This is a genomic window from Ruegeria sp. AD5 (assembly GCF_056542345.1).
Genome location: NZ_JBQFZR010000007.1, coordinates 1 through 55928, shown reverse-complemented (window position 1 = coordinate 55928; position 55928 = coordinate 1). Strand labels below are relative to the sequence as shown.

At 56.3% G+C, this 55928-nt stretch carries 57 protein-coding genes and 2 tRNA genes (1 of these 59 running past the window's edge); 22 read left to right on the top strand and 37 right to left on the bottom strand.

Annotation, left to right across the window (positions count from 1 at the left end):
• On the bottom strand, window positions 1-105 hold the start of the coding sequence (locus tag ACR0JG_RS19840; RefSeq protein WP_170396038.1) for a hypothetical protein. Its footprint begins 312 nt before the window's first position; the window shows 105 of its 417 coding nt (coding positions 1-105); it begins with the start codon at window positions 103-105; its stop codon lies off the left edge, out of view.
• Between the two features lie 188 nt (window positions 106-293).
• Between ACR0JG_RS19840 and ACR0JG_RS19835 the strand changes: the two genes are divergently transcribed.
• Complete coding sequence (locus ACR0JG_RS19835) at window positions 294-806, top strand: toxin-activating lysine-acyltransferase (RefSeq protein WP_480572258.1); 513 nt, start codon at window positions 294-296, stop codon at window positions 804-806.
• A complete protein-coding gene (locus ACR0JG_RS19830) occupies window positions 803-1726 on the top strand; it encodes a Hint domain-containing protein (RefSeq protein WP_480572255.1) in 924 nt (307 codons plus the stop codon). The genes ACR0JG_RS19835 and ACR0JG_RS19830 overlap by 4 nt, the downstream gene beginning before the upstream one ends.
• A 3-nt stretch (window positions 1727-1729) precedes the next feature.
• Here the strand turns inward: ACR0JG_RS19830 and modC are convergent, their stop codons facing one another.
• The 3 genes from modC to modA are packed head-to-tail and all read right to left on the bottom strand — an operon-like array spanning window position 1730 to window position 4279.
• A complete protein-coding gene (gene modC / locus ACR0JG_RS19825) occupies window positions 1730-2821 on the bottom strand; it encodes a molybdenum ABC transporter ATP-binding protein (RefSeq protein WP_170396032.1) in 1092 nt (363 codons plus the stop codon).
• Window positions 2818-3510 (bottom strand): molybdate ABC transporter permease subunit, encoded by a 693-nt coding sequence (gene modB / locus ACR0JG_RS19820; RefSeq protein ID WP_170423885.1) that lies wholly within the window; start codon window positions 3508-3510, stop codon window positions 2818-2820. Before modB ends, modC begins: the two co-directional genes overlap by 4 nt.
• Window positions 3511-3514: 4 nt before the next feature.
• Window positions 3515-4279: a molybdate ABC transporter substrate-binding protein gene (modA, locus tag ACR0JG_RS19815; RefSeq protein WP_480572252.1), complete on the bottom strand. Its 765-nt coding sequence runs from the start codon at window positions 4277-4279 to the stop codon at window positions 3515-3517.
• 408 nt (window positions 4280-4687) lie between these two features.
• Between modA and ACR0JG_RS19810 the strand changes: the two genes are divergently transcribed.
• Window positions 4688-4763 (top strand) — tRNA-Val (locus ACR0JG_RS19810).
• 266 nt (window positions 4764-5029) lie between these two features.
• Here ACR0JG_RS19810 and ACR0JG_RS19805 read toward each other — a convergent pair.
• The 6 genes from ACR0JG_RS19805 to ACR0JG_RS19780 form a co-directional block, all read right to left on the bottom strand.
• Window positions 5030-6883 (bottom strand): hypothetical protein, encoded by a 1854-nt coding sequence (locus ACR0JG_RS19805; protein WP_480572249.1) that lies wholly within the window; start codon window positions 6881-6883, stop codon window positions 5030-5032.
• A 9-nt stretch (window positions 6884-6892) separates the two neighbouring features.
• Entirely contained in the window at window positions 6893-7114 is a 222-nt protein-coding gene (locus tag ACR0JG_RS19800) for a hypothetical protein (protein ID WP_170534732.1), read from the bottom strand.
• Window positions 7115-8338: 1224 nt separating this feature from the next.
• Window positions 8339-9400, bottom strand: coding sequence for a CHC2 zinc finger domain-containing protein (locus ACR0JG_RS19795; protein WP_480572245.1), 1062 nt, complete (start codon window positions 9398-9400; stop codon window positions 8339-8341).
• Window positions 9401-9470: 70 nt separating this feature from the next.
• Window positions 9471-10241, bottom strand: coding sequence for a DUF4145 domain-containing protein (locus ACR0JG_RS19790; protein ID WP_480572242.1), 771 nt, complete (start codon window positions 10239-10241; stop codon window positions 9471-9473).
• A 366-nt stretch (window positions 10242-10607) separates the two neighbouring features.
• Complete coding sequence (locus ACR0JG_RS19785) at window positions 10608-11165, bottom strand: hypothetical protein (RefSeq protein WP_480572239.1); 558 nt, start codon at window positions 11163-11165, stop codon at window positions 10608-10610.
• A gap of 50 nt (window positions 11166-11215) precedes the next feature.
• Complete coding sequence (locus tag ACR0JG_RS19780; RefSeq protein ID WP_480572236.1) at window positions 11216-11392, bottom strand: hypothetical protein; 177 nt, start codon at window positions 11390-11392, stop codon at window positions 11216-11218.
• A 124-nt stretch (window positions 11393-11516) separates the two neighbouring features.
• Here ACR0JG_RS19780 and ACR0JG_RS19775 point away from each other — a divergent pair, with 124 nt between their 5' ends.
• Window positions 11517-12521: an AraC family transcriptional regulator gene (locus ACR0JG_RS19775; protein ID WP_170802419.1), complete on the top strand. Its 1005-nt coding sequence runs from the start codon at window positions 11517-11519 to the stop codon at window positions 12519-12521.
• A gap of 111 nt (window positions 12522-12632) precedes the next feature.
• Here the strand turns inward: ACR0JG_RS19775 and ACR0JG_RS19770 are convergent, their stop codons facing one another.
• Window positions 12633-12968, bottom strand: a complete 336-nt coding sequence (locus ACR0JG_RS19770) for a hypothetical protein (RefSeq protein WP_170514092.1) — start codon at window positions 12966-12968, stop codon at window positions 12633-12635.
• 440 nt (window positions 12969-13408) lie between these two features.
• Here ACR0JG_RS19770 and ACR0JG_RS19765 point away from each other — a divergent pair, with 440 nt between their 5' ends.
• Window positions 13409-13651: a TFIIB-type zinc ribbon-containing protein gene (locus tag ACR0JG_RS19765; RefSeq protein WP_170408258.1), complete on the top strand. Its 243-nt coding sequence runs from the start codon at window positions 13409-13411 to the stop codon at window positions 13649-13651.
• 86 nt (window positions 13652-13737) lie between these two features.
• Here the strand turns inward: ACR0JG_RS19765 and ACR0JG_RS19760 are convergent, their stop codons facing one another.
• The 3 genes from ACR0JG_RS19760 to ACR0JG_RS19750 form a co-directional block, all read right to left on the bottom strand.
• Window positions 13738-14517, bottom strand: coding sequence for a hypothetical protein (locus ACR0JG_RS19760; RefSeq protein ID WP_170597328.1), 780 nt, complete (start codon window positions 14515-14517; stop codon window positions 13738-13740).
• Window positions 14518-16707, bottom strand: a complete 2190-nt coding sequence (uvrB, locus tag ACR0JG_RS19755) for an excinuclease ABC subunit UvrB (protein WP_480572233.1) — start codon at window positions 16705-16707, stop codon at window positions 14518-14520.
• 77 nt (window positions 16708-16784) lie between these two features.
• Entirely contained in the window at window positions 16785-17255 is a 471-nt protein-coding gene (locus ACR0JG_RS19750; protein ID WP_223117584.1) for an SRPBCC family protein, read from the bottom strand.
• A 154-nt stretch (window positions 17256-17409) separates the two neighbouring features.
• Between ACR0JG_RS19750 and ACR0JG_RS19745 the strand changes: the two genes are divergently transcribed.
• Both ACR0JG_RS19745 and ACR0JG_RS19740 read left to right on the top strand, forming a co-directional pair.
• Window positions 17410-17721, top strand: a complete 312-nt coding sequence (locus ACR0JG_RS19745) for an ETC complex I subunit (RefSeq protein WP_170395965.1) — start codon at window positions 17410-17412, stop codon at window positions 17719-17721.
• Window positions 17722-17734: 13 nt separating this feature from the next.
• Window positions 17735-18217: a GNAT family N-acetyltransferase gene (locus tag ACR0JG_RS19740; protein ID WP_170408263.1), complete on the top strand. Its 483-nt coding sequence runs from the start codon at window positions 17735-17737 to the stop codon at window positions 18215-18217.
• A 102-nt stretch (window positions 18218-18319) separates the two neighbouring features.
• Here the strand turns inward: ACR0JG_RS19740 and ACR0JG_RS19735 are convergent.
• Window positions 18320-18397 (bottom strand) — tRNA-Arg (locus ACR0JG_RS19735).
• A gap of 214 nt (window positions 18398-18611) precedes the next feature.
• On the opposite strand from ACR0JG_RS19735, the gene ACR0JG_RS19730 reads away from it, so the two are divergent.
• Complete coding sequence (locus ACR0JG_RS19730) at window positions 18612-19319, top strand: ORF6N domain-containing protein (RefSeq protein WP_480572230.1); 708 nt, start codon at window positions 18612-18614, stop codon at window positions 19317-19319.
• Window positions 19320-19324: 5 nt separating this feature from the next.
• Here the strand turns inward: ACR0JG_RS19730 and ACR0JG_RS19725 are convergent, their stop codons facing one another.
• The 4 genes from ACR0JG_RS19725 to ACR0JG_RS19710 all read right to left on the bottom strand — a co-directional run bounded on the left by ACR0JG_RS19725 (window position 19325) and on the right by ACR0JG_RS19710 (window position 21391).
• Window positions 19325-19678, bottom strand: coding sequence for an MmcQ/YjbR family DNA-binding protein (locus ACR0JG_RS19725; protein WP_170423840.1), 354 nt, complete (start codon window positions 19676-19678; stop codon window positions 19325-19327).
• A gap of 397 nt (window positions 19679-20075) precedes the next feature.
• Window positions 20076-20519: an excalibur calcium-binding domain-containing protein gene (locus tag ACR0JG_RS19720; protein ID WP_255612008.1), complete on the bottom strand. Its 444-nt coding sequence runs from the start codon at window positions 20517-20519 to the stop codon at window positions 20076-20078.
• 72 nt (window positions 20520-20591) lie between these two features.
• The gene (locus ACR0JG_RS19715) at window positions 20592-20999 is read right to left on the bottom strand and encodes a universal stress protein (protein WP_170395959.1); all 408 of its coding nucleotides are present in this window, start codon (window positions 20997-20999) and stop codon (window positions 20592-20594) included.
• Window positions 21000-21064: 65 nt separating this feature from the next.
• The gene (locus tag ACR0JG_RS19710; protein ID WP_170395957.1) at window positions 21065-21391 is read right to left on the bottom strand and encodes an antibiotic biosynthesis monooxygenase family protein; all 327 of its coding nucleotides are present in this window, start codon (window positions 21389-21391) and stop codon (window positions 21065-21067) included.
• 74 nt (window positions 21392-21465) lie between these two features.
• Here ACR0JG_RS19710 and ACR0JG_RS19705 point away from each other — a divergent pair, with 74 nt between their 5' ends.
• Window positions 21466-22209 carry a hypothetical protein gene (locus ACR0JG_RS19705; RefSeq protein ID WP_480537246.1) on the top strand — a complete coding sequence of 248 codons (744 nt, stop codon included), beginning with the start codon at window positions 21466-21468 and terminating at the stop codon, window positions 22207-22209.
• A gap of 38 nt (window positions 22210-22247) precedes the next feature.
• Here ACR0JG_RS19705 and ACR0JG_RS19700 read toward each other — a convergent pair whose 3' ends face one another.
• The 4 genes from ACR0JG_RS19700 to ACR0JG_RS19685 all read right to left on the bottom strand — a co-directional run bounded on the left by ACR0JG_RS19700 (window position 22248) and on the right by ACR0JG_RS19685 (window position 27809).
• A complete protein-coding gene (locus ACR0JG_RS19700) occupies window positions 22248-24533 on the bottom strand; it encodes a glycosyl hydrolase family 28-related protein (protein WP_480572227.1) in 2286 nt (761 codons plus the stop codon).
• Between the two features lie 136 nt (window positions 24534-24669).
• The gene (locus tag ACR0JG_RS19695) at window positions 24670-25071 is read right to left on the bottom strand and encodes a DUF4864 domain-containing protein (protein WP_480572224.1); all 402 of its coding nucleotides are present in this window, start codon (window positions 25069-25071) and stop codon (window positions 24670-24672) included.
• A gap of 48 nt (window positions 25072-25119) precedes the next feature.
• The gene (locus tag ACR0JG_RS19690; protein WP_480572221.1) at window positions 25120-26694 is read right to left on the bottom strand and encodes a lysine--tRNA ligase; all 1575 of its coding nucleotides are present in this window, start codon (window positions 26692-26694) and stop codon (window positions 25120-25122) included.
• Window positions 26695-26930: 236 nt separating this feature from the next.
• The gene (locus tag ACR0JG_RS19685) at window positions 26931-27809 is read right to left on the bottom strand and encodes a LysR substrate-binding domain-containing protein (protein ID WP_480572218.1); all 879 of its coding nucleotides are present in this window, start codon (window positions 27807-27809) and stop codon (window positions 26931-26933) included.
• A 118-nt stretch (window positions 27810-27927) separates the two neighbouring features.
• Here ACR0JG_RS19685 and ACR0JG_RS19680 point away from each other — a divergent pair, with 118 nt between their 5' ends.
• Window positions 27928-28677 carry an SDR family oxidoreductase gene (locus ACR0JG_RS19680; RefSeq protein WP_170395947.1) on the top strand — a complete coding sequence of 250 codons (750 nt, stop codon included), beginning with the start codon at window positions 27928-27930 and terminating at the stop codon, window positions 28675-28677.
• Window positions 28678-28770: 93 nt separating this feature from the next.
• Here the strand turns inward: ACR0JG_RS19680 and ACR0JG_RS19675 are convergent, their stop codons facing one another.
• Window positions 28771-30345 carry an arylsulfatase gene (locus tag ACR0JG_RS19675; RefSeq protein ID WP_480572215.1) on the bottom strand — a complete coding sequence of 525 codons (1575 nt, stop codon included), beginning with the start codon at window positions 30343-30345 and terminating at the stop codon, window positions 28771-28773.
• A gap of 157 nt (window positions 30346-30502) precedes the next feature.
• Between ACR0JG_RS19675 and ACR0JG_RS19670 the strand changes: the two genes are divergently transcribed.
• A complete protein-coding gene (locus ACR0JG_RS19670; protein WP_480572212.1) occupies window positions 30503-31402 on the top strand; it encodes a LysR family transcriptional regulator in 900 nt (299 codons plus the stop codon).
• 325 nt (window positions 31403-31727) lie between these two features.
• Window positions 31728-32150 carry a tellurite resistance TerB family protein gene (locus tag ACR0JG_RS19665; protein ID WP_170395941.1) on the top strand — a complete coding sequence of 141 codons (423 nt, stop codon included), beginning with the start codon at window positions 31728-31730 and terminating at the stop codon, window positions 32148-32150.
• Here the strand turns inward: ACR0JG_RS19665 and dacB are convergent.
• The 3 genes from dacB to ACR0JG_RS19650 form a co-directional block, all read right to left on the bottom strand.
• The gene (gene dacB / locus ACR0JG_RS19660; RefSeq protein WP_480572209.1) at window positions 32147-33625 is read right to left on the bottom strand and encodes a D-alanyl-D-alanine carboxypeptidase/D-alanyl-D-alanine endopeptidase; all 1479 of its coding nucleotides are present in this window, start codon (window positions 33623-33625) and stop codon (window positions 32147-32149) included. The two genes, ACR0JG_RS19665 and dacB, sit on opposite strands and share 4 nt — an antisense overlap.
• 67 nt (window positions 33626-33692) lie before the next feature.
• Window positions 33693-34313, bottom strand: coding sequence for a nicotinate-nucleotide adenylyltransferase (locus ACR0JG_RS19655; RefSeq protein WP_480572206.1), 621 nt, complete (start codon window positions 34311-34313; stop codon window positions 33693-33695).
• 32 nt (window positions 34314-34345) lie between these two features.
• Window positions 34346-34816 (bottom strand): MOSC domain-containing protein, encoded by a 471-nt coding sequence (locus ACR0JG_RS19650; RefSeq protein ID WP_480572203.1) that lies wholly within the window; start codon window positions 34814-34816, stop codon window positions 34346-34348.
• Between the two features lie 138 nt (window positions 34817-34954).
• Here ACR0JG_RS19650 and ettA point away from each other — a divergent pair, with 138 nt between their 5' ends.
• Both ettA and ACR0JG_RS19640 read left to right on the top strand, forming a co-directional pair.
• The gene (gene ettA / locus ACR0JG_RS19645) at window positions 34955-36622 is read left to right on the top strand and encodes an energy-dependent translational throttle protein EttA (protein ID WP_010442471.1); all 1668 of its coding nucleotides are present in this window, start codon (window positions 34955-34957) and stop codon (window positions 36620-36622) included.
• Between the two features lie 52 nt (window positions 36623-36674).
• Complete coding sequence (locus ACR0JG_RS19640) at window positions 36675-37211, top strand: hypothetical protein (RefSeq protein WP_480572200.1); 537 nt, start codon at window positions 36675-36677, stop codon at window positions 37209-37211.
• A gap of 322 nt (window positions 37212-37533) precedes the next feature.
• Here the strand turns inward: ACR0JG_RS19640 and ACR0JG_RS19635 are convergent, their stop codons facing one another.
• On the bottom strand, window positions 37534-38133 hold the full coding sequence (locus ACR0JG_RS19635) for an REP-associated tyrosine transposase (protein ID WP_480572197.1): 600 nt from the start codon (window positions 38131-38133) through the stop codon (window positions 37534-37536).
• A 327-nt stretch (window positions 38134-38460) separates the two neighbouring features.
• Between ACR0JG_RS19635 and ACR0JG_RS19630 the strand changes: the two genes are divergently transcribed.
• Window positions 38461-38667, top strand: coding sequence for a cold-shock protein (locus tag ACR0JG_RS19630; protein ID WP_010442474.1), 207 nt, complete (start codon window positions 38461-38463; stop codon window positions 38665-38667).
• 167 nt (window positions 38668-38834) lie between these two features.
• Window positions 38835-39389: a L,D-transpeptidase gene (locus tag ACR0JG_RS19625; protein ID WP_170395928.1), complete on the top strand. Its 555-nt coding sequence runs from the start codon at window positions 38835-38837 to the stop codon at window positions 39387-39389.
• Here ACR0JG_RS19625 and ACR0JG_RS19620 read toward each other — a convergent pair.
• Window positions 39386-40000, bottom strand: a complete 615-nt coding sequence (locus ACR0JG_RS19620) for an SOS response-associated peptidase (RefSeq protein WP_170818629.1) — start codon at window positions 39998-40000, stop codon at window positions 39386-39388. The two genes, ACR0JG_RS19625 and ACR0JG_RS19620, sit on opposite strands and share 4 nt — an antisense overlap.
• A 9-nt stretch (window positions 40001-40009) precedes the next feature.
• Complete coding sequence (locus ACR0JG_RS19615; protein WP_170396098.1) at window positions 40010-40630, bottom strand: arylesterase; 621 nt, start codon at window positions 40628-40630, stop codon at window positions 40010-40012.
• Between the two features lie 69 nt (window positions 40631-40699).
• Between ACR0JG_RS19615 and ACR0JG_RS19610 the strand changes: the two genes are divergently transcribed.
• Both ACR0JG_RS19610 and ACR0JG_RS19605 read left to right on the top strand, forming a co-directional pair.
• The gene (locus ACR0JG_RS19610) at window positions 40700-41395 is read left to right on the top strand and encodes an ATP-binding cassette domain-containing protein (RefSeq protein WP_170395925.1); all 696 of its coding nucleotides are present in this window, start codon (window positions 40700-40702) and stop codon (window positions 41393-41395) included.
• Complete coding sequence (locus tag ACR0JG_RS19605; RefSeq protein ID WP_480572194.1) at window positions 41392-43920, top strand: ABC transporter permease; 2529 nt, start codon at window positions 41392-41394, stop codon at window positions 43918-43920. Before ACR0JG_RS19610 ends, ACR0JG_RS19605 begins: the two co-directional genes overlap by 4 nt.
• A gap of 2 nt (window positions 43921-43922) precedes the next feature.
• On the opposite strand, the gene ACR0JG_RS19600 is transcribed toward ACR0JG_RS19605, so the two are convergent.
• Window positions 43923-44369, bottom strand: a complete 447-nt coding sequence (locus tag ACR0JG_RS19600; RefSeq protein WP_170395922.1) for an RrF2 family transcriptional regulator — start codon at window positions 44367-44369, stop codon at window positions 43923-43925.
• Window positions 44370-44463: 94 nt separating this feature from the next.
• On the opposite strand from ACR0JG_RS19600, the gene ACR0JG_RS19595 reads away from it, so the two are divergent.
• Window positions 44464-45075 carry a gamma-glutamylcyclotransferase family protein gene (locus tag ACR0JG_RS19595; protein WP_480572191.1) on the top strand — a complete coding sequence of 204 codons (612 nt, stop codon included), beginning with the start codon at window positions 44464-44466 and terminating at the stop codon, window positions 45073-45075.
• 15 nt (window positions 45076-45090) lie between these two features.
• On the opposite strand, the gene gltX is transcribed toward ACR0JG_RS19595, so the two are convergent.
• Both gltX and ACR0JG_RS19585 read right to left on the bottom strand, forming a co-directional pair.
• Window positions 45091-46416 carry a glutamate--tRNA ligase gene (gltX, locus tag ACR0JG_RS19590; RefSeq protein ID WP_480572188.1) on the bottom strand — a complete coding sequence of 442 codons (1326 nt, stop codon included), beginning with the start codon at window positions 46414-46416 and terminating at the stop codon, window positions 45091-45093.
• A gap of 60 nt (window positions 46417-46476) precedes the next feature.
• Window positions 46477-46911 carry a DUF1801 domain-containing protein gene (locus tag ACR0JG_RS19585; protein ID WP_480572185.1) on the bottom strand — a complete coding sequence of 145 codons (435 nt, stop codon included), beginning with the start codon at window positions 46909-46911 and terminating at the stop codon, window positions 46477-46479.
• 116 nt (window positions 46912-47027) lie between these two features.
• Between ACR0JG_RS19585 and ACR0JG_RS19580 the strand changes: the two genes are divergently transcribed.
• Window positions 47028-47960, top strand: coding sequence for an MBL fold metallo-hydrolase (locus ACR0JG_RS19580; RefSeq protein WP_170395914.1), 933 nt, complete (start codon window positions 47028-47030; stop codon window positions 47958-47960).
• A 3-nt stretch (window positions 47961-47963) separates the two neighbouring features.
• On the opposite strand, the gene ACR0JG_RS19575 is transcribed toward ACR0JG_RS19580, so the two are convergent.
• The 3 genes from ACR0JG_RS19575 to ACR0JG_RS19565 form a co-directional block, all read right to left on the bottom strand.
• Window positions 47964-49295: an NAD(P)/FAD-dependent oxidoreductase gene (locus ACR0JG_RS19575; RefSeq protein ID WP_480572182.1), complete on the bottom strand. Its 1332-nt coding sequence runs from the start codon at window positions 49293-49295 to the stop codon at window positions 47964-47966.
• Window positions 49296-49444: 149 nt separating this feature from the next.
• Window positions 49445-49786 carry a hypothetical protein gene (locus ACR0JG_RS19570; RefSeq protein ID WP_170395910.1) on the bottom strand — a complete coding sequence of 114 codons (342 nt, stop codon included), beginning with the start codon at window positions 49784-49786 and terminating at the stop codon, window positions 49445-49447.
• A gap of 218 nt (window positions 49787-50004) precedes the next feature.
• Window positions 50005-51663 carry an NAD+ synthase gene (locus ACR0JG_RS19565; RefSeq protein WP_170566382.1) on the bottom strand — a complete coding sequence of 553 codons (1659 nt, stop codon included), beginning with the start codon at window positions 51661-51663 and terminating at the stop codon, window positions 50005-50007.
• A gap of 142 nt (window positions 51664-51805) precedes the next feature.
• Here ACR0JG_RS19565 and ACR0JG_RS19560 point away from each other — a divergent pair, with 142 nt between their 5' ends.
• Window positions 51806-53311 (top strand): MORN repeat-containing protein, encoded by a 1506-nt coding sequence (locus tag ACR0JG_RS19560; protein WP_480572178.1) that lies wholly within the window; start codon window positions 51806-51808, stop codon window positions 53309-53311.
• Window positions 53312-53318: 7 nt separating this feature from the next.
• Here the strand turns inward: ACR0JG_RS19560 and ACR0JG_RS19555 are convergent, their stop codons facing one another.
• On the bottom strand, window positions 53319-53984 hold the full coding sequence (locus tag ACR0JG_RS19555; RefSeq protein WP_480572175.1) for an SDR family NAD(P)-dependent oxidoreductase: 666 nt from the start codon (window positions 53982-53984) through the stop codon (window positions 53319-53321).
• 276 nt (window positions 53985-54260) lie between these two features.
• Between ACR0JG_RS19555 and ACR0JG_RS19550 the strand changes: the two genes are divergently transcribed.
• The gene (locus ACR0JG_RS19550) at window positions 54261-55832 is read left to right on the top strand and encodes a 2-isopropylmalate synthase (RefSeq protein WP_170395900.1); all 1572 of its coding nucleotides are present in this window, start codon (window positions 54261-54263) and stop codon (window positions 55830-55832) included.
• The last annotated feature ends 96 nt before the right edge of the window (window positions 55833-55928 follow it).

The following is a 55928-nucleotide window of genomic DNA, read 5'->3' as shown; positions in this document are numbered from 1 at the left end:
TCTGAACTGCGGTCTAAGTTTATAGCCAAAACCAACGCCCTGAGACTGCGCAATGGTGGGGGCCAGTATGATGGCTGTCAAAGAGAGGCATGTAAGAAAACGCATTTAAAACACCCTATGAAAAACGCGATCACGGCTGAGACGACGTGGGACCAACCAGCCTATACGAATCAATATAGTCAAACCGGGCCTCAGGTCTAACTCAACCCGTAACACATCAGCTTGAGTGAAAATTCTTTCTTTGAATATGTGGTGCGCTATGATCTCAGCATCAGCAGTTTCCAGAGTGGCCCGTGGAAAAGTCATTTCCCAAAGACTGGTTCGATCTTTCCGGTGAAAAATACGCCGACTTCGGTGCGTTATTTTATCTGGCTGCCCTGACCAAAACGCATCGTAACCGCAGTTTGGCACAGGTTCTCTATGCGTTCGAAACGCCGCTGAGATTGGGCCAGTATCACATCTTCCGCCAAAACGGCTTTCCGCGCGGATTCGTGACATTTGCCGGTCTCAGCCCGGAAGCCGAATATCGCTATGCGGTGAAGGAAGAGCCGCTGAGAGATGTCGATTTCGCCAGTGGCTCATCCTTCTGGATCATCGATATGGTGGCACCCTTCGGCCAAACTCGTCAGATCGTCGACATGCTGAAACGGGACATCCCGCACCCACGCGTGCGCACCAATCGCCTCAGGAGCGACCTATCCACAAAACGTATCGTCGAATGGACACGCGATGACCAGCAACAGGTGCATATGCGCCTTTACCGCGATGCCGAATTTGCCAGAACGCTCGAGCAGGAAAACGGATGACTTCGGTTGTAACCATATCGGGCGATATCACGGGCGACGTGACCGGCTTTCCTCCGAATGTCGCCTCGGGTGACCTCGATGTCACCGCAACATCGGATTTCGGGACCTTCACCGGGGCCACCTGGGCAATCTCCGATCAACCGGATTTCGGCACCGCCTCAATAGATGCGAACGGTACGTGGACCTATACCGTCGACCCGGCCTTCTTCGATAGCCTCGATGACGGAGAAATCCAATTGGACTCGTTCGAGGTGACGGTCACCGCCAATTTCACCAATGGTTTCTTCACCTTCAGTGGAACCCAGACCCAGATCATTGATATCACTATCGAAGGCGTTTGCTTTACCGCAGGCACTCTGATTGAAACGGCGGAAGGCCAGCGCGCCATTGAGACCCTGCGCGTGGATGACGACGTGTTAACTGCCGATCACGGAATACAGCCGATCCGCTGGATCGAAAGCTGCACCATGTCGCCCGAGCGGTTGCGCGCAAATCCTGCGATGCGCCCGGTGCGTGTGACCGCAGGCAGTCTGGGACCCGGTGTTCCATCCCGCGATTTGCTGGTGTCTCAACAGCATCGCCTCCTGATCCGTGGCCCCAAGGTCGAGATGCTGTTCGGCGCGCCCGAAGTGTTGGTCGCCGCCAAACATCTGTGCTCGTGGCCGGGAATAGATATTGATACCGGTGATGAGCCGGTCGAATACCTGCATATCCTGCTTGACAGGCACGAGATTTTGTTTGCCGAAGGAGCTCAGGCCGAAAGCCTGTTTCTGGGTGAAGAAACCCTCCACACGCTGTCTTCTGACGCGCTCCAGGAACTCGCCGAGATATTCCCCGAGCGCGCCTCGGACGAACATATCGGCTTCGGCCTTGCTGCGCGGCTGATCCTGCGCGAACATGAGGCGCGTGCGCTTGCCTAGGTCCTAGACAACCCGCCCACCGACATCCTGTGGAGCCAGCGCGACGGTCTTGATCACCGCATAGCATGTACTGCCCTGCTGCAAACCCAGCGCCGCGACCGAGCGTCGGGTCACGCGCGCCAGCACAACACCCGCAGTTGTTTTGACCGACACGATTGCACCGGGCCCCTCACCTGCCCGGATCGCCTCGACCTGCCCCGACAACACATTCAAGGCTGAAAGACCCTCGGGTGGTCTATTGGACAGGATCACCTCTTGCGCCGGAATACGAATACGCAGCTCTTCGCCGATTTGATGGGCAATCCGAGGCAGGTAAAGACGAGCGCCACCGGCATCAAGTTCGGACAGGCCATCGTCGTGATGCGCCGTAACACGGACCCGCAGAACGGCCCCCACCGCGCGCACGCCTGCAGGGGCCACGGATGGGTCCGACAGAACATCGGACGCGGGACCATGCCGCACGACACGCCCGTCCTGCAGCGCGACCACGGACGTTGCAAGCCGGGCAACCTCGGCCGCCGAATGGGTCACATAAAGTATCGGGACCGATACCTCGTCCCGCAACCGTTCGAAATAGGGCAGGATTTCAGCCTTTCGCGCGTCGTCGAGCGCGGCCAGAGGCTCATCCGCAAGGATCAGGCGCGGGCTGGCCAGCAGGGCGCGGCCAATGGCGACGCGCTGTTTCTCACCCCCCGATAGCATCGCTGGGCGGCGGTCCAGCAGATGGCCAACACCCAACATCTCGATCACCCGATCCGGGTTTTCGCGTCGTGCCCCGCGCGGTGCAAACCAGCGACCATAATTCAGGTTCTGGCGTACGGTCAGATGCGGGAACAGACGGCCTTCCTGAAAGATATAGCCCAAGCGCCGTCTATGTGGCGGCAGCCACGCACCGCGATCCGTGTCGAACAACACCCAATCGCCAACCGCGACCCGCCCGGCCTCGGGTCTCAGTAGCCCCGCGACTGCATTCACCACCGTCGTCTTTCCCGAACCAGAACGCCCAAACAGAACCGTTACACCGGAAGGTGCGTCGAAATCGAGGTCCAGCTTCATCCCGGGCAGCTGGTGTTGCAGGCGGACGGACAGGCTCATGATCCGGCCACGCGTTTGGCCACACGACGGCCCACATATTCCGACAGCAAAAGCGCGCCCATGGCGACGATGATAGAGATGATCACCAACCGAGTCGCCGCCGCCTCACCCCCTGGAACCTGCAAAAACGCATAGACTGCCGAGGGCAGCGTCTGCGTCTGACCGGGTATGTTCGAAACAAAGGTGATCGTGGCCCCGAACTCTCCCATCGCCTTGGCAAACGCCAGGATCGCGCCCGCAATGACCCCAGGCAGGATCATTGGCAGCGTCACCGTTCCAAAGACCAGCAAACGCGACGCCCCCAAAGTGGCGCCTGCCTGTTCCAGTTTTGGGTCTACTGCCTCGATCGACAGCCGGATCGCGCGCACCATCAGCGGAAAAGCCATGATCCCGGCAGCCAGCGCAGCGCCAGTCCATCGGAAAGCAAAAACGATCCCAAGCTCGGCCAAAGGCGCGCCCAACGGCCCCTGAATCCCAAAGGTCAGCAGCAGCAGATAGCCGGTCACCACCGGCGGCAAGATCAGAGGCAGATGAACCAGACCATTCAGCAACTGGCGCCCCGGAAACCGCCAGCGCGCAAGCGCATAGGCAATGAAAATCCCAAAGGGCAACGTGATCAGCGTTGCCCAGAACGATACGCGCAACGACAGGCGCAATGCCTCCATCTCTGCCGGGCCCAACCATCCCATCGTACTACCCTTCGGGCAGGGAGAACCCCTGCCTCACAAATTCGGCCCGTGCGGAATTGCCTTGCAAATAGGTCAAAAGCGCGTGCGCCGTAGGTCCTGCAGTAGAAGTCAGGGCTGCTGGATACACAATTTTCGGATGGACATCCGCAGGGATGACACCGATGACCCCGACCCGCTCATCAGCCACAGCGTCCGAGCGATAGACGATCCCCAAAGGCGCCGCCCCAGTCGCAACCAGCGCCAGCGCGGCACGAACATTGTCAGTCTGGGCAATCCGGTCCTGAACATCGCCCCAGAGTCCCAGACCCTGTAACGCGGCCTTGCCATAGATGCCCGCAGGCACCGCATCGACCAAAGCCATGGCCAGATACCCACTGCCTAGACGGGTGCTCAGGTCAAACCCCGCCTCAATCTCGGCCGTGTCAGCCCCCGGCGCACCAATCAAAACCAGCCCGTTACCCAGCAACTCAATACGTGAAGCGGTATCGATCAGGCCCTGATCCTGCAGCACGTCCATCCAATCCTCGTTGGCGGAAATGAACAGATCGGCGGGCGCCCCCGCTTGTATCTGCCGCGCCAGCACCGAGGAGGCCGAGTACGACACCGTCACCTCTTGCCCGGTCTCAGCCTCATAACTTCTGGCAATCACGTCCAGTGCGGTCTTGAGGCTGGCGGCGGCAAAAACCAGCACGCCCTCGGCCCGAACCGGGACAGCGAGTATCGCGCAGAAGGCCAAAGCTGCGATCAGACAGCGACAGGCGCCCGTCATTCTTTGCCTCCGGATCAGAGGGTTGCAATCCCTCTGGGAATATCGGAGGCAACACGTGGCAGGCAAGGCCCTTTGGCCTTACAACCAAAGCTACGGCCTATATTGAACTCAGAATTCGGTGGAAAACGAGAATCGCCCAACCCAAGATCAATATGCTGTCGCGCTTCTCTAAAACCGGATACTCCCGAGGTAGAGCGCTCAATCGCTAAACAACGTGTCTGATCCGCCTCGCCTGAACAGCGATATCCGCATTTCGCTATTCAACCACGATATGACACATGAGTTTGCTCGATTGGTAACCGCGCCCAGTTGCCTAAACGCTGATCTGAAACCTTGCGCAATTTTGCAAAAGAAATTGTGCTATACCCTCTTGCACCCACGCACGGGCTTAGCTACATGAGCCCTCACGGGTGATTAGCTCAGTTGGTAGAGCGCTTCGTTTACACCGAAGATGTCGGGAGTTCGAGTCTCTCATCACCCACCACTTCCACAACCTCTCAAACACCTTATTTTTATAGGCTTTCGAGCGCCGCGAATTCCCGAATGTCTAGCAGGCAGTTCGAAAATGTCTAGCAAACACGACGGGCAAAACAGTCCGAGACACCTTACAGTTGGATAGGAATTGATAGGTTTGAGGGGGCTCAACCACACTGTTCCTTGTTCAATTCTAATTCCGATTCGAGCGTCTGCCCCACTTCGTGCTACGGATTGCTGCGTTGGTTTACTGTGATCACGAAGCGTTCTTCCCAATCAAACAGGTTCAGATTCTGTTACCCCACCAGACTCTGTCTTCAACTCAGTCCGCATCCATTTTCGAGCTGCATTGAGACTTTGACGGTAGTCGTCAGCCGCCACACTAAGGGACTCTGGAGAAGTGGCTCGGTCAAGGTCATCGACTGACCAATCTTCCGCTAGTCTTTTACTGATTGCGTAGCACGTGGCTTTTCCAACGCGAAAAGCAGTGAATCGCTGTGCAGCTTGCAATACTAGCTTGCGAAGCATCTCAGCTTCCACTTGTCCCGAAAATGACAACTCAAGCTCTGAGGCCATTCTGTCGACTGCAGAATACTTGCCATTAACGAATAGTGTCTGAGCATCCTTGTAGAACTTTCCAGCGCGCCCTTTGATGCCTTTAGCTTCAATTTCTTCGGGCTTTACCAAGATTTCTATCTGGGGCACTCGTTCAAGTGCTTTGGTTTCCTTTGACAGCTTGGCTCCATCTGGAGCCCTTCGCACACGACGCGGAGTGGCACGTTTGGATCGTTCGTTGATGCGATCAAATATGCCGTCGACATCGTCGTCGACACCCTCTGTTTCCGCAGGCTCAGTTTCATCTGTACCTTGATCAAACAGATCGACACGGTCCGGCAGCGCCTTTGAAGGCGAGAATGCGACTGTCGGAACTTTGAACTCATCCAGCAACTTCTGAAGGTCCTTTTGGAGGTCATCAAGGTTGTCATCGCTCGGTGGATGCGCATCTTTGATAACTTCCTTCACCCACTGCGGCATAAGCTCCCTCACTTGTGCAGCGAAGTGTTCAATCGTTAACGCGGAACGATCGCTGGGCGAGGTAAGGCCATCTCGGTACTGGTTGGGAAGTGCCATTTCTTCAGGCAACATGATCTCCACTGTCAGCACTGTGGAACCAAACGGAATTCCAAAGTTTGGAGCGGCGGCAGACCAACGCTTTTTGTTTTTTAAGTCATAGCGTTCACCTTTGTGAACCAACGCACAAAATGTCGTCGACTGCGTCGCAGGGTTCTTCAATGAGCTCAACGTGTGCCCGTGGTTGAGATGCTTCGGATCATGCACGTAGTGAACGATTACACCTGTCTCTGGGCAAGTCACCTGCTCGGCGTGTGGCAAAGATGGGATCACGGACGCGAGTGGTTTCAGGGACCGAAACCTACCTTCTTCGTTCTTCCCCCCACCTTTCGTCATGGCCGTGTTGATGAACACTTCAACCCCCGGCCGGAATTCGGCAAACCTCTGAAAAATCTGAGTTGTGACGTAGCTTCGATCTACCGCAACATCTCTTCCTATCGGGCGCTCAACGGTGTCGTGTTCGCGATCCTCGCCAAGCAGGACAACCTCGGTCCAGTCGATGTTCTTTGGCATCCCCTCTGAGGTCGCAGCCCAAGTAACGTCATACACTGTGTCCTCTTTTCCATCGTCGAACTGCACCGGAAATCTTACGTATGTCTTCATTTCTTCATCGTAACCAATGGTGACTTCATGGATCACTCCGTCTTTGCAAGACCGATAGCGTATGCCCTCAGGATTTATGGTTAACCCTGAAACCTTTGCTCCGATACCAAAGTTCTCGTCCAGCGCTAGTTGCTTGTTTATTGATGACGATAGGTTGGTCGCTACGCGCAAGTCACTCTCACTCATCCCCGGCCCCGTATTCCAGAAAGTGAGTTTTCGGACACCCTCGATATTCGTTGGGTAGACTCGGACTGTTCTCTCGCCTTCTGGAGCCAAGGCGGCGTTCTCTTGAGCGTTCATAAAGAATTCCCGTACGAGAGTATGGGTTGGTGCTTGCTCAATTAGTCGGTTGATTAAGAAACGGTCGTTGTCAATTTGAAGTGGCTCGGCACTCATACTGGTATCCTAAAGCTTAAAAGTGTCGGAATCGCTCGAAGAGGATGGGTTGAATTTTCTTTCCAGCTCGCTGGTAGCCTCTCGAAGTGCTTTGATTATCTTCTTCACGTCTTTTTCGTCGTAGTCGTAGGCTCTCTTGTTCGAGAGGTTCCCAATCTTCCGTATTGCATCCAACGCGGTACGTGTCCTGCCCTCTGCAAGTTTTACAAATTTCTCACGCTTTTCAGACATGAATGCCTCACGATTCCCAATATTGAGTCAAACATGTGCACTGAAATTCATGATGTCAATAGGTACATATTTGTGAATATTTCAGAGAATTTCATGACAATGTACTGCCCTTTTTGCAGCTTATTATCATCAGATCACGTTTCTTGACGCAGGGTACTCGCCAACCCTCGGCCCGCTCAATGCGTGCACGCGGCTCATAGTGACCCCTCCTTTGATCCCGAGACGAACTTAAACACTATCGGCCATAAATGGCTGTTGCATCGCTTTGCATTGGATAAGTAGATGGGCGAATCGCACTCCATACGCGCGAAATGGCTGCCGCTGAGAAGGTAGCGAGAGTTGCCACAAGGACAATCCCATCGAGCACGTACATTGTTTTAAGGGTGGTGGATGCGACCCAGCAAACCAACAAAACGGTTCATCCAGATCGGGCAATGTTCGAACGTCGACTATGCAACACTTTTTCAATGAAATTGGAAATTTATTGAGACCGCTCTGCAAACCAAGCAAGGGGGGCCTTGGCCGCTGGTGGGTCCCCGGCTTTGGGCAACCTCGGACGCAGATTTGAGCGCGGTTGCATTAACAAATTGGTAAAGTTGCTCTGGTGCTTACGGGTAGCAACTGCGCGCCCTTTTGGCGTACCCCTATACCCCCTCTTGGGTCCCTTTAAGTATATATAATTAAACAACTTTATCCGATACCACTCCGCTGACGCGGACGATGCCACCTCATTCATTCTGTACGTTTCGCGCCACTGAATTCAATCAATCCAGATATTGTGTGTTAAGTGGTTTTGGGACCAGATTTAGGGATGGTTTTCAGGATCGGGATAACCCGCGTCAGCGGGTCGGTGTTTCCCCCGTCACCCGTGCTATACTGGCCTTCCGGGGTGCAGCGCGGAACGCACCATAACAGCCATTATGTTAAATTCCGATTTTGAGGATATTCTGATTAATTCAATATTTTCAAGTGGTTACAGATTCTGGTGATTCTCCGCCAATTCAACAAGAATCCGCGCAATATTATTACTCGACTGTACTCCCGCTAACACGTTGAAATATAACACTTATCCCAAACTCGCTGGAAGCCGGTCACTGGCTTTCCCTGCCCCTCTGTCGGCGGCGGGAAATGGGTCGATCATGTTGGATGCGTATATACATTGAATATGCAACATCTTCGGGTTGCTCTGTGCCGCGTCAGCGGCCACCGACGGAGCATTGTGCGTCAAGACCAATGCTTTTCTCCGACTAGGCTCTTGAGCCTGTCGGACAGTGCGTTTTCTAGCGAACCCAGACCCTCTGAATTGTTCAGATACGTCAGGTATCGATGGTGCTGAAGGTCAAAGGGAACATCATTGCTGTTCTGAGTTATTGGAATAACTGGTTTTCCCCAAGCGTGCGCAATACCCAACTCATAGAAGACGTTTTCGTTACGCCCGGTCAGATCGCATATGACAACTGCGGAATGGTTTATGAGTTCCAAGATATCATTGATAAGAACAGAATTGTTCCATACCTCATCCGCTCGTTTCGCGGGCAAGGGCGTGCTGGAACAGGCAGACTTGATTGCATCATACACCGGACCGAAGTTGCCGCCGAATGGCATCATAACTCCAATGACATCATTTCGTGACTGAACAAAATTGTATCCCAAGTTTCGCTTGGCAGCGGAGAAAGCCATTACTTCGGACATGGACTGCATTTCAGCTTCAAATTTTGCGTCAACGTAACCTTGGAGCTTCTCAATCGATCCATCTTTGGCTTCATCCATCTGAGTGAGAAGGTCCAACACGTGGCCCGGAAAATCCGGATCACCCCAACTTAGGCTTCGAAGTAGACGGGGGTGAGCCCTGATTGTGTTGGCCCACCCGGTTATTACACCCACTTCTAGGAAGTTTTCTTGGTCGAATTTTTCGACCATCACATCTTTGAGTTGTAGCAGGTTGGGTATTCTATAGCTGGCTTCTGGCTTCTCAGGTTCCAACTCGTCTTCCATTTCAGCAAGAAATGCCAACCGCCGCACCGCTTGCACAAATGTAATACCTTGCTTTTCCTTAATAAAAGAGATTGCATCTCCTTTTGTGTGACAGCCGAAGCAATAGTAAAAACCCTTTTTGTCATCGACGTGGAAACTCGCCGATGACTCACTGTGAAAGGGGCACGGTGCCCACAAGTCTCCTTTTTCAAAATTGCTTTTTCGACTGTCCCACTCAACCCATCGTGAGATTACGTCTGAAACTTTGATCTTTTCCCTGAGACGATCCAAAAACCCGGGTGGAATTGCCATACTAGATACCTCTGACGATGCTCCACGATAATGATTTGATGATGCCCTAAAATACCAAGCGCACTGATGATTACGCTATCGGTGTGTGAGCTTGCCTTTTCTTAAGGTCGTCTTGAATGCTCTGTGCTAGTGCCTTCATCTTTTGAGCGTCGTTTTCATACAGCTCTTTCAGGACATGAGAGTAGATTTCCAGTGAGCCGAAATAGTGCTTAGGTAGCACCCTATCGCCGTGTGACCCCAAATTCCCGACTTCCTTGAGGGCATAGCACAAGTCCGCGTGATCCTTGTTTGTATTTGACCAAACATCAAGGCGTCGGTGAAGGCTCATTCTGGATGTTCCGCCCTTTTTTCCTTTTTCATGCGTCGGCACTTTCAGGTCGTTCAGTAGGGCTTCGAGACTTGCTCGGAGTGAATTTGCCGCAGCAGAAACATCCACCCAAAATAGGTCGAAACTCTTCTTTAGTAACGTTTCAACGGCTACCGGAGTGTCATCTGGAATGTAGCAAAGTCGCGGCGATGGGAAGAAAGACTGGATTGTGAATCGTTCGAAGTATTCCGCGTCGCCGTGAAAATCGTATCGTTGATCAACGGTACCTTTTCCGGTCACAAAAGCCACTTCGCCACAATCAGTCTTGTTACAAACACACGTGACGACGAACCTGTATTCGATCCAGTCCGGGTCCCAAGCTTCATGGCCGTGCGCGGATTTCGAAAACGGTGGTTCAATTTTGTTGAATGTACTTTGGTCGGGAACCAAAAAACCAACGTTGCACTCAGGGCAAACATACTGAAAGTCAGGGGTGTCGGAGAATGACTTTGAAGCTGTGACAGCGAGGGGCATTGCGACTCTACTCGAATAGGTTGTTTTGTGTCACATTGATTGCACCCGCCGTAAGTTGCAACTCGTTCTTACACGCGGTGTTGCCTCCAAGCCTCCAAGCAACCTCCGAGTTCTTGGAGGCAGATTTGGCCATAAAAATAAGGGGAATGAGGCCGCTGCCTCCAAACCTCCAATAGAAACTACCTCAATAAAATTTGGTTTAGAAACACACACCAACAATTTCAGGTGTGTGTGTCCCCATCTGTTTTCCAATAGGTTTCGCGTTCACTGGAGGTTTGGAGGCTGTCGCCGGATTTCCCTTTAGTACAAGCGTTTTTGTGCCTCCAAGTCACCTCCACCCCCCGACACCATTGGAGGTAGGGCCGCTCACGCGACCCCCAGCAAGACCTTATCCACGTTCTTGCCCAAGATTTCAGGCGGCAAAGTCCAATATGCCAAATTGCCGTGATCACCGACCCGACCGCGCTTTTCGGTAATCTCAACGCCAAACAAGCGGCGAACCATCGCCACCACGTCCGTGTCGTCAACATCGTGCTTGTTTGCCGCCACCTCAATGTAGGCGCGGAACGCCGCCTTAGGAACGCGTAACCCATCTTTTCCGGGCGTGAAAACCTCATCATAGCCCGAAACCTTCAAGGTCACCTCGCACTCACGCAGAACATTCAACAAACGCCGCTGCCCCGGACGCATTGAATGCAGCCCCATGACCTTCCGTTCGGGCGTTTCAGGAGCCGTACGAACGTCCGCCCAACTCTTGCCCGCTGACGCGGGGTCGTACCGTTCCAGATAAGCAATTAGGCGGCGCATCTCATCACCTTCAATGGCCTCGGTCAGCTTCTCAAAATACGTCGTGTTTCCTTGCTCTTCAGAATTGAAACGCAGAACGAAATAGCGACGTTCAGAACCGTTGTTCTCAATCAACACCGGCACGGCCTCGTTGGAGTCGAAGTAGTACCGCGTGCAGGAAAGCACCGTTAGCGGGCATTGTTGGGCTGTTCATTCACGCCATCGAAGACATGCACATTGGTAAACAGCGTTTGGGGTTCTTCTTGATCCTGAGCCTGCGCGGACGTTGGAAAAGAAAGAGCTGCAGCGACAATTACCGTCGAGCAAAGGGACATTCGTAGGCTGGACATAAGTACTCCCTTCATATTCGTGTTTTGCAAACTGTAGTCCGGAAAATCTTGGCTCGGTTGCCACTTTCGAATTAGGATGTTCGAATGTGATTGAAAAAATGGCCACTTCTTAAAACTAATCCAGACAAGGGTGACGAGCTTGCCTTTCAACTCCACCTCTCAAGAGCATAGCGAGGGCTTTATTCGCCTCTCCTTAGCTGCTCCGTTCCTGCAATATCTCACCGAACGTAAGATCAATCCGCAACCAGCATTGGATCAGGTCGGCCTGAAAGCTGAACTTTTGTCTGACCCAGCCGTGTTCGTGCACTCAGAGTTGGTCTATGGTTTGGTAAATGCCTTCTCAGAAGTGTCAGGAGATCGATACCTTGGACTGAAAGTAGGGGAGACGTTTGACCTGCAAGAGTGGCCTCCGTTCGCTCAGGCCCTGCAATCTACAAAAACGCTGTTCGAGTTTTTTACCCGCTTTGTTGGGCTTGTACCGCAGGAGTCCAATTCTGTGCGGCATAGCCTTGTCATTGAAGCGGACAAAGCGACTTATCGTATCGAGAGGCAACAAGAGCCTACTGTCCCACCCATTCAGGTGACCGGATTTGGTGCAGCAATCTATGTACGCCTATTGCAGACCGTTGTCGGAGATGCCTGGGATCCTTCTCGTGTGCGATGGGAAAGCAGATACATCAACGGTCTGCCTATCGACTACAAAGGGATCGAGGTTGGCCTTGGGACCGATCCCGGAATGCAAATTAGTTTTCCCGTGGAATGGTTGTTTTTGCACCATGTCTCTGAGGGATCTGCCAAGCCCATAGCCTCACCGCGACAAGATGAAGAGGTCACCGTGGTGGCTGCTTTGCGATCTGTTTTACGCGATAAGCTGGATGAAACCGATTTGGGACCAGAGGTTGTGGCCGGATTGTTGGGAATACAGCCGGAACGGTTTCTTAAGGCGCTTCAGCAGCAAGGCACAACGCTGCCCCGCGAAATCAAACGGCTGCGTGTCGATGTCGCCAAGGAACACCTCGGAGAAGACAAAATGACAATAGCTGAGATCGGTCTGATGCTCGGCTACTCCGACAAATCCCATTTCACACGCTTTTTCAGGGGCCAGACCGGAATGACACCGACTAAGTTCCGCCTTGGCTCGTAATTATGTTGCAAATGCTTGGATCAGCTGTGCGAACTTGATCTCGGAACAAAAGCAAAGGCGCGACCAGACTGCCGTCTCGACCGCGCCTTAAACCACTCTATTCGAACGCCATTATTGGCCCGTGGTCTCTACGCACGTTCCCTTGCCCCATCCTGACTTGCTGCCAGAGGCAGAGTAATCAAACGTGCCCTTCTCAGGGTGAACGTTATAATTCAGCGTGTAATCCTCACCGACATACAGATAGGTCAGGGTGTCGAGACCGGGAAACACATCCACATCCTTGTCGATATCCCCGATCGTGATGTGGCCCTTTTGCTGGCCATCATACTTCACAAGCCGAGCGGCCATTTCCGGGTGTTCCGCATCCGGTGCCTCACATTCAAACACCCGCTCCTCAGCAACTGCGGCTGCTGGCAATAGGGCAAGAAGAAGAGCTGCCTTTTTCATTGATTTCCAATCTGTATTCGATCTGTTGCACTGCGGCGGCTATTGACGATTTTGGGCGGAATTTTGTCCAAACTCGGGTCGTTCTGCGGTCTCGTTGCACGCATCTCGTTAGACCAATTCACGTTTGGGTTTCGCCTGCGTTTTGAGGTGAGCCCTAAGCACATTTCCATCGCGTTTTGGGGAGTATCCAACCCAGCATTGAGGGCTCGAAGACAGAGACAATGGGTCTATGCACCCATCAGCTGCTGAGAAATTTCTTAGGGTTAATCATGGCAACCATTTGGAACCTCAATTTGTGAATTCCAATGCTGAAGGGGGCAGCGCGGGACCGGGCCAACTCTACCCTACAGCTTTGCCCATAGCGGGACGTGCGGTCGCAGTAGGGTGAAAAACCCTGCGCGCGCTCCCATCTGTTCAGGACAGAAAAAGGAGAGCGTCTGATGCAATGTCCGATTGATGGAACTCAGCTGGTAATCACCGAGCGGAGCGGGGTCGAGATTGATTATTGTCCGCAATGTCGTGGCGTGTGGCTGGACCGTGGAGAGCTGGACAAAATCATCGATCGCTCTGCCGACCATACGCCGCCGCCACCGCCGCAGCGGGGTTATGATGACCGGTCCGATCACGGATACCGGAAAAAGAAGAAACGCGGCGGCTTTCTGGATGAGCTGTTTGACTTCTAAGACGTTGGCACCGTGATCTGAGAGGGTTTTATCGGTTGTTGTATGGTCACGGTGGGAGATGGGTGCGAGCACCCATCCTACGCTTGCTAAAATTGGTTTGTCTCATCCTGAATTGGTCGAGGGACATTCTGAAATGTGAATTTTAGCGGAATCAAAGCTGTAAGAAACAACATCGTGATGCTGCTCACAGAAATTAAGATACCCGCCCAAACTATCCCATCTGATAGATCAAATTCATTGATTGGCAGTACAGAAGCAACGCAAATGGCTTGGGCAGCAAAGACGAGTAATATTGTTGAAACTGGAAGAACGAGTGAAAGGCTTAAGCCAATTGCTTGAGCGACGCGGTGAAGCCAATGGCTTTGGTAGCCCACTCTTTTTGGGATAAGGGCGTCAATCCAAGCGTTGTTCCCTTTTAGGTGCAACATCCGCATGTTCGGGTGTTCAGAGGTAGTAAGAGAGAACAGTTCGATTCGCATGCGAGTCATTGTGAAAATGTCGAGCGCTTGAAACACAATCAAGACGGCAAAAACGCTCAACGACAATGAGCAAAACTCCGTCAGATAGGGTATTTGATTGAAATTCAGTCCAAAATACCCTGCATCACCTATAGCGTCGTTTGCCGTTGCAATTGAGAGTATGCTTACAACAAATGCATAAACTATCGTTTTGCCGTAGTTTGCCTCTGCTCGATTTTGAACATTGCATAATGCTTGGATGTAGTCGTCATTAACGAAATAACTGTTGTCGCGTGTCTCACAATAGAATCCAAAAATGGCTCTACCTAGTGGCGTTTTCCAAATCGTTGACGGTGCATCTTCCTTTCGCTCTTGGTTAATATTTAGCTGACTATCACTTTGTTCCAATTAGCTTTTCCTTCTTCGCTTCACATTCCCGCCCCGCTGACCTGGCCTGCCCGCCGTTGACCTCCCGCGCGATTTCACGGCGTCTTCCGAGGCTTTCTCGACCGCCCATTGGCGCGCCATGGGGTCGTCGGCGACGGCCAGATCGACCGCTTCCAGACGTTTGATCTCATCCCGGATGTTGGCGGCCTCTTCGAATTCAAGATTCTCGGCGGCCTTGCGCATCTGGTCGCGCAGCCCGTCCAAGTGCGCTTCCAAATTCGCACCATGCATCGGTTTGTCGATGGTGGCGGTGACCCGGTTCATGTCGACATCGCCTTCGTAGAGACCGGCCAGAACGTCCTCGACGTTTTTCTTCACGGTCTCAGGCGTGATGCCGTGTTCTTCGTTATAGGATAGCTGTTTGGCGCGGCGGCGGTTGGTTTCGCCCAAGGCGCGCTCCATCGAGCCGGTGATCTTGTCGGCATACATGATCACCCGCCCATCGGCGTTGCGCGCGGCGCGGCCGATGGTCTGGATCAGTGAGGTTTCCGAGCGCAGGAAGCCCTCTTTATCCGCGTCCAGAATGGCGACCAGCCCGCATTCTGGGATGTCGAGCCCTTCGCGGAGCAGGTTGATGCCGACCAGCACATCGAACGCCCCCAGCCGCAAGTCGCGCAGGATTTCGATGCGTTCCAGCGTGTCGATGTCCGAGTGCATGTAGCGCACTTTGATGCCCTGTTCGTGCAGGTATTCGGTCAGGTCCTCGGCCATGCGTTTGGTCAGCGTTGTCACAAGCGTGCGGAATCCGTTGGCGGCCACCTTGCGCACCTCGTCCAGCAGGTCGTCCACCTGCATCGACACCGGGCGGATTTCAACCTCTGGGTCCAGTAGACCCGTGGGGCGGATCACCTGTTCGGTGAAAACACCGCCGGTCTGTTCGATCTCCCACTTCGCCGGGGTGGCCGAGACAAAGACGGATTGCGGGCGCATTGCGTCCCATTCCTCGAACTTCAAAGGTCGATTGTCCATGCAGGACGGCAGGCGGAACCCGTGTTCGGCCAGCGTGAACTTGCGCCGATAGTCGCCACGGTACATGCCGCCGATCTGCGGGACACTGACATGGGACTCGTCGGCGAAGACAATCGCGTTGTCCGGAATGAATTCGAACAGGGTTGGCGGCGGTTCGCCCGGCGCACGGCCCGTGAGGTAGCGTGAGTAGTTCTCGATCCCGTTACAAACGCCGGTGGCCTCAAGCATTTCCAGATCGAAGTTCGTACGCTGTTCCAGCCTTTGAGCTTCCAGCAGCTTGCCCTCGCCAACCAGCTGGTCCAACCGGATGCGGAGTTCCTTTTTGATCCCGATAATCGCTTGGTTCATCGTTGGCTTCGGCGTGACGTAGTGCGAATTCGCATAGACCCGCACCTGCTCCATCGTTGCCGCGCGTTCGCCGGTCAGCGGGTCGAACTCGGTGATGGTTTCCAGTTCCTCGCCGAAGAACGAGAATTTCCAAGCACGGTCCTCAAGGTGGGCCGGCCAGATTTCCAGGGAATCGCCACGCACCCGGAAGGACCCGCGCTGGAAAGCCTGATCGTTGCGGCGGTACTGTTGGGCAACCAGATCAGCCATCACCTGCCTCTGGTCATACTCATGACCCACCTTCAGATCCTGTGTCATCGCTCCATAGGTCTCGACCGAACCGATACCGTAGATGCACGAGACCGAGGCGACGATGATCACGTCATCGCGTTCCAGCAGCGCCCGCGTGGCCGAGTGGCGCATCCGGTCGATCTGTTCGTTGATCTGCGATTCTTTCTCGATGTACGTGTCCGATCGCGGCACATAGGCTTCTGGCTGGTAATAGTCGTAATAGGAAACGAAATACTCGACCGAGTTCTCTGGGAAGAAGCCCTTGAATTCCCCGTACAGCTGCGCTGCCAGCGTCTTATTTGGCGCCAGGATGATCGCAGGCCGCTGCGTTTCTTCAATCACCTTGGCCATGGTGAAGGTCTTGCCCGTCCCGGTCGCACCCAGCAGGACCTGATCTCGCTCACCATCATTCACACCGCCTGCCAGCTCCTTAATCGCCGTCGGCTGGTCGCCAGCCGGTGCGAACTCGGTGTGCATGACGAACTCCTTGCCGCCCTCCAGTTTCAGACGCGCGCGCACGTCGTCTGCGGTCAGTTGAGTCTTGTCGGAATGGGCATAAGGCATGGGCGGGCTCCGGGTCAGGCCCCTACATTTGTTCTTATTTTGTCCATCTGCAAGGGCTGATCTGGATTCATTTTCAGCTAAGCGGTCCGGGCTTGGGCGTCGGGGTGCGTTTGAACCTTCACCGCCAAGGCCGACAGGTTCTCGGCCAGTACGCGGCCTATCATCATCTTCAACAGAGTTTGTCCCATTAACCAGCCCAACGGTCCATATTTCATACGAAAATCCATACTCCAGATAACACGGCTGCACGTGTCGGACAGCGGTGTGATGGCAATCGCCGCCTGTGCTTCGCGCAGAGGCATCGCCATCTGCGACAACCGCACGGTGTAGCCGCGGTCAACCTGCCAATCCGTCACCTCTTCGACCAATGATGTGCCGTTCGCGAAGTGACACCGGCGCTGTGACCCAACACCATCCGATCCGGCAGTCAAAGCATCAACCGATATCACCTGCGGGGCAAACTCATCGATATGCATAAAGCGGCGGAGGATAGCCCAAATCTCATTGGGTCGGGCGTTGATGTCGAGGTGGCGTTCTTGGTGAAGCATCCTGCTGTCCTTTTACGTCTGCGCGCTTTCTACCCCGAACTAATGACAATACCTGTCATTAGGCAGTCCATGCGACCCGCGACAATTGTCATCTTGTCCCGGCGCGCGCTCTGACGCATAAACAGCTTCAGCCAAGTGAGTACGGAGAGGCGACATGCGCGCACGGATTTACCAGCCTTCGCGAAACGCGATGACCTCGGGGATGGCCAAAACCCGCAAATGGGTTCTGGAATACGCCCCGGCTTCTGCGCGTGAGGTCGATCCGCTGATGGGCTGGACCTCGTCCAATGACACCCAAACGCAGGTGCGTCTGAAGTTCGATACCAAGGAAGAGGCGCTGGACTATGCCAAAGACAACGGTATCGACGCGCAGGTATGCGAGCCGCACAAGCGCAAGCCGAACCTGCGGGCGCGCGGCTATGGTGAGAATTTCGCCACTGACCGGCGCGCTCCCTGGACCCACTGACAAGGCCCAGTGAATGATCGACATCCGCCAAGCAGACCCCGGCGCCAAGGATCTGCGCCCGATCATTCAAGCGCATCTCGCCCATAGCTGGGACGCGACACCGCAAACCTCAAATCATACGCTGGACATTGATGCCCTGCGCGAGCCGGGCATTCGCTTTTGGGCTATTTATGAGGCGGGTAAGCCCTTGGGTTGTGGTGCGCTTAAGGCGCTGCCGGATGGCACTGCCGAAGTTAAATCGGTGCACGTGGTTGCTGCTGCGCGCGGCCGAGGATTGGCGCGTGTGATCATGAACCATCTTGCCGATCTGGCCCGAGCCGAGGGCGTTTCCGCACTTGTCCTGGAAACTGGCGCAAATCATCTCTCGGAATATGACGCAGCACGCAAGCTATATGAAACATTGGGATATTCCTATTGCGGTCCGATCTACGGCTATGACGCCGATCCAAACAGCGCGTTTATGCGGTTGGACCTTACGTCCAGCCCAAAACGCTGAGGGAAAAGCTGAAAGCACCCGCTTGGTGCAGTCTGACCGACCGCTTTGAATTCAGATATAAGGGCCGTACCCTTGCCCCGTTTCGAAAAACATCTGAAAAAATGGCGAGCCGTGGAGGACTCGAACCCCCGACCTGAGAATTAGAAGTTCCCTGCTCTAATCCAGCTGAGCTAACGGCCCGGTCTTGTTCCGTTTGTATCAGTCAATCCATTAGGATTGTCAACTTGATAGAGGGCAAGCTTGTTCTTTCAAAAAAGTTATTTCCATCAGGGTATTGGCCGAATCTGGCAGACCTCTCGGCAAGAGACATCGAACCTACCTGCAGTTCAAACTTGCAGCCCAGCGCTCCCTGCGTCACGTTTGAAATCACAAATTGTGATTCCAAACGGATATGATGACGAACCCGGAAAACCTGCCCAGCCCTCAAGAGGTCCAAAACGCCATTCATCGGGTGCGCGGTGTACGCGTGGTTCTGGCAGAAGATCTGGCGCAGTTTTACGGGAAATCCGTCAGCGCCTTCAATCAGGCCGTCTCGCGCAATAAGGATCTGTTCGAAGGCTACCGCTTTCAGCTTTCCGACGCAGAGGTCGCGGATTTGCAATCACAGAATGTGATCTCAAAACCCGAAGGCCGCGGTGGCCGTAGGGTCAATCCGTGGGTCTATACCGACTACGGCGTAGCTATTGCCTCGACTTTGTTTAAAGATCCGCGCGCGATCAAGATCACGCGGATGATCACCGAAGCCTTTGTTGACGGCACCAATGCGCTAGCGGAAACCCCGCGCAACCCGCCTGAGATTCTGCCACCGCAAGATGCCCCTACACCGTTGCTTCCAAATGGGGATCAACTGCGTGATCTGGCCGAAAACATCCTTGATTCCGGACAGCAAAGCCTTGTGGACTACATCGCCAATCCCACCACCAAACGGCAGCAGGCGGTGGCAGTGATCATGAAGACCCTCGCGGAAACGGCGGGCGAAGAGGTTCGCACACAACATGACCGTCTGCGCCTGAGCATCGCCGAACGGCTGGCCAGCGGAGACTATGCCGACGATGATGACCGGAAAAAACTGCTTGAGCTGCTGCACGCCATGAAAGACTGACCGCCTTAAAGGCCCAGCTCTGCCCGCGCCTTTCTGGTCAGCTTAGCTACGACCAGATCGTATGAGATTACAATATGATCTCGCAGCGACGCGTCGCTCATGCCACGTTCATCGTAAACCTGCAGCCATTTCATACCTCGCGATGCCAGATAGGGCGCTGGGCGGATACCTGGCTCATCTCCGAGGACCTCAAAGGCAAGATCGGTGGCCTTGAAGGTAAACGCATCCTTTCCGTCGTTCCAACCACAGATGGCAAAGACTTTGCCGCCTACTTTCCAGACATCTGCGTTGCCCCACTGCACGACATGGCTGGTGGCTTTGAGGTCCGAGCAAAAGGCATTGAATTCATCACGAGTCATCGCGGCGACTGTGGCGCTCTGGTCAGGACAAGGCAAGACCCGCTTTGCGGGCGCAACTTTCTTTACCCAGCATTAACCTAGCTGCGCCAAATCATAGGTGATGTATAACTGTAATTCTCCCCTCTCGCCTGAGGTTTGGCTCAGTGATCTATTCGCCTCCAAGGCGGTGCAGCAAGGTGGCGTAATCCGTCGCAAGGCGCGCGATATAGAGCGATTTGCCGGGATGGAGCGTTTTATGGCCGAAATCAATCGTCGCGGTTATCAAGTGGCGGAAAACTCGGGCCAGATCGTAATCTTCTGCAACCGCGCACCCGTGCGTTGGCTCACCTGAGCCACGCAACGCTTTCTTGAAAAGAAAGCGCCCCGAAATCTTTTCAAGATTTCGCCCCCCACCGATTCAAGGCTTCAAAAACTTTGCCGTTCCGACAGTGCGCTGTTTCGGGGTCTGAAGATTCCGGGGATTGGCTTGGATATCTCCCGGCATCGCGACATTGCGTGGTTTCTGCAAGGCAAACGAGCCACAGGCGACACCATCGCCATCGGGATCATTGCGCTTATGATATCCGGGCCTCCCTTCGCGAAAAGGCCCGAAACCCAGCATCTCCACCGCATCACACCCAGCCAGCGCCACCAGATGGATCACCGCTTCATGACGTTCGTAGTCTGAAACGCGCAGGTAGACACCGATTGCGATCATTCCTGTGGTTAAGGGCAAGGCCAGCACCATCAGTAGAATACGCACCGGAGACAGAGCCTGCCTGCGCAACGCGTCTGCCCGCCGTTGCCGCCGTGTAAGACGAGGGTTCGGATCGGTGTCTTTCGTTTGTTTCCCGGTTGTCATGCCATAGGTCTTACACGCGGTATGTGGCAAAGCCATGGCCGCAATCGGGGTCGGCTTGGAAAAAGCTCGACCTTATCGCACCACATGCACGGCACATTTGGCGTGGCGCACCACATGGGTCGCTGTTGAACCCAACAACAGGTCCTGCATCCCCGGGCGGTGCGAAGCCAGGATGATCAGGTCAGGCTTATTAACTTCGGCCCAGTCCAGAATCGTTCGCCCGGAATGGCCTTCAACCACCAGCCCCTTCGCATTCGGGACGCGCGCCGCCAGAGCATCAAGCTCGGTCTGAATGGCCTTGCGGGCTTCGGACAGATACTCGGCAGGCATGTACGAGATCGCATAATCCGGAATGTGCTCTACCACATGCAGCAGCGTAACCGCAGCCTCGGGCGTCGACAGTAGTTCTGCCAGCTTCAACGCTGCCGAGCTGTCCCGTTCAGCATCAAAGGAAATGGGAACAAGAATGTTATGATACATGGCTCGCGCCTCCGTAGTTGTGCCGCTATACTGCGCGACCGGTGGTGGCCGTGCATTGACTCAGATCAGGTCTCACCGAATGTCTCGGCGACGTCGTACATCACGGGTTCAAAGCTCTTGCACAGCTCGTTAACCCTGCGATTCCGCTCTCGCATTTCCGGTGTGCGCAACATCGCCAGGAAATCCTCGCGGCGCTCCCATTGTGAATAATTGGCAATCCGCGTCTGGGCATCATTCACATGCAATCCGGCTGAAATGAAACCCGGCTGTTTCGAAATGAACTCGGCATAAGCATCGGTCAGCGCCTCAAGAAGGTCCTGGCAGGTTCCGGGGGTCATCTCGAAGGTGGTGATGACAGTCTGATAGCTGTTGGTTTTGGAAATCTGCGGCATAAGGCTCCTCCTTTATAGCTGACCCGAGCCTAGCACAGCTTTTGAAAACGCCACCCTTTTCCTGCACATAGACAATGTTTTTGGATCAAAAAATCTTTCTCGAAGATGAACAAGAAACTAACCATCCGTTAACCATGTCTGCCGATGCTGCCCCCATGGCTCGTCTGGTTCTCGTCATTCCGCTGCTTTTTATGGTGTGCACTCCGGCATGGTCCGGTGCGTGGCTCCGCGAGAAGGGGTCAAGCTTCACCGCGTTATCTGTGACCGCTTTCAAAGAGGAAGACGTCTACAAGTACAAAACCTCGCTTTATACCGAGTGGGGATTGCGGCCGAAACTCACGATCGGACTGGATGCCGAGGAGCATCAGGATTTGTATGGGCACGCGCTGGTCTTTGCACGCGTGCCGGTTGCAGACATGGGGTCAGCAGGGCGTCTGGCGGCCGAGTTCGGCGTTGGCGCGCACCATCGCCAGTACAGTAGTTGGGCAATGTACAAAGCAACACTTTCATACGGCAAAAGCATTCAAACCGGATTGGGAGGCGGATGGATCAATGTCGACGCAGCGCTCGAAAACCGCACCCATGAGGCAGTGATCCGCAAGTTGGATTTCACGGCCGGTCTGTCCTCGGGTCGACGGTTTGACCCGCTCCTGCAGATCGAAACTTCTTATGTTTCGGACCGACCATGGTACTGGAGGGTGCGACCTTCGCTGATGTATCGCCCAAAGACGGGCAGACTCACCTGGATTCTGGGTGCCGAGCGCAATTCGGCTGATGATAACATCGGGATCAAATTTGGATTGTGGCGCAGCTATTAAAGATGGGCCGCCTACATTCAGGCGGCCCACCGCATCAATCAGGTATCAATCCGCAGAATGGTCGAAACCGCACCACGCAAGCCTTCGGACCAGCGCAGGCGGATATCGCTCTGGCCCGATCCCTGTCGCAACTCGACATATGGCGCGGTATAGCGCACCGCATTCAACGATGTCCTGAGGCTTCCCAGGGCAACAACCGCATCACACCCGCGCGCCCTGCCCCCGAACGGCAATTGGCCCTGCGAACTGACGGTCCAGGCTGATGACGGTGAGCTTTGCGTGTGCTGCAGCCGCAATGGATTGGCGCAAGGCGTATCGATGCCGTGAAACGTATTGTTCTCGAAACACACCCTCTTGTGCCTTTCCGGGTCGAGATCGGCAAAACTGGTATCGACCCGGTCCACTCGGTCGATCCGCACGTTGTTGACACGGAACTTGTTGCCGGTGACGGTCAGCCCGTTCAAGAAATGCCCTGTGCCATGGGGGCGGATCACCAGATAGCTGAACCAGGGGGCAACATCGCTGGCATAAAAGATGTTATCCGTGATGCTCAGCGCGCTGAACGAGAAGCTGGTGAAGTAATCCGGGTTGGCATCGTGCTCGTTGGTCCATTCGATAAAACAGTTATCGACATAGTTCTCGGCGATGGACGAACTGTTATAGCCGCCGATGATCACCAACCCGGCGTTGCGCACCCCGTTCGCGACGTTGTCGCCCTGGAAGAAGTGGTTGCCCAGCACCAGATTGTTGTCGCCGCTCAGCACCGCGAAATGATGGAACCGCGTGGCCCGGTTGTGGCGCAGCTTGACGTCGTTGGCATTGGCGTTCAGCGCGATTGAGCTTCGGTCCGGCACGTCCAGACTTTCCTCGGTCGATAGGAACTGACAGCCATCGATCAGCATCCCCTGACATCCGCGCCCGATTGATGTGATACCCCGGTCCTTCGGGCGACTGATGAAACAGTCTTTCAGTACAAAAGTGTTCCCGCCCGGAGACAGCCGGATCGCGCTGCACCGACCGTTACACTGGAACTCGATCCCTTCCATGTTGAACTTCTGCAGCGCACTGAAACCGCTGAAATCTAGCAGGTACTTGAACGATGTGAAGGTGAAGGTCTGCGTCCCTGCGGCATCATAAGTCGGCGCACTCAGCGTGATTTCACCGGTGCTTTCGTTTTTCGACCGCACATAAACCTCACGCCCGACCCCGCTGCCGGTGACCAGCGACCCCACCGGTATATTCACCACATTGGCCACGTTGGTCAGCGTATCAGGATCAGACGGGCTGTAGGTCGCGACCGAGGTGAAGGTTTCGGTATCCCAATTCGAGCTACTTTTGACGTCAAACTGCCCGTTGCGCACCACTCGACGGGTGGCATAGCCCGTCCGGTTCGGCACTGCTGCCGCCATATCGATGGGCTCGGTCACTGCGATCTTGCGCCCGCCCAGATCCAGCGATTCATGGTCCGAGCTGTTCAGCAACGCCTGAAACGCCTTTTTAAACGCCAGCATTTCATCACCAAAGGCGGTGATATAGGTGGGCAGATCGAAATTCTTGGTCAGCAGCAGCATTTTGTCGACCGGCATCGTGACGGTGCCGTCAAATGCGACCTCGGACGCCATGTTAGTGTTCTCTTCCAGCCGGAACTCACCTTGCGGAATATAAACCTTGCGCCCGTTCGCTGCCTGATCCGCCGCCTCAAACGCTGCCGAGTCATCGGTGACCCCGTCACCCACAGCGCCGAAATCGCGCACGTCGACCAGACCAATCAAATCGCGCAGGAAGACCGAGGTCACATCGGTGATCTCGATATCATCCACCCGCACCACCGCGCCGTTGGTGCCTTCGATATCCAAACCAAAGTGTCCATAAAGCGCCGCATTGCCCCATGGCATGTCCACGCCGGGGCGCAGGCCCGTGCCCACGATGGCCGTCACCTCATGCACGGTGCCATAGCCGGTCAGCTGCACCGCCGGACCCTGCTCGGCCAATCCGTCCACGTGCGCATCTCCGGCTCCTCCGGCCCAGCCGGCAATCCGCACCTCGGGAAGCGGCCCGCTGATCGCCTTCACCCGCGCCTTGATCTGCAGATAGCAGCCCGGCAAAAAAGGTGTTTGCCCCATATAGCGCAGCCGCTGCGGTTCTGCCGTCTTATAAATCTCCAGACAGCCTGCGAAATCCGCATCCGCCGGAACGAACACCCCCGTGCCCGACCCCTCATAGGTCGGAGAGCCCGGCGTGCCGTCGCCACTGGACCAGACCCCAAGACCAGCCGCATAGGCGGGCGGCATGAACACGATGCCGTCGGTGATTGCCTTGTTCATGTAAAATCCCTTTCCCAATCGCGCCAAGCACGCGCGCCAAAACCCGATAACGTCCGGGCCCTGAGCCCAAACGCATGGGTCTGAGTATCGAAAAGGAATTAAGCGCGGCTCTTACCACCGTGACGGTGGTGTTGCCTCAGGCCGCCGGGTCAGAATTGCCCAGCAACTGTACACCGTTGATCTTCCAGCCGTTTTCCTGCTGGATCATCTGGTAGTCCAGCAGATGCACCCGTCCGTCACCATCAGTGATCATGACCTTCTGCCACAGGGCTCCGCTAATCTCGCGCAGCTCCAGAAACCTCACATCCGCAGGCCGCCAAACCATAGGATAGCCGCGGCGCACCATGGTCCCGAAATTCTCGGGATCGACGAACAGCCGCTGGATATTGGGGCTGGCAAAGGTGAAGGCGGTGGCAAAGTCATCCGCCTTGAAGGCCTGTATCTGCGCCGAGATATTGGCCTCAATCTCGTCACTCTGAGCAAAAACTCCGGATGCCAGTCCGGCACTCAGGGATACAGCAAGCAATAGTCGACGCATGGGGCCACCTCCTGATGCAAGGGTAGCCCCACACTGGATCAGGTCAAATCAGGCCAATTCCCCGGCCAGCGCCTTGTCGATCAGAGCAATCGTCTCTGGCACGCCATAAAGCGCGATGAACCCACCAAACCGAGGCCCTTGCGAAGCCCCCAGCAGCACCTCGTAAAGTGCCGTGAACCAGCCGCGCATCGGATCGAACCGCTCACGCCCGATGGAATAGACCACCGATTGCAGTGCCTCGTCTTCCATCGGCCCGTCATAGGCCTCCAAGGCCGCCTTCAGCGCCTCCAGCGCCTCACGCTCCTGATCCGTCGGCGCGCGGTGTTGGCGCGTCGGTTTGACGAAATCGTTGAAATAGCGCACCGCAAAGCCCGCCGCCTGATCCAGGTCAGGATGCGTTTCGGCCGTGGCCTCTGGTGCATAGCGACGGATAAAGCCCCACAGCGCCTCTTTATCCTCGGCTCCCGAAACCGACGCCAGGTTAAGAAGCATCGCAAAGGGCACCATCAGCGTGGATTCAGGCACATTCCCACCATGGATATGCCACACAGGATTGTTCAACTGCCCCTTCAGGTCCTGCCCCGGATAAGCCCGCAACTGCTGATGATACTCATCATAAGCTTTCGGGATCACATCGAAATGCATCCGCTTCGCCGTTTTGGGCTTCTGATACATGAAATAGGCCAGCGACTCGGTCGGTGCATAGGTCAGCCATTCGTCGATCGACACGCCATTGCCCGAGGACTTTGATATCTTCTGCCCGTTCTCATCGAGGAACAGTTCATACGAGAAATGCTCAGGCGCACGACCTCCCAAAGCCCGGCAGATCGCGTCATAGATCTTTTCGTTGGTGGCATGTTCCTTGCCATACATTTCGAAATCAACGCCCAAAGCGGCCCAGCGCGCGCCAAAATCAGGCTTCCACTGCAGCTTCACATTGCCGCCAGTCACGGGCAGCGTCCATTCCTTGCCATCCTCGTCATCGAAGGAGACAGTGTAGGTATCGGCACAAACTTTCTTCATCGGCACATACAGAACCCGCCCGGTCTCGGGATGGATCGGCAGGAAGATCGAATAGGTCTGCTGACGTTCTTCCCGCAGGCTTTTCAGCATGATGGCCATCACGTCGTCATACTTCTCAACGGCGCGCTTCAGGATCTCGTCGAACTGGCCCGAGCGGTAAAACTCACGCGCCGAATAGAACTCATACTCGAACCCGAAAGTATCGAGGAACCGGCGCAGCATCGCATTGTTATGCTCACCAAAGCTGTCATATTCACCAAACGGGTCCGGCACCGAGGTCAGCGGACATTGCAGATAATCCTGCAGCGCCTCGGGGTTCGGCACATTGCTGGGAACTTTCCGCATCCCATCCAGATCGTCAGAGAAACAGATCAGCTTGGTCGGGATATCCGACAGCGCCTCAAACGCGCGCTTGACCATCGTGGTCCGCGCCACCTCACCAAAGGTCCCGATATGCGGCAGACCCGAGGGGCCATAACCCGTCTCAAACAGCACATATCCCTTCTCCGGAGCGCCCTGCTTATACCGTTTGAGCAACCGCCGCGCCTCTTCAAACGGCCACGCCTTGGACGTCATCGCGGTTTCACGCAGGTCAGACATTTGGATACTCCATCGGGAAACGTGCCAGACACCCCATGCGCCCGGACCGGCCCCTGTTATTGTGCAGGTGCAGTATGAGTCAATAAAGGGTGGTGATTTTCATGCCTCTATGCGCATGAACGGCGTGCAATCCATATCTGGTCTTGGTTACAAGTGTCCGCAGCACGGGGCATTGCGGCATTCTGAAAAACGTAGTCTGTTGATCGCTCTCGCGGATTTGCAAGCAAGGCAAAAGATTAAATCGACATAAGCCATTTCCTAAAAATTCTCACGGTGACCCGTTCCTGATCGCCGGGGCGGCAGACGAAATAGAGCCCCCGATCCAATGGAACCCGGCTTTCATCGAGGCGGATCAAGCGACCAAGTTCCAAATCCCTCTCCGCCAAGAGATGTCTTGCCAACGCTACACCTTGCCCGTCAATCGCAGCCTCCAACAGAACCGCGCTGTCCACGTACTTGATGCTCTGCGAATTGATCCGGTCAGCGCCCAGCCCGACCTGCGCAGCCCAGCTTTCCCACCCGACGTTGTAGGCATCATGCAAGAGTGGAAGATCAGCCACATTCTCGGCGGGCATCGGCAGTCGGGTTTTACCAACAAGGGATGGCGCTGCTACAACAATCAGGTCCTCTTGTCTTATCTGCTCATGATAGAGCCCGTCCCAACCGGGCTCCCCGAACCGCAGGGCGACATCGACCTCAGACGCATCAAAATCCGCAAATCGATCATTTGTGTCCAGCAGCAACGCGATACCCGGATGTTCTTGCTGAAATGAACTGAGCAACGGGACAAGCCATTTTAGCGCCAACGATGTTGACAACGACACCGTAATCGACTGGCGGTGATGCAGCCGCTTCACCTCCATCACGCCCAGTTGCAACGCCGAAAATGCCCCGCGCGTCGATTGATGCAGAAGCTCCCCGGCACTGGTCAGTTCAACCCCATTTGGGCGGCGATGAAAAAGCGTTACGCCAAGATGCAGTTCCAGCAGCTTAATTTGCCGACTGATCGCCCCGTGGGTGACGTTCAGAACATCCGCTGCCTTGGTCAGGCTGGAGCGGGTTGCGGTTTCATCAAAGGCCTGAAGGGCACGTAGATGTCTAAGGTTCTCCGGCATGTGAGAAAACCTAACAGCATTGCCCCATAAACTCGATAGGTCTGCTTTGTTCCCGGCAGTTACACTGACCACAGATCAATAAACCTCACACACTGTGCGCCCAAAGAAAGGACATACCATGCCCGATACCAAAGTTGCTTTGATGACAGGTACAGGACAGGGAATTGGCCGGGGTTGTGCCATTGAAATGGCGAAAGCCGGCTATAAGGTTTCGCTTATGTCTCCGTCCAACCGCTCGGTTGAATTGGCGGAGGAACTTGAGGGCATTGGCCGTCGCGGCTCTGTATTAGATGTCGATGATTTGCAAGCGATGGTCGACGACACCATGAGCAAATATGGACGGATTGATGCAATCGTCAGTAATATGGGTCACGGTGGAACGGTGCCTGAAGCCATCAAAACCGTCGGTTTCGATCCTGACTTTGACGGACCGCTATTGGAACTCAGCGACGAGTTATGGCACGAAAGTCTGGACATGTATGTGCTAAATGTCGTCAAGATCGCCCGTATCGTCACGCCCATTCTGATCGAACAAGGCGGAGGTGCATTCGTAAATATCTCATCCATGAACACAATCGAGCCACGTGCGCCCTATCCCATGAGCATGCTGCGTGGAGCATTGCATAGTTTCTCAAAGCTTTACGGGGACCGATATGCACGGCACAACATTCGCATGAACAACCTGCTGCCGGGGTTCTGCGAAAACGTGAACCTGTCCGAACAGGCACGCCGGGAAATCCCCGCTCAGCGGCCCGCAACGTTCGAAGAAATTGGGCAGGCTTGCGTGTTTCTCGCCAGCGATGCAGCCCGGTATATCAACGGTCAGAGTATACTGTCCGACGGCGGGATGAACCGGGCAGTGCGATAGCAAAGAGGCGGTGAAGCGTGATTTTCGCGGCCCTCGATGAAATCCTTGACACAGATCGGGAGGCAACAGGTGATGCCCCCCGAGGTTTGATTTCTACTGCGACATCCCACCTTCGGTCGATATCTGCTCTTCGACATGGCCCTGGTTGGTTATGTCCGACCCCCGCGGAGGATAGTCCTTGAAGGTAGACAGGTGGTTTTGGACGATTTTGGCAGCAGGGCCAAAGGCCCACATTTTGTTGCCCATCCAACGGGTATACATCCCCGATTCCTCAGCTGCCTTTTCATAGGGATCGCGGCGCAGGTTGAACAGCAGGGGCGCGTTCAGTTCCTCTTTTGGACCTGCCCATCCTTCGGTTTGTATCGTGAAATGTGCTTTCCAATCACCATGGCGTACAGCTTGCAGGTCCGGACCTTCGTAGTAGATAATCTCGTCCCGGTTGCTCTCACCCTCGCCAGTCAGGAAAGGCAGTTGGTTGTAACCATCCAGATGCACCTGATAGCCCTCATAGCCCTTCAGTAGTGATCCAGGCAGATCGTCAGGTCCTCCGGCGGCGGCGACGAGGGTAGGCATCCAGTCAAGACCAGCAAAAATACCGTTGCTTACGGTCCCGGCGGAAACTCTTCCGGGCCAGCGAATGATAGCAGGAACGCGGAAGCCGCCTTCCCATGTCGTACCTTTTTCGCCTCGGAACGGTGTTGTTCCACCATCAGGCCAAGTCATGGTTTCGGGGCCGTTATCCGAGGTGAAGACTACAATAGTGTTGTCCGAGATGCCAAGTTCGTCCAGACGGGCCATGACCTTGCCCACGTTGTCGTCAAGCTCTTTCATTACGACATCCTGCAAACCGCGCCCGTCGCCCAGCATTGCCTCGTATTCGGGGCTCAGATGTGTCCAGACATGCGCTCGGGCCGGGGCCATCCAGACAAAGAACGGTGTGTCGCTATCAACCGCGCGATTGATGAAGTCCAGAGTATGGGCCGTCACCTCATCGTCGAGCGTTTTTTGCCGTTCGGGCGGAGCTGGGCCATCGTCTATTATACGCTGCTTTCCAACCAGCCCCCAGCGTGGATCTACGGTTTCATCAATTGTATCCGTGGCATAAGCGTGGATGATGTTCCGTGGGCCAAATGTGTCGTTGAATTTCTGATCTTTGGGCCAATCGGGGTCAGAGGTGTATTCCATCGCATTCAGGTGGTAGAGCCAGCCCCAATATTCATCGAAACCTTTCACAGTTGGCAGAAACTTGTTCATATCGCCCAAGTGATTTTTGCCAAATTGCCCGGTGGTGTAGCCTAGAGATTTAAGGATGTTGGCCAGAGTAGGGTCTTTTTCATTCAGACCTTTTTCCGGATCTCCGGGCAGCCCGACTGTGTGCATCCCCGTCCGAACTGGCAATTGTCCGGTGATAAAGGCAGATCGCCCTGCGGTGCAGCTTGGCTGCGCATAGTAATCCGTAAGGCGCATACCATCCGCAGCAAGCTGGTCAAGGTTGGGGGTTTTGATACTTTTCACACCCTGATGATAGCTACCCAGACTGGCCCAGCCGACATCGTCGGCCATGATGACAAGGATATTGGGCTGGTCGGTTTCGGCCAAAACTGGCAGGGCACAGACCGAAGCTGTAGCCAGCGTGGCGGTAACCACAATAGATCGAAAAATGAACATTTTTACCTCTGCGAACGTAGAAGACGATACCGGTGAAGGGAGTATCGAAAGTCCGATCAGGGATAGCGGTCGAAACTTTCGCGTCGCAACAGAGCTTTACCGGAATTTCATATTGTGAAATCTAAAGAACAAAACCTGAAATGTGGTTGACGGCATGATGAACGAAAACTCTTTGACCGCTTTTCTTACATTGGCTGAAATCGGCAGTTTCCAAAATGCTGCCCGTGCGATGGGTGTGTCCAACGCATCATTGTCCCGCTATGTCGGGCAGGCCGAGGACTATACGGGGCTTGTTTTGTTTCATCGAAGCCGAAACAACAGCACTCTGACACGCGCGGGGCAGGAGTTCTTGCCAATCGCCCAGGCGCTGCGCGAAGACCTGAACCAGTATGCAACGCGCGTGGCCGCTTTGCGCGAAACCGGGCCGGGCACTTTGCTGATCGGTTGCGGGCCTCTGACCACGAGAACCCTGATCCTGCCCGCCCTGCGATCAGTGCGGCAAGTGATGCCTGATCTTCGTTTCCGAATTCTGGTAAGCGCCTACGCACGACCGCTTGATTTGTTGCAGGCGGGAAAGTTCGACATGTTCCTCGGTGACCTGACCCACACACCCGAAGCTGACAACGTCGAGATTATGGTGATGGAGAAACAACAAATCCAGTTTGTGGCACATCGCGACCATAAGATTCATCAGCGTGGCCCGCAAACGATGGCAGGCATATTCGATTTTCCCTTCGCATCTCCGCATCTCCACAAACACTGGAAAGCCGCTTTGACAAAAGCACTTGGTGGCGGTGCTGAAGCCGTCGAAAAGGTGAATGCACAGCCGCATATCGAATGCGACGACTACAACCTCCTGACCGGATTGTTGGCAGAACCGGACTACATCGTGGGAGGGATGGCGGACACATTTGCGGATCTGATCCATGCAAAGACGGTGAAACCCGTGTCTATGGCACAGAACCTTACGTGGAACATCTGCGCAGCGCGTAAGTCACAGAACACTTCGGATGCTGTAGAATTATTCTGGAGTGAGCTTGCTAAATATCGGGCATGACCGGCGGTGCAAGACATAGAAAAACGCCCAACTGAAACGCTTTATATCTCATGCCTAGTCGTTTCCGTGCAGTCAATTAACTTGGCGAAGTTCTGCTTTAAAATGCTGACAGCGAAAGCCCAAAATGCTTGGTTCGCGACGCGCAGCACATGCAAAGAATAGAAGCCTGGTCGACGGCAGGTATAAGCTCTCAACGGACGTTTACATCACAGCCGAAATCACCCACCCTCACCGATCGCATTCATTGCACCCCAAAACTACCAGTTGAACCTCCTTGCACCCGCTCCTATCGTGCGGCAACAAACGTTTCATTCAGGACGACACCATGACCGAGCAAACCCCACATCCGATGTCCCCGCAGGATTGCCTTGTGGCGATCATGGTGGCGATTTCCGCTTCGGACGAGAACATCCGAACCGCAGAGCTGGTCAAGATCGAAGGCGCGGTCAACATGCTGCCGGTGTTTGCAGGCTACGACATCGACCGAACCCGCCGCGTCTCGCAGATCGTGTTTGATTTGTTTGAGCAGGTGGACGGGCTGGATGCCCTGTTCGGACTGATCCGTGACAACCTGCCCGAACGCCTGAACGAAACCGCCTACGCGCTGGCCTGTGATGTCGCCGCCGCTGACGGCACTCTGGCCGAAACCGAATTGCGACTGCTGGAAGAAATCCGGTACGAGCTCAGCATCGACCGCCTGCACGCTGCCGCTATCGAACGCGGGGCACGGGCGCGGCATACGACCTAGCTGCCGTAGAGCGTACCCCACCGCTCAATCAGATTGCGCTGCAAAGTGCGAGACCGTCGGTTCCAGGCCCGCGCCCCGTCCGGGCGCTCGCGCGACGCACGCGGGATCGTGGCGCGGTGCGCGGTGTCGGCGGTGAAGATCGCAAAGGCCAGATCCACTCCATCTGCCGTTGTCATGTAACCGCCAAGACCCGAGACGAAGTTCAAAGTACCCGTTTTTGCGTCGACCTTGATCGGATGATCCTTGACCGGCTGCCCGTTTTTGTCGGCCAGCGTAAAGGACCGAAGCAACGGCCGCAGCTCCTCTGACTGCCCCGCCGCCACCAGCGTATTGACCAGACCGAAGGGGGCCATACGTGAGGAACCGCTAAGTCCGGAATGATCGACCATCGCGATCCCATCTGCGCCAAAACGCTCTGCCGCCCATAGGTTCATTTCTGCGGCCGAGTCCTCAAGGCTCTGCGGCGCAACCCCGCGCGCCTTGGTGGCCGCCAAACCCACCATTTCGGCGGTTATATTGGTCGAATATCTCAGCATCCCCTTCAGGATGCTTTCCAACGGATCGCTCTGATGCACCACCAGTTCGGTCCCTTGCGGTGCTTGCCGCGTCACCTGCACCCGGCCCAGCACGATCCCATTCACGCGTGCCAGCGTGCGGAACACATCTCCGGCATAAAGCGCAGGCTTGCGCACCGGCAACCAGCGTGCCCCGCCATTGCCTAGCGCGCCTTTGGCCACGGTCCAGCGATCCTGTCGCGCGCTTGGCTGATAGGTGTAAATCGGCAGGCTGCGGCTCTCGACTCGCATCGATGCCATATCTACCGAAGGCGTATAATTCGCGCTGCGCGCATCCATGGTTACACCATAGCCGGCGCCCTCGCGTTTCCACTCGAAATGCACACGGTTGAAATTCAGGGAAATCCCGCTGATCGACGGGCTATAGCCCAGATGATCCGGCTGCCCCGGATCAATGCTGAAGACGTAGGGCAGCGCACCATCATAGACCTTGAACGCGCCCTTCACCTCGGTGATCCCGGCCTTGCGCAGACTGGCTGCCATTGTGGCCAGCGCGTCTGTATCCAGCAGCGGATCACCGCCACCCGCAAGGATCAGGTCGCCTTTCAGAATACCATTTTCCACCGGTCCATCCGCGATCAAGCGCGTTTCGAACCGATACTCCGGACCCAGCACATCCAGCGCATAAAGCGCGGTCAGCGCCTTGGCGACGCTGGCTGGTGGTAGGCTTTGGCCCTCGCCGAACACCTCCAGCGGCGTTCCGGTTTCCACGTCGGCCACGGCAAAAACAACCTCGCCCCTCAGCCCCGCTGCCTGAACCAGTCGCTCGGCCCCGCTGGGCTGCGGGCCACGCAGCACAGGGCGCAGAGATACCGAAGGCGCCTCGGCCAGACCTGCGCCCGGAACCAGAGACGCCCCTAATCCACCCAGAAACAAACGACGCGAAATTCGATCGACCATGGGTCTATTAGAATCCCAGAGCTTAAATGCAGACAATCACTTGATTAAGATTATGCGCCAAGTGGAGTCATTCGGGCAACACCCCATCGCTCCAATTCCCGCGATTGCGCAACTCGGTCGAACTGACGTCAACCATCGGCACGTTCACAAAACACCACGCCGGAGCATCCGCCCGCCCCAGCAAATGCCGCGCCTGCCCGTCGATACGGTACTTGGCATAAAGCCGAGCCGCCGGAGACATCCGCGCCGAGATCCGATCCCCCGGCCGCGCCACAACGCCCACAGGCACGCTGTCCATGATCTGCCGCCAGTCCTTCCAGCGGTGAAACTGCGCCAGATTGTCTGCGCCCATCAGCCAGACGAACCGAACCTGAGGATAAAGCCTCCGCAGCGCTGCCAGAGTGTCTGCCGTCGCCCGCGTGCCCGTCAGCGCCTCGATATCCGTGACCTCAACGCGCGGATGCTGCATCACATACCGCGCCGCCGCCATCCGCCGGGCCAAAGGCGCAGGCCCCCGCTCCTTCAACGGATTGCCCGGCGACACCAGCCACCACACCCGATCCAGCCCGAACGCCTTCATCGCTTCGCGCGTCACATGCACATGACCTTGATGCGGAGGATCAAATGACCCTCCGAACAACCCCACGACCTGCCCGGGCCCCGCATATGGAATATTGTACCGTTCCATATTCTGCTGATGTTCAGAACAGGGCGGCGTTGTCAATCAACAGGTTGCACCGCATCCCCCAACGCAACCCGCCCGGGTTTGAGCACCTCGGCACACCATCCCCCATGCGCCCGCACAGCAGAATAGCCGCCTTTGCCCAACGCCTCCTCCATCCGACTGCACGGAGCGCATATCACGGTAAAGCGCAAAACGGCCTCCCCGACCTGCACCTCCCGCCCCGTTAGCGCCGCCAGATTGATCCCCGAAACCACCAGATTGCGCCGCAGGATCTCAGGCTTAACCGATCCTTGCCCCAGATAAGAGCCAATCGCCGCCAGATGTTCCTGCTGGATCAAAGTCACCGCCCGCTTGCCCGCCCGGCTGCGGTCGCTGTCGAGCCCATCGGCTGAGACCCAAACCTCGTGGCGCCCATCCAATTCCGCTCTGCGGCCAGGACGTACACCGATCCATGTCACCCGGCCCGGTTGCGCCCAACCGGCAATCAGTTCCGCAAGTTCTGCCAAAACCCCACCACTCCTTGTCGTGTTGGTTCTACCGGATCAAACGACCACAGAAAATTCACAAAACCACCAGCTTGCCCCGCCCGCTCGCCTCGGATATCCAGCGTTCCAACTTGATTTCCCCGACCCAGAGGACGCGACATGGCCGCCTATCAATATGTCTACCACATGCAGGGTGTCTCCAAGACCTATCCCGGTGGCAAGAAGTGCTTTGAAAACATCCACCTGAGCTTCCTGCCCGGCGTGAAAATCGGTGTTGTCGGCGTCAATGGCGCGGGTAAATCGACGCTGATGAAGATCATGGCGGGCCTCGACACCGATTTCACCGGTGAGGCATGGGCCGCCGAGGGCGCCAAGGTCGGCTATCTGCCGCAGGAACCTCAACTGGATGAATCGCTGACCGTCCGCGAGAACGTCATGCTGGGCGTGGCCGCGAAAAAGGCCAAGGTCGACCGGTTCAACGAGATTGCCATGGAGATCGCCGAGAACTACTCGGATGAGCTGATGGAGGAAATGACCACCCTGCAGGACGCGATCGACGCGGAAAACCTGTGGGACCTCGACAGTCAGATCGATGTCTCGATGGAAGCGCTGCGCTGCCCGCCGGACGATGCCAACATCGCAAACCTATCGGGTGGTGAGAAACGCCGCGTGGCGCTCTGCAAGCTGCTGCTCGAAGCGCCCGATATGCTTCTGCTCGACGAACCAACCAACCACCTCGACGCCGAGACCATCGCCTGGTTGCAACAGCACCTGATCGACTACAAGGGCACCATCCTCATCGTCACCCACGACCGGTATTTCCTGGACGACATCACCGGCTGGATCCTCGAACTCGACCGCGGTCGCGGCATTCCGTACGAGGGGAACTATTCCGCATGGCTGGAACAAAAAGCCAAACGGCTGGAGCAGGAAGCCCGCGAAGACAAGTCCAAGCAGAAGACCCTGCAACGCGAACTGGAATGGATGCGTCAGGGCCAAAAGGCCCGTCAGGCCAAATCCAAGGCCCGGATCAACGCCTATAACGAACTGGCCGAGCAGTCCGAACGCGAAAAGCTGACCCGCGCCCAGATCGTCATTCCCAACGGCCAGCGCCTTGGTGGCAAAGTGATCGAGGTTGAGGGCCTGTCGAAACACATGGGCGACAAGCAACTGATCGAAGGGCTGGACTTTGCCCTGCCCCCCGGCGGCATCGTTGGCGTCATCGGCCCCAATGGTGCAGGTAAATCGACCCTGTTTAAGATGCTCACCGGGCAGGAACAGCCCGACAGCGGCACCATCACGCTGGGCGACACGGTCGAGCTGTCCTATGTCGACCAATCCCGCGATGACCTCAAAGACAACGACACCGTGTGGGAGGCGATCACCGGCGGCGCCGAGATCATCCAACTGGGCGACGCGCAGGTCAATTCCCGCGCCTATTGCTCGTCCTTCAACTTCAAGGGCGGCGACCAGCAGAAAAAGGTCTCGTTGCTGTCAGGGGGTGAACGCAACCGCGTCCACATGGCCCGCCTGCTGAAAGAGGGTGGCAACGTCCTGCTGCTCGACGAACCCACCAACGACCTCGACGTCGAAACCCTGCGCGCGCTGGAAGACGCGCTGGTTGATTTCGCAGGCTGCGCCGTCGTCATTTCCCACGACCGCTTCTTCCTTGACCGGATTTGCACGCATATTCTGGCGTTCGAGGGAGATGCGCACGTGGAATGGTTCGAGGGCAACTTCGAGGACTACGAAGAGGACAAAAAGCGCCGTCTGGGACCGGATGCGCTGGAGCCCAAGCGGTTGAAGCATAAGAAGTTTGCGCGGTGAGGCTGGATGCGGGTCGTATTGTTGAAGCAGCAGAGTTGGAAATGCTTTCTTAATGATTAGGTTTGCGACGCGCAGCGCACAGATTTCTGCTTTCCTAGTTTGCGGCGCAAGTGCCGCATTGGCTGAGGCGCCAAAGAGGGTCACTACCTTTGCCGCGCCAGCGGGTTTCACCTATTTCTTGCAGAAGCACGACGGTGAGCAGGAAAAGTTTGATTTCTCAGACAAATGGGTAGATCCAGAAAGGTCTGATGTGATTGTTGCTTTCATCGAAAACCGCGAAGACATCGATTTTGTTCCGGCAAAACTGTACAGTTCATTCCAAACTGTCTTGTCAATTGTTGATACGCATTTCTATCAGTTATCGAGCAGGGTTTTCGGCGAAACGTTGGACTCTGACGTTTACATTGTGTCTGTTTCCAGATTGCACGACAAGTTGGTTGAGGACGGATTTTCGATAGAGCAGGCTCAAAAGGGTGCATTTGTGTCCTGCTTCGCAGCTGGCTTGGTCGAGGATTTTTATCGCCGAGGAAATCTAGATGCGAACCATCGCAAAATCGGAGATACATGTTTGGAACTTCTAGAAAAATAGCAAGTAGGCCGGGCTTCAGCCCGGCAAGCCGCGTAACAGCCGCGACTTCAAATTTATTTACTATTGAATGGAATCAAACCAGTTAATCCAAGGTTCATGGTGGATGCCGGGCTGCAGCCCGGCCTACAAAATGCGGATTTCTATTCTATGGCTATCGGAACGCGCGCTCGATCATCTCTCCGCTCAGTTCCGAGCAAGCGTAGGATGGGGTTTCACCCCATCTCTCACTCAACGACCCTACCCGAACACCCGCACGATCTGTTCCCGCGCACAAAACCACTTGCAAACTCCAACCTCTCAAATGATGGGGTGAAACCCCATCCTACGGCTCTCCGAACGGTCCCTCGGTGACCACACCGCACCACTCCGGATCAACCCGACCCGCACGAATATCGCGATGGATTGACGAATACGGCCAATCGGTCGGGCGCTCGACCAACCCGTGCTTCACCGGATTCCGCCAACAATACGCCATATGATTGCGGTAATCCTGTTCGTCCCGAATGGTGTGCTCCCAAAACCGGCGTTGCCAAACAGGCGCTTCGCGTCTGTCGGCCCGTAGGCCGGGCTTCAGCCCGGCATATCTGCCGGATGTCACAACGGGCAGGTGTTCGGGGGCGGGTGCCGGGCTGAAGCCCGGCCTACGCATCGCTTCTCTGACCCGCATGGTAAACCGCGCCTTAATCGCACCCCACCGTGTCGAATAATCCGCATCCCCCGGCGGCAAGGTCCACACCGCGTGCAAATGATCCGGCAACACCACAAACGCATCGCACCAGAACGGCCGCTCCCTCTGGGTCACTGCAAAGGCGGCCCGCAAATGCGCCACCTCTCGCACCAGCAAATCCGACGACCGGTCGGCCAAAGACACGGTGAAAAAATACTTGGCCCCGGGAATGCGGACGCGTCGATAATCGCTCATGCTGTAACTTGATCATGACGAGGGTTAACGGATTCTGAATGCCACTCCGACGCGCCAGATAAATAACCGGACCTTATCAAAGCTCTGCCAACTAATAACCAAACCCATCGGCGGATTTTTGTACAAGACGGACGATTCCGCCTCAAACCCTTGTACAATCCATACAATCCGCCCTTGCCACACCGTCTGACCGATGCCATATCCAAGAGGCTTACGTTTTTCTATTTCGACCTACTGTCTCCTTCTACGGCGCTCAGTCTATCGATACAGACAACGACGCCGGGCTGCCGCATCCACGTGGGCAGCACTAAACAGGAGACAACGGATATGCCCGCAGGCACCGTAAAATGGTTCAACACCACCAAAGGCTACGGCTTTATCGCACCCGAAGATGGCGGCAAAGACATCTTCGTACACATCTCGGCTGTCGAGCGTTCGGGCCTCACTGGTCTGGCCGACAACCAGAAGGTCACGTACGAGCTGCGCGCTGGTCGTGACGGCCGCGAAAGCGCCGACAATATCGAACTGGCCTAAGCCGTTCAAAGGGCGGGATTTTTCCCGCCCTCTCTGCTATGCCTGCACCCCGTGTGTGGCATAGGGAATACATCACAATCGGGTTATTCCTCCCCGGTGATTGACCAAATCCGCTATCATTTCAAAACTAGCGTTATGATTTCTTTGGTCATTTGAGGGATGTCACCATGTTCACACGCCGCGTATTTCTGGCCGGTACTGCCGTCAGCCTGCTTCCGGGCGTTGTCAGCGCCAAGAAAGCGGTCGAGTATGATCCCACGCCACAATTCGTGCGGGTCAAAAAGCAATTCCTACCCGGTCAGCTGCTGGTCGTTCCCCGTTCCTTCTACCTTTATTACATAACCGAACCCCGCAAAGCGATCCGCTATGGCTGCGGCGTCGGCAAAGCCGGACTGGAGTTTACAGGAACCGCAACTATCGACGTAAAGAAGGAATGGCCCACCTGGCGACCGACAGATGAGATGATCGAACGCGACCCAGTGGCCTATGGTCGGTTCAAGGACAACGACTATGTCCAACCCGGAGGGAGCGATAATCCACTGGGCGCGCGCGCTTTGTATCTGTTCCAAAACGGAGTCGACACCTATTTCCGCATCCATGGCACCACACAACCGCAAACCATCGGTCGCGCGGCCTCGAACGGCTGCATACGGATGCTGAATGAGCATGTAATCGATCTGTACAACCGGGTGCCGATTGGAACCGTGGTGACCGTGGTCTAAGCCGCCGACCAATCCACATCGTCGGCTTGTTCAATCCTCAGGCGACCTTCTGGCCATGGGCGCATCAGCTTCTGCGCCTCTTCTTCGGATCCATGTAACCAGCAATCCACATCCTGCGACCCCAGCAACACACCCATACGGTGGTGGATCGGCTTTACATCGGCATTTGGCTCGCAGGTGACTGCGGCAACCTGATCCACACGCTGCCCACCAGGGGCCTCCCAACTATCCGTAATTGCAGCAAATAACAGCGGTATGCCATCCTTCGCTGCGATACGCCATGCAGTTTTGCGCCGTTTCTCTCCGGTCCACTCGTACCAGCCATCAACTGGTATAACTGCGCGCCCAACACCTTCGAATGCGCTTTTGTCAAAAACCGTTTCAGAGCGAGCGTTGATAATGGTCTCCATCACCGGACGTCCGCGCGCATTGACCCTGCCGACCGGGATCATCCCCCAACGCATCATCTTCAAGCCTTCACCGGTCAATACCGTCACCTCCTGACCCGGTTGAATGTTCCTGCGCGGGGGTTGAGGCCCTACGTTATCTTTCACGTTCAGGAACTTAGCAATCTCGCCAATTGGTCGTGTGAGAAAAAACCGGCCTGGCATAGGACCCTCCTAATCGGCAGCGCGCTCCGCTAAAGCCAGTACAAAAGGTCCCAGCGCGTCAACGATCAGCGCAACGCCTTGGGCATTTGGATGGATGCCATCAGATTGCATGAACTGGCGCGCGGCTGCAGGATCGCCCTCGGTCGTGAGCCCGTCAAAGAAGCTTTCCGCATAGATCGCGCCATACTGCTGCGCCAGTTCCGGATACATGGCATCGAAACTTTGCTTGTAATCCGTCCCATAGTTCCCGGGGGCTTGCATGCCGATCAGCAGAACTTCGACATTCGCAGCTTCAGCGGTGTTCAGGATTGCCTCAAGATTGGCGCGCGACACATCCGGATCGATACCGCGTAACAGATCATTGCCGCCGAGGGCTACAATCATGCCATCGACCTCTGGCGTCAGAGTCCAATCAACGCGGGAGGCTCCTCCTGCGGTCGTATCCCCGGAAACACCGGCGTTGATAAGCTGAATATCCGCCCCTTCCTCCTGCAACCAGCGTTGCAGTTGGGGCACAAACCCGTCTTGTTGCGGAAGTCCATATCCTTGTGTCAGGGAATCTCCGAGCGCCGCAATCACCACCGGCTCAGCCGTCGCGGCAAATCCGCAACAGATGAACACGCCTGACATCAAACCCTTGCGCAGCTTCTGTATCGCGCCATATCCCAATGGACTGTACCCCTCTTGATGGCCTGATCGATGACGACACCCGTTCTCACCCTCCAAGATGCCGCATTATCGCTGGATGGCAATGCCGGAAGAGTGGATATCCTGCACGACATCACTTTGACTGTGAGCAAGGGTGAAACTCTGGGGCTGATCGGTCCCTCTGGTTCCGGAAAGTCTTCGCTACTGATGCTAATGGGCGGCTTAGAACAGGCAACTGGTGGACGCGTTACCGCATTGGGCCAAGATTTGACGAAAATGAGCGAGGATGCGCTGGCACGGTTCAGAAGAGATGCCATGGGCGTAGTGTTTCAGAATTTCCACTTGATTCCGACGATGACCGCGCTTGAGAACGTGGCGACCCCGTTAGAACTCGCGGGACACAAAGATGCTTTCCAGCGCGCCGCGGCCGAGTTGGAGGCCGTGGGCCTTTCACATCGTATCGATCACTACCCGGCGCAGTTGTCAGGCGGCGAGCAACAGCGTGTGGCGCTGGCCCGCGCTTCGGCCCCGCGCCCGCATATATTACTGGCAGATGAACCAACGGGAAATCTGGATGAAACCAACGGTTCAGCAATCATTGATCTGTTATTCGGACTGCGGGACCGTCACGGTGCAACTCTGGTTCTGGTCACGCACAGCCATACACTGGCTCAGAAATGCGACCGCGTTGTGCGCTTGCGCGATGGACGTATCGCCGAGGAATCCCAGCGTGAGGCCGCCGAATGAGCCTGCGTCTGGCCGGTCGTCTGGCTCGGCGCGAACTGCGCGGTGGGTTGCGCGGGTTTCGGGTGTTTCTGGCCTGCCTGGCTTTGGGTGTTGCAGCAATTGCTGCGGTTGGCATGGTGCGCCAAGCCATTCAGACCGGATTGCAACAAGAGGGCGCGTCGCTCTTAGGCGGCGATGCCCAGCTGGAGTTCACCTATCGCTTTGCAAACGATGAGGAACGTGACTGGATGGCGGACACCGCGCAAGCAGTGTCGGAGGTCGTCGATTTCAGGTCCATGGCCGTCACGGGTGATGGCGCAGGCGCGCAACGGGCGTTAACTCAGGTGAAGGCCGTGGACGGGGCCTATCCGCTGTTGGGATCGGTGGCTCTGGAACCCGCAGTTTCTTTGCCCGAGGCCTTGGCGGGGGCCGATGGGCTGCCCGGCGCCGTGATGGCTCCGTCCCTGATTGACCGCCTGAACCTTGCGATTGGGGACCAATTTGATCTCGGCACGCAGAGGTTCGTTTTGATGGCCTCGCTGGAACACGAACCGGATGGTGCGGCAGATGGGTTCTCGCTGGGACCGCGCACGTTGGTTCGAACCGAGGATTTGCAATCATCGGGCCTGCTGGCTCCGGGTACTTTGTTTTCCACCAAATACAGGATGAACTTGCCGCAAACTGCCGAGTTGGAGGCGCTGTCGCAGCAAGCCAGGCAGGCCTTCGAGGGAACCGGCATGCGCTGGACTGATGCCCGCAATGGTGCGCCGGGGATATCCGAGTTTGTAGGGCGCCTCAGCGCGTTTCTGGTGCTGGTTGGTCTATCCGGATTGGCGGTTGGGGGGATCGGCGTATCGGCTGCCGTGCGCGCCTATCTGTCCAAGAAAACGGAAACCATTGCGACATTGCGGACTTTGGGCGCTGATCGGGCCACAATCTTTCAGACATACATGATCCAGGTCGCCGTTCTTTCAGGCGTTGGTATCGTCATGGGTTTGACCCTGGGCGCGGCGCTTCCAATGCTGCTGGCACCGGTTATCGAAACCCAACTGCCGATCCCTGCTGTATTCTCGCTATATCCGCAGCCCCTGTTCGAGGCCGCACTTTATGGTGTGCTAACCGCGTTCCTGTTTACGCTTTGGCCTCTGGCCAGAACCGAGGAGGTGCGTGCGGCAACATTGTTCCGGGATGCGCTGACTTCGGCAAGCAGCTTCCCGCGCTTGATCTATGTAATTGCGACTGCAATTGGCCTGGCCGTACTGATCGGAGCCGCCGCTTGGTTCAGCGGTTCAACCCGGTTGACTCTCTGGACAAGCGCAGGTCTGGCGGGGGCGCTCACTTTGCTGACCCTTTCTGCCTTTGCCATTCGCAAATTGGCCCGCGCGGGCGCTCCTTGGGCCAGAGGGCGTCCAGCCCTGCGGTGGGCGTTGTCCGCCATCTCTGACCCACGCGAAGGCGCAGCATCGGTGGTCCTGTCCCTTGGGCTCGGCCTTTCGGTCCTTGCGGCGGTGGGGCAGATCGACGGCACGCTACGCAATGCGATTTCGGGCAACTTGCCTGAGGTCGCACCCTCGTATTTCTTCGTCGATATCCAGAAGGATCAGATGCCCGGGTTCAGCGAACGTCTCGACACTGACCCTGCCGTCAGTCGGGTAGAAAGCGCTCCGATGCTGCGTGGGATCATTACCAAAATCAATGGGCGACCCGCGCACGAGATTGCAGGCGATCACTGGGTTCTGGACGGCGACCGGGGCGTAACCTACTCTGCCCGCCCCCCACGGAATGCCCGCGTGACTGACGGGGTTTGGTGGCCAGAGGACTACAGCGGCCCACCGCAAGTCAGCTTTGCCGCAGAAGAGGCCGACGAGATGGGCCTGAAACTGGGCGATGAGCTGACCGTTAATATCCTGGGCCGCGATATCACAGCTGAACTCACATCGCTGCGCGAAGTTGATTTCTCCACTGCAGGAATGGGTTTTGTCATGTCGATGAACCCCTCTGCCTTGGCTGGTGCCCCGCATAGCTTCATCGCTACCGTCTATGCCGAAGAACAGGCCGAGGCCGCCATTCTGCGTGATTTGGCCGGTCAATTCCCCAACATCACGGCAGTCCGGGTCAGAGACGCCATCGACCGGGTATCAGGCCTGCTGGCAGGGCTTGCGGCAGCCACGTCATATGGCTCAGGGGTTTCTCTGTTGACCGGGTTTTTAGTGTTGATCGGTGCGGCGGCAGCGGGCGAACCGGCGCGTAGGTACGAGGCAGCGATCCTCAAGACTCTGGGTGCCAACCGTGGGCGCATATTGCGCAGCTTTGCCCTGCGGGCAATCCTTTTGGGAGCAGCCGCAGGTTGCGTTGCTTTGCTGACCGGAATTCTGGGCGGTTGGGCCGTGGCTACTTATATATTCGACACAGAGTTCGCGGTCATCTGGCCATCCGCGCTTGGGATCGTCATCGCCGGTGTTGGCGTTACCTTAGGCGCGGGGATGGTCTTTGCCCTGCGCCCGCTTTCAGTACGCCCTGCGCGTATACTGCGCGCCAGCGACTGAGTTCAGCGCATACAAGCGACAGGCTGCAATATTTTCAGCAATTGGTCATTGTCGCAAACCAACGCATCGAGCGTGATTTCGTCCAGCGACGCATAAAACACCTCAGCCGCATCTTGCAGCGCCAACCGGAGGCGGCAGGCATCGGTCAGTGGGCAGGTGTTGTCAGCATCCGCAAAACACTCGGCAATCGGCAACCCGCCTTCGACATGGCGAAACACGGACCCGACCCGGATCTGATCCGCCGGGCGTGCCAGCGTCATGCCGCCATTGCGGCCGCGTTGTGTGCTGAGATAGTCTAGCTGGCTCAGTTGGTTGATCACCTGTGCCAGATGGTTTTCTGAAATATTACAGACATCGGCGATCTCGGCCTTCGTGACCAGCCGTTCCTGATGTGCGGCGCAATACATCAAAACACGCACCGCGATATTCGTCCGTTTGGTAATCCGCATTAGGGCCTCCCGAATCTCAAGGTGAAGCTTTATTGCATGTCTCGTAAAAAGACTGTTTGACATACATCAATCGTCAAAGAAGGACGCGACCCGCATGGCAGACCCTTATTTCTTCGGCTATGGCAGCCTCGTGAACCTGTCGACGCATGATTTCCCCGACCCGCGCCCAGCGCGACTGAAAGGTTGGCGACGCGCATGGCGGCACACGGATCTGCGCCCGGTGGCGTTTTTGACCGCTGTGCCGGATGCTGATTCCGAGATCGATGGTATGATCGCCCATGTTCCTAAAAACGACTGGGCCGCGTTGGACCAAAGAGAATGGGCTTATGACCGCGTTCCAGCCACACGGTCGGTCACGCACACTCTGACGCAAGAGGTGGAAATCGCTGTCTACGCAGTCCCGCATGATCGACACACCGCGCCCAGCAATCACCATCCCCTATTGCTCAGCTATATTGATGTTGTCGTGCAAGGGTATCTGCGGGCTTTTGGACCAGAGGGCGCCGATCGCTTCTTTGCAACAACCGATGGTTGGGATGCTCCGATTTTGAACGACCGCGCCGAGCCCCGTTATCCCCGTCACCAACAATTGAAGCAGGCCGAGACCGAATTCGTGGATGACCGCCTGCAACGCGTTTCGGCGCAAGTTTTGCGACCCGGAGAACAAAGAAAGGCAGGTGATTTACCTGCCTCCTTCGTATTCTAAGCACTGACCCTGAAGTCAGCCGCGAGCGCGGATCACCTGCAACAGCGGCAGCAAGGTCGCCATTTCGGGCCCGCGCTCCATCCCCGTTAGCGCTTTGCGCAGCGGCATGAACAGGCCTTTGCCCTTGCGACCAGTTGCTTCTTTGACTGCCTTGGTCCATGTGCCCCAAGTTTCCCCATCGAATGGGCCTTCGGGCAGCAATGAGACAGCCTGAGCGATGAACTCACGATCCTCGTCTGCAATCAGGGGTTCGGCCCCATCACGGCACAATTCCCACCATCCCTCGAGATCGCTCAGCGTGGTGATATTTTCGCGCGCCATGGTCCAGAAAGGCTCGGCCAGTTCAGCAGGTACACCTGCTTTAGCAACGGCATCGGCCACATCGGCCAGCGGTAGCGATTGCAGGTGCTTCGCGGTCAGCGGGAACAGGTCCTGCACGTCGAACTTGGTTGGGGCCGCACCGAAGCGTGTAACATCAAAGCCGTCGATCAACTCTGACATATCCGAGCGCAGCTCAACCGTATCTGACGACCCCAGACGCGCCATCAGGCTCAGTAAGGCCATTGGCTGCACACCCTGCTCTCGCAGATCGCGCAAGGCCAGAGTGCCCAAGCGTTTCGACAACGCCTCTCCCTGCGGGCCAGTCAGCAACGAGTGGTGCGCAAAACGCGGACAGGTCCCGCCCAAGGCCTCGATGATCTGAATCTGCGTTGCGGTGTTGGTGACATGGTCCGAGCCGCGCACGACATCGGTTACGCCCATCTCGGTGTCATCGACCACAGAGGCAATCGTATAGAGAACCTGACCATCGCCCCGGATCAGCACCGGGTCGGATACTGAAGCTGCATCGATCGAGATGTCGCCCAAAATGCCATCGTTCCATTCGATACGCTCGTGGTTCAGTTTGAACCGCCAGACGCCATTGCCACGCTCAGCGCGCAGGGCTTCTTTCTCGGCATCGCTGAGGTTCAGCGCTGCACGGTCATAGACCGGCGGCTTGCCCATGTTCAGTTGCTTCTTGCGCTTGAGGTCCAGCTCGGTGGGCGTCTCGAACGCCTCATAGAACCGGCCCATCTCGCGCAGCTTGTCGGCGGCCTCGGCGTAGCGGTCCAGACGCTCCGACTGTCGCTCAACCCGGTCCCAATGCAGGCCCAACCACTCCAGATCCTGCTTGATCGCGTCGACATATTCTTCCTTAGACCGCTCGGGATCGGTGTCATCAATGCGCAGAATGAACGTACCACCAGCCTTGCGGGCGATCAGATAGTTCATCAGGGCGGTGCGCAGGTTGCCCACATGGATGTAACCGGTGGGCGACGGGGCAAAACGGGTCGTGGTCATGGAAGTCTCCTGTTGGCGCGGCTCATCTCACATGGGCGCGTTTTTGTCCAGCAGGGGCTTTCAGGTTGGTTCAACCGGCCAAATGCCATCTAGGCGTTCGAGCCCGGCTTTGATGAGTTCACCAAGCACGTCGAGATCGATATCCGGTAGCTTATTCATATAGAGGCAGGATTTACCCAGCTTGTGCTTGCCCAGTCTTGATAAGATATCTCCGAAGTCAGCATACCCGGGCATGATATAGATGGAATGCGCCGCCTTGCGCGGAGAGAACCCAGTTGCGAGAAAGTCGCCCTCGCGCCCTGACGCATAGCGATAATGATATCGACCATAGCCAATGATCGACGCCCCCCACATTACTGGCGCATAACCTGTGGTTTCACGAAACAGCCTGTCCAGCACGTGCGCCTCCTCCGCCTTGCGGGTCGGCTGAATACTCGCCAGAAAATCAGCAACGTTTTGCTCGGTGGGTACGGTTTTATTCGCAGATCGCGGCATGAACAAAAATTAACACGTAATGTTCAACCACGCAGCCCATATAACAGTGCCATAGTATGGCCACAGGCCCAGACTGACCTAATTCAGTCAAACATGCTCTGACAGGGAGAACGACCATGACCATCAGATTGACTCGCCGGGCGGCGCTTGGAACGGTTGCGGCTCTGCCGCTTGCGGCAGCTACTTCGCCTGTTCTGGCCGCAGGTACCGAGACCAAAGCCAACTCTACAATAGCAAAATCGTTTCAACTGGGCGATTTCACCGTCACCACCTTGTTGGATGGCAGCCTGCCTCGTGATGGTGCGCAAGACATTTTCGGCGGCGGCGCCTCGGATGAAGATTTCGCCCGTGTATCGGCTGACAACTTCATCTCGCCAGATGTTGCGCAGTTCTTCTTCACACCAACGCTGGTTAACACGGGGTCCGAGATGATCCTGTTTGATACTGGGCTTGGCCAAGGTGGAATTCAGGCCGCGTTGGCCGACGCCGGCGTAACGCCTGATCAGATCGATGTGGTGGTCATTACCCACATGCATCCCGATCATATCGGTGGTATGACAACCAATGATGCCGCGACTTTTGCCAATGCGCGTTATGTAACAGCAGCACCCGAATACGACTTTTGGTCAGCGCAAGACGCGGGCAACCGAGTGGGTGATATGGTTGCAGCCAAAGTCACCCCGATGGCAGAGAAGATGACCTTTATCGGGGATGGTGGTGAAGTCGCATCCGGCGTCACCGGTATGGCAGCGTTTGGGCATACTCCGGGCCATATGGTCTATCACCTAGAAAGCAACGGTCAGCGTCTGGTCCTGACGGCGGATCTTGCAAATCACTATGTCTGGTCCTTTGCACATCCTGAATGGGAAGTGCGATTCGACATGGACAAAGCCGCTGCAACGGAATCGCGCAGGAATGTGCTGGGCATGCTGGCTGCGGACAAAGTGCCTATGATCGGCTATCACATGCCTTTCCCGGCCGCTGGGTATGTCGAATCCCGTGGCGACGGGTTCCGGTTCGTGCCGGTCAGCTATCAAATGATGGGTTAGAGGCTAAAAACCAGCATCCGGCCGCACTTTTGACCCATCCGTGAAACGGGACAGGCGAAATGCGGTCGGATCAACGCAAGGCGTGCTTTCCGTAACAAGGTCCGCCACTAATCGACCTGCGGCAGGACCGATGCCAAAACCGTGGCCGGAGAAACCGGTCGCAATATGCAGGCCCTGCACCGCGTCCACTTTCGAGATGACCGGGATCGCATCCGGGGTCACATCGATCAGGCCGGCCCAGCTTTGCACGATCTCCGCACTATCAAGCGCAGGCAACGCCTTGCGGGCGTTGGCCCACGCCCTTCGCAACACTTTCTGGGAAGGTTCCGGGTCGAGCACTCGGCAATGTTCAAACGGTGTCACATCGGTCGGCAGCCAGCTTCGGTCCTCATTCGCCTCGACCATCCAGCGTCTCGAAAAGCGAAACCTTAAGGACCGCCACTCTTGCCGGAATGCGGGCAGAAACTGCAACCCGAGTCGGAAACTGTCAGGAACGATATCCACTGTATTCTCGTGAACCGAAGCTATGGTGTATCCCCCGTCCGAGCGCTTTCGAATGGCAAAATCATCACTCCAAAGCGACACCTCTGGCCCTGCTGCAACCGGAGAGGTCCGCATGACCGTATTGAGCACTTTGAGCTGTGGCAGAGCGATTCCAGCGTTCCCCGCAAACAGCCGAGACCAGGCTCCGCCTGCAAGTACGACTTGACTACACCTTACGCGGCCGCGTTCGGTGAAAACACCTGCGATCCGGCCCGCAGCAACATCGACACTTCGCACCGCGCATTGCGTCATGATCGCGGCCCCACGGTCGCGCGCCGCCTCGGCGATTGCGGGGGCCGCCCATTGCGGCTCGGCCCGCCCGTCCTGCGGCATGTAAAGCGCTGAGCGCAGTTTCATACTGTTATCCGACAGCAACCCGTCCAGTTCAGGGCCGGATACCATGCGAGCACCTGTTTGCAGCCCTTCAACATGGTCCAGCCATCGCGTCAGGTTTTCATCGTCTCGTGTGCCAGATGCGCCAAACACGATTCCTGATTGAACATAGCCTGTGGCGCGTCCCAATCGCGCATCCAGCCCTTGCCAGATTCTAAGCGCCTCTTGCATCAGGGGGATCTCGCGCGGATCACGTGTCCCAAGGCGCACCCAGCCCCAATTGCGCGAGCTTTGCTCGCCCGCAATCCGGCCCTTCTCGCACAACAAAACGGAAGCACCTCGCTCAGCAAGCTCGAAGGCTGCCGAAGCCCCGATGATTCCACCACCTATGACGACAACATCTACGTGTTTGGGAAGTGTGAGATCAGATTCGACGGGTGTCGGTGTGGGGCCTGGCATTAACCGCTCGGTGCTCGTTCATCGGAGCGACATCCAGCCTGAAGGCGATTTCACTGGCAATGTAGAAAACGGTTGGTCCCGGGCAATTGCCGGAACCTGTGGCCAATTGGCCAATGCGCGGCGAATTACGCCGCGCAGATGCGTTCAGATTACGCCGCCCCGGAGAGTTGCGCCCATTTCTGGCGCAGTACCGTGCTGAGCTTGGGATCGGACTTTGATGCAAGCGATTCCTGTGGCTGCAACACCGGAAATTCCGATCGCAACGGAACCGGGCCTGCCACCGCGCCGGGCGTCGGCTCTTCCTGGCTCATAATGTCTGCAATCGCAGCATCCAGCGCCTGTTCATCCAACTTGCGCGGCGCTGATTCCATAGGCTTCAACTGCAACGGAGAATGAAGCGGCTTATCGTATCCATTCGTCATTTGACCACCAATACCTTTACTGACATCCCAAACACGGATGCCTTTTCCCAGTTCCACAATCCCGGTCATCGGCTCTGAAAATGGCAGGCCAACCTACCGGATTGCGTCACATCCGCCCCATATGAGGCAGACCCCTGTCGTAAATGTGGCAAAAAAAGGACGCGCGTACAAGCGAAACATAGTCTTTTCATCGCACAACTGGCTGAAATGGATAAACAAACTGCCGCAGAAATCCGCATTACCATGCACTTTCGAAACAATGGTAAATTCTTCAATCAGAGCGGTGCTTACGTTCTATCCCGCCAGCGATTTACAATCGGATAGCGGCGATCCAGCCAGAAGGCCCGCGGTGTCAACCGTGTGCCAGGCGCGGACTGGAAGCGCTTGTATTCACTAATGTAAATCAGATGTTCGACCCGCCGGGCCTCGGCCTCGTCAAATCCGGCTGCAACGCAGTCGGCGATTGAGCCATCCTGATCCACCAAAATATCAAGAATCGCATCGAGAACGGGGTAGTCCGGCAGGCTGTCGCTGTCTTTCTGGTCTTCACGCAATTCAGCACTTGGCGGCTTGTCGATCACCGAAGGGCGTATGACCTCACCCTCGGGACCCATCATCCAGTCGCGATGATTGGCGTTGCGCCAGCGGCAGGTCTCGAACACGCGAGTTTTGTACAGATCTTTGATCGGGTTATAGCCACCGTTCATGTCACCATAGATAGTGGCGTAGCCAACTGCGACCTCGGACTTGTTGCCGGTGGTCAGCAGCATCTCGCCAAACTTGTTCGAAATCGCCATTAGCAGAAGACCGCGCAGGCGAGACTGGACATTTTCTTCGGTCAGGTCCTCATTCAGCCCTGCAAAAAGCGGAGCCAAAGTGTTGGTTACCGCTGCGCGTCCCTCAGAGATCGGCACAAAGTCGTAGTGCACGCCCAGCGCCTTGGCGACGGCTTCGGCATCATCCAAAGAACTTTGGCTTGTATATTCCGAAGGCAGCATTACGCAGCGTACATTTTCCGCCCCGATGGCATCCACGGCTATTGCGGCCACCAGCGCCGAGTCGACACCACCCGACAACCCCAGCACAGCTTTGCCAAACCCCGTCTTACCCATGTAATCGCGCAGAGATTGCACCATCGCGCGATAATCCTGCTCCCATTCGTCGGGTTGCGGCACGACTTCACCAGCCACAATACGCCATCCGTCATCTTGGCGCGACAGATCGATATGGCTGACGGCCTCATCAAAGACGGGCATGCGGAACGCAAGCTCTCCACCCGGGTTCAATCCAAACGTAGCACCGTCGAAAACCTGATCATCCTGCCCGCCGACCATGTTCAGGTAGATTACCGGCAGACCCGTTTCGACCGTGCGAGCCACCATGTGGTTCAACCGGATATCGTATTTGTTTCGAAAATAGGGCGAGCCGTTGGGGATCAGCAGAAACTCGGCCCCGGTTTCTTCCAGTGTCTCGGCGACATCCTCGTGCCAGCCATCCTCGCAAATCGGGCTACCAATACGGACATTTCCAACCGCATAAGGGCCGCCCATAGGACCCGCATCATAAAGGCGTACTTCATCAAAGACGGTCTCATTGGGCAAATGATGTTTAAGAACTTTGCTGACAATCCGCCCACCTTTGAGGATCAGGTAGGCGTTATAAAGCTTCCCATCTTCAACCCAAGGACCGCCGATGGCCAACGCCGGGCCGTCGGCACAGTCTTCAGCCAACGCCTGCACCGCATTCATCGCGGCCCGATGAAACGCGGGCTTCATCACCAGATCCTGGGTATTGTAGCCGGTTATGAACATCTCGGGCAGCGCCACAAGATCAGCCTGCGCCGCGCGCCCTTGCTGCCAGGCTGCAGCAGCCTTGGCGGCATTACCGTCGATATCCCCAACCGTTGGGTTCAATTGCGCCAGAGTGATGCGGAAACGATCGGCCATTTTTGCCCTCTTGCCCTCATGTCTTTCAGGGATTTAGCAGATCACACCGCGAGTGAAAGGCAAATGCGCCAAAAGCCGTTGCTCTGCCCTCGGCGGTATCTTAGTTTTGCGCCAACACAAACACCGCAGGCAGGTACAAAAAATGAAAGCGATCCGCACATCCCTTACCGCTGCAACGCTTACAATGCTGGCGTCTTTTGCGATCGCCCAACAGGACGGTCAGATTGTCATCGCTGATGATGATGTCGGAGGTGTCTACGAGGGCACGTTCGAAAACGGGCTGCGCCATGGCACCGGCACTTACCGCCTGCCGAACGGTTTTGAATATTCCGGTCAATGGGTCGAGGGCGAGATTCAAGGACAAGGCACCGCGCGCTACGCCAATGGCTCTGTCTATGAAGGGACATTCACCAAGGGCCAACCAGAAGGGCGCGGCAAAATCGTCTATTCTGATGGCCAGTCCTATGAGGGCGAGTGGGCCAAAGGCACGATAAACGGTACCGGTATCGCGACATATTCCAACGGCTCGCGATACGAGGGCGGCTTCAAGGACGCCAGATATCACGGTCACGGCGTGCTGACCGGCCCGGATGGCTCAGTTTATGAGGGCGACTGGGTAAACGGCCAGAAAACCGGCAGCGCCAAGATCACCTACGCCGATGGAAGTACCTATGAGGGCGGCTTGAATGGCGGGCAACGGCATGGTCAGGGTAGTCAAGTCTGGGTCGACGGCATGACTTATGCTGGGTCCTGGGCCAACGACCAGATGGCCGGAACAGGCCGTTTGGTTCAACCCAACGGAGATGTCTACGAAGGCGAAATGGTCGAAAATCGCCGACAGGGCAAAGGCAAATCCATCTATGCCAACGGTGCGACCTATGAAGGCGACTATGCTGATGACCAGCGCCATGGTCAGGGCACCTACAAGGGCAGCGACGGGTTTGCATACACAGGTGCCTGGCAAAAGGGCCAGATTGAGGGCCTGGGCGAGATGCTCTATCCCGATGGTTCGGTTTATATCGGCGACTTTCTGGATGACCTGCCTCATGGCAAGGGGCAAACGACATACCCCGACGGATCAATTTACGACGGCAACTGGATCGCCGGGATTTTTGAGGGCACCGGCACGGCAACCTATCCCAACGGAACGGCTTATAAGGGCCAGTTCAAAAACGCCCGCTTCGACGGCAAAGGTATTCTGACCTTTGCAAATGGCTATCGCTATGATGGCGATTGGGTAGACGGTGTCCGACAGGGCAAGGGCAAGGCTACGTTTCCGGACGGGATCATTTACGAAGGCGATTTTCTGAATGGCAAGCGTCACGGCAAGGGAACACTGACCCGACCGGGCGGATACAGCTACACAGGCGACTGGGCCGACGGCAAGATCACTGGCTTTGGAACCGCCACCTATGAGACCGGGGATGTCTATGAGGGCAATTTCCTGGAAAACAAACGCCATGGTGACGGCACGATGCGTTTCGCAGGCGGCGAGGTTGAGACCGGCGTCTGGGAAAATGACACGCTGGCGACCGAAAAAGAGACTGCCCCCGAAACCCCCGCTGCGGGTGCTGAAACCACTGAGCCAGACTCTACCCCCGACGCGCCCGCCCCTGACGCGACAGACCCGGATATAAACGACGGCTAAATCAGCCCTACCAAGGTACGCGCTTGCCAGCCCAATCATAAAAACTGCCCGTGTCAGCGGGGGTGAGCCCATTGACGACGGACAGCAGATTGTCCGCAGCCTCACTGGGTTCAACAGCCGGATGGCGGGCAAGGTACTTTTCGGTAAAGGCCGTTTTGACCGTTCCCGGGTGTAATGCGACACAAACGGCCTGTTTGTGAGTGCGCGCCAATTCGATGGCAGCCGTATGGACAATCTGATTCACTGCCGCCTTGGCTGCACGGTAGCTAACCCATCCACCCAGCCGGTTGTCCCCGATTGACCCAACCCGGGCCGACAACACCGCGATCACCGATCTGCGGTCGCGTGGCAGCAGGCGATGCACATGCTTCAGCACCAAGGCCGGGCCAACCGCGTTCAGTGCAAACTGGTCCATCATCGCCTGCGCTGACACGGCGCGCATCGATTTTTCCGGCCCTGCGCCGTCAATCTCAAGCGCCCCTGAGGCCACCACGATCAGGTCAAACGGATCAGCCAAGGACGCCAGCATGCGCTCTGCGCGATCCGAGTCGGTCAGGTCAAACCGATCTGTTGATCTGGCCAGTCCGGTGACCTTGATACCATCCGCTGTCAGATGGTCACTCAGTGCGCGTCCGATGCCACCAGAAGCTCCGATAATCAATGCAGTTTTCATGCACGAGAAGTTAGCCGAAAGGTTCGTCGCTTCAACTCCACCGTCAAATTTGCGGCCCCATAAATTTCCCGCTTTTCATTCTCCGCACGCCCTGTATAAGCTGATCCCCATGATCAACCGCGCAGATATCGCTTTTGCAAACGCCGCACCCTGTGGTGCGTTGCTGCGTGGTCTACTGATCCTAATCCGCCTCTGAGCGTGCCACCCGGCGCGCCCGCTCAGAGGAGGACGCCCGCGCGCCAAGAGGCTTTAGGACAGAAGAAGAAAGAGAACCCCATGACAAACGTGACCGACCAAGACCGCGTCGTGATCTTCGACACCACCTTGCGCGACGGCGAGCAGAGCCCCGGCGCGACCATGACCCATAACGAAAAGCTCGAGATTGCCGAGCTTCTGGATGAGATGGGCGTCGACATCATCGAAGCCGGATTCCCCATCGCATCGGAAGGCGACTTCAAAGCGGTATCCGAGATCGCCGAGCGGTCGAAGAACAGCCGCATCTGTGGTCTGGCCCGCGCCAATTTCGCCGATATCGATCGGTGTTGGGAGGCGGTGAAACACGCCGAGAAGAACCGGATCCACACCTTTATCGGAACCTCTCCGCTGCACCGGGCGATACCAAATCTGACGCAAGACGAGATGGCCGACAAGATCCACGAAACGGTCAGCCACGCGCGCAACCTTTGCGAAAACGTGCAGTGGTCGCCGATGGATGCGACCCGGACCGAATGGGATTATCTGTGCCGTGTGATCGAGATTGCAATCAAGGCTGGCGCCACCACGATCAATATCCCCGATACTGTCGGTTATACTGCCCCGGTCGAGTCTGCAGATCTGATCAAGCGCCTGATCGAGACGGTTCCCGGCGCGGATGAGGTAATCTTTGCCACCCACTGCCACAACGACCTTGGCATGGCGACAGCGAACTCTCTGGCAGCGGTCGCAGGTGGTGCGCGTCAGATCGAATGCACCATAAACGGGTTGGGTGAACGCGCAGGCAACACCGCGCTGGAAGAAGTTGTGATGGCGTTGCGCACACGCAACGACATCATGCCGTGGCATACTGGCATCGACACCACCAAGATCATGCATATTTCGCGCCGGGTCGCGACCGTGGCCGGATTTCCGGTGCAGTTCAACAAGGCCATTGTCGGCAAGAACGCTTTTGCCCATGAAAGCGGCATCCATCAGGATGGCATGCTGAAGAACCGCGAAAACTTCGAGATCATGCGCCCTGAAGACATTGGGCTCTCTGGCACCTCTTTGCCGCTGGGCAAGCATTCGGGCCGCGCTGCACTGCGCGATAAGCTTGAAACGCTGGGGTATGAGGTTGGTGACAACCAGCTCAAAGACATTTTCGTGCGCTTCAAGGATCTGGCCGACCGCAAGAAAGAAGTCTTTGACGATGACCTCATCGCGTTAATGAGCGTCGACGACGAAGCGGACGATCACCTGCAACTGGTGTCGATGAAAGTGACCTGCGGTACCGGAGGTCAGGCCGAAGCGACGGTCGAACTGGAGGTAGAGGGTGCAGACAGGATCGCCACGGAAAACGGTGACGGCCCAGTCGACGCAACCTTCCGGGCGATCCGGGCGATCTATCCCAACACTGCGCGGCTGCAACTGTATCAGGTGCATGCGGTAACCGAAGGCACGGACGCGCAAGCCACGGTTTCGGTCCGTCTGGAAGAGGATGGTATGATCGCCACCGGTCAGTCTGCAAATACCGATACGGTGGTTGCGTCGGCCAAAGCCTATATCCACGCGCTGAACCGCCTGATCATGCGTCGTGAAAAGGCCGGTCCGGGGGCCGATACACGCGAGATCAGCTACAAAGACCTGACCTGATCGAAGGGTAAGGCGAATGGCTCCCGCGCCCGCGGCGGCCCAGCTTCGCCGACCCTTCTTGGGTTTTGGGCCCGGCAGCGCGCCACTGGCGCGCTG

Bases quoted from the DNA above. Each gene is read 5' to 3' on its own strand.
- ACR0JG_RS19675 (WP_480572215.1), bottom strand. From the start codon at position 30,345: ATGTTCATTTTTCGATCTATTGTGGTTACCGCCACGCTGGCTACAGCT.
- ACR0JG_RS19750 (WP_223117584.1), bottom strand. From the start codon at position 17,255: ATGCTTCACCAAGAACGCCACCTCGACATCAACGCCCGACCCAATGAG.
- ACR0JG_RS19720 (WP_255612008.1), bottom strand. From the start codon at position 20,519: ATGACAACCGGGAAACAAACGAAAGACACCGATCCGAACCCTCGTCTT.
- ACR0JG_RS19630 (WP_010442474.1), top strand. From the start codon at position 38,461: ATGCCCGCAGGCACCGTAAAATGGTTCAACACCACCAAAGGCTACGGC.
- ACR0JG_RS19610 (WP_170395925.1), top strand. From the start codon at position 40,700: ATGACGACACCCGTTCTCACCCTCCAAGATGCCGCATTATCGCTGGAT.
- ACR0JG_RS19710 (WP_170395957.1), bottom strand. From the start codon at position 21,391: ATGCCGCAGATTTCCAAAACCAACAGCTATCAGACTGTCATCACCACC.
- ACR0JG_RS19685 (WP_480572218.1), bottom strand. From the start codon at position 27,809: ATGCCGGAGAACCTTAGACATCTACGTGCCCTTCAGGCCTTTGATGAA.
- ACR0JG_RS19680 (WP_170395947.1), top strand. From the start codon at position 27,928: ATGCCCGATACCAAAGTTGCTTTGATGACAGGTACAGGACAGGGAATT.
- ACR0JG_RS19730 (WP_480572230.1), top strand. From the start codon at position 18,612: ATGACGAACCCGGAAAACCTGCCCAGCCCTCAAGAGGTCCAAAACGCC.
- ACR0JG_RS19765 (WP_170408258.1), top strand. From the start codon at position 13,409: ATGCAATGTCCGATTGATGGAACTCAGCTGGTAATCACCGAGCGGAGC.
- ACR0JG_RS19585 (WP_480572185.1), bottom strand. From the start codon at position 46,911: ATGCCGCGATCTGCGAATAAAACCGTACCCACCGAGCAAAACGTTGCT.
- ACR0JG_RS19830 (WP_480572255.1), top strand. From the start codon at position 803: ATGACTTCGGTTGTAACCATATCGGGCGATATCACGGGCGACGTGACC.
- ACR0JG_RS19615 (WP_170396098.1), bottom strand. From the start codon at position 40,630: ATGTCAGGCGTGTTCATCTGTTGCGGATTTGCCGCGACGGCTGAGCCG.
- ACR0JG_RS19625 (WP_170395928.1), top strand. From the start codon at position 38,835: ATGTTCACACGCCGCGTATTTCTGGCCGGTACTGCCGTCAGCCTGCTT.
- ACR0JG_RS19770 (WP_170514092.1), bottom strand. From the start codon at position 12,968: ATGAAAAAGGCAGCTCTTCTTCTTGCCCTATTGCCAGCAGCCGCAGTT.
- ACR0JG_RS19690 (WP_480572221.1), bottom strand. From the start codon at position 26,694: ATGTCTGACCTGCGTGAAACCGCGATGACGTCCAAGGCGTGGCCGTTT.
- ACR0JG_RS19635 (WP_480572197.1), bottom strand. From the start codon at position 38,133: ATGAGCGATTATCGACGCGTCCGCATTCCCGGGGCCAAGTATTTTTTC.
- ACR0JG_RS19695 (WP_480572224.1), bottom strand. From the start codon at position 25,071: ATGCGTCGACTATTGCTTGCTGTATCCCTGAGTGCCGGACTGGCATCC.
- ACR0JG_RS19550 (WP_170395900.1), top strand. From the start codon at position 54,261: ATGACAAACGTGACCGACCAAGACCGCGTCGTGATCTTCGACACCACC.
- ACR0JG_RS19580 (WP_170395914.1), top strand. From the start codon at position 47,028: ATGACCATCAGATTGACTCGCCGGGCGGCGCTTGGAACGGTTGCGGCT.
- ACR0JG_RS19655 (WP_480572206.1), bottom strand. From the start codon at position 34,313: ATGGAACGGTACAATATTCCATATGCGGGGCCCGGGCAGGTCGTGGGG.
- ACR0JG_RS19565 (WP_170566382.1), bottom strand. From the start codon at position 51,663: ATGGCCGATCGTTTCCGCATCACTCTGGCGCAATTGAACCCAACGGTT.
- ACR0JG_RS19665 (WP_170395941.1), top strand. From the start codon at position 31,728: ATGACCGAGCAAACCCCACATCCGATGTCCCCGCAGGATTGCCTTGTG.
- ACR0JG_RS19790 (WP_480572242.1), bottom strand. From the start codon at position 10,241: ATGCCCCTCGCTGTCACAGCTTCAAAGTCATTCTCCGACACCCCTGAC.
- ACR0JG_RS19560 (WP_480572178.1), top strand. From the start codon at position 51,806: ATGAAAGCGATCCGCACATCCCTTACCGCTGCAACGCTTACAATGCTG.
- ACR0JG_RS19600 (WP_170395922.1), bottom strand. From the start codon at position 44,369: ATGCGGATTACCAAACGGACGAATATCGCGGTGCGTGTTTTGATGTAT.
- ACR0JG_RS19700 (WP_480572227.1), bottom strand. From the start codon at position 24,533: ATGAACAAGGCAATCACCGACGGCATCGTGTTCATGCCGCCCGCCTAT.
- ACR0JG_RS19725 (WP_170423840.1), bottom strand. From the start codon at position 19,678: ATGACTCGTGATGAATTCAATGCCTTTTGCTCGGACCTCAAAGCCACC.
- uvrB (WP_480572233.1), bottom strand. From the start codon at position 16,707: ATGCCTTATGCCCATTCCGACAAGACTCAACTGACCGCAGACGACGTG.
- ACR0JG_RS19780 (WP_480572236.1), bottom strand. From the start codon at position 11,392: ATGAAGGGAGTACTTATGTCCAGCCTACGAATGTCCCTTTGCTCGACG.
- ACR0JG_RS19555 (WP_480572175.1), bottom strand. From the start codon at position 53,984: ATGAAAACTGCATTGATTATCGGAGCTTCTGGTGGCATCGGACGCGCA.
- ACR0JG_RS19715 (WP_170395959.1), bottom strand. From the start codon at position 20,999: ATGTATCATAACATTCTTGTTCCCATTTCCTTTGATGCTGAACGGGAC.
- dacB (WP_480572209.1), bottom strand. From the start codon at position 33,625: ATGGTCGATCGAATTTCGCGTCGTTTGTTTCTGGGTGGATTAGGGGCG.
- ACR0JG_RS19575 (WP_480572182.1), bottom strand. From the start codon at position 49,295: ATGCCAGGCCCCACACCGACACCCGTCGAATCTGATCTCACACTTCCC.
- modA (WP_480572252.1), bottom strand. From the start codon at position 4,279: ATGACGGGCGCCTGTCGCTGTCTGATCGCAGCTTTGGCCTTCTGCGCG.
- ACR0JG_RS19620 (WP_170818629.1), bottom strand. From the start codon at position 40,000: ATGCCAGGCCGGTTTTTTCTCACACGACCAATTGGCGAGATTGCTAAG.
- ACR0JG_RS19605 (WP_480572194.1), top strand. From the start codon at position 41,392: ATGAGCCTGCGTCTGGCCGGTCGTCTGGCTCGGCGCGAACTGCGCGGT.
- ACR0JG_RS19795 (WP_480572245.1), bottom strand. From the start codon at position 9,400: ATGGCAATTCCACCCGGGTTTTTGGATCGTCTCAGGGAAAAGATCAAA.
- ACR0JG_RS19595 (WP_480572191.1), top strand. From the start codon at position 44,464: ATGGCAGACCCTTATTTCTTCGGCTATGGCAGCCTCGTGAACCTGTCG.
- ettA (WP_010442471.1), top strand. From the start codon at position 34,955: ATGGCCGCCTATCAATATGTCTACCACATGCAGGGTGTCTCCAAGACC.
- modC (WP_170396032.1), bottom strand. From the start codon at position 2,821: ATGAGCCTGTCCGTCCGCCTGCAACACCAGCTGCCCGGGATGAAGCTG.
- ACR0JG_RS19740 (WP_170408263.1), top strand. From the start codon at position 17,735: ATGATCGACATCCGCCAAGCAGACCCCGGCGCCAAGGATCTGCGCCCG.
- modB (WP_170423885.1), bottom strand. From the start codon at position 3,510: ATGGGATGGTTGGGCCCGGCAGAGATGGAGGCATTGCGCCTGTCGTTG.
- ACR0JG_RS19705 (WP_480537246.1), top strand. From the start codon at position 21,466: ATGTTTTTGGATCAAAAAATCTTTCTCGAAGATGAACAAGAAACTAAC.
- ACR0JG_RS19745 (WP_170395965.1), top strand. From the start codon at position 17,410: ATGCGCGCACGGATTTACCAGCCTTCGCGAAACGCGATGACCTCGGGG.
- ACR0JG_RS19805 (WP_480572249.1), bottom strand. From the start codon at position 6,883: ATGAGTGCCGAGCCACTTCAAATTGACAACGACCGTTTCTTAATCAAC.
- ACR0JG_RS19800 (WP_170534732.1), bottom strand. From the start codon at position 7,114: ATGTCTGAAAAGCGTGAGAAATTTGTAAAACTTGCAGAGGGCAGGACA.
- ACR0JG_RS19570 (WP_170395910.1), bottom strand. From the start codon at position 49,786: ATGACCGGGATTGTGGAACTGGGAAAAGGCATCCGTGTTTGGGATGTC.
- gltX (WP_480572188.1), bottom strand. From the start codon at position 46,416: ATGACCACGACCCGTTTTGCCCCGTCGCCCACCGGTTACATCCATGTG.
- ACR0JG_RS19670 (WP_480572212.1), top strand. From the start codon at position 30,503: ATGAACGAAAACTCTTTGACCGCTTTTCTTACATTGGCTGAAATCGGC.
- ACR0JG_RS19640 (WP_480572200.1), top strand. From the start codon at position 36,675: ATGATTAGGTTTGCGACGCGCAGCGCACAGATTTCTGCTTTCCTAGTT.